The organism is Micromonospora sp. NPDC047521 (genome assembly GCF_055587305.1).
Genome location: NZ_JBVJGN010000005.1, coordinates 227,884 through 283,282 on the forward strand (window position 1 = coordinate 227,884; position 55,399 = coordinate 283,282).

Consider the following 55,399-nt stretch of genomic DNA (forward strand, 5'->3'; position numbering starts at 1 on the left):
GAGAACGGCGGCGATCCCGCCCAGGTCGTCATCACCGCCGGCTACGACGGGCTGACCCGACAGCTCGGTGCGGGCGCACTCGACACCGGTCTGCGGCTCACCCCCGACACCGTGCGCCGGCTCGCCTGCGACGCCGCCATCCTGCCCGCCGTGCTCGGCGGCGCCAGCCGGCCACTCGACGTCGGCAGGCAACGCCGCCTCATCACCGGCCCGCTACGCCGTGCCCTGGTGTTACGCGACGGCGGTTGCGCGTTTCCCGGCTGCGACCGCCCGCCGCGCTGGTGCGCCGCCCACCACATCCGGCACTGGGCCGACGGCGGCCCGACAAGCCTCGACAACGCCGTGCTGCTCTGCGGCCACCACCACCGCCACGTCCACCAGAGCGACTGGACCGTCCGGCTCGGCGGCGACGGGCACCCGGAATTCGTACCGCCGGCCTGGCTCGACCCGGCGCGGGTCCCGCGCCGCAACCACTACCACCGTCGAACGTAGGCCGTCACCACCGCTCGGTGAGGTGTTCGCGGCCCGGCGGCGGGTCGTACGGCGCGGGCCAGTAGTCGACGATCCGGCTGATCAGTCCACTGTGGGACACCTCGATCCAGACGCACGCGTCCTGCTGCTCGGCGCCGACCCGGACGTCGAGCCACAGGGCGGCCGTCCGGTCGTCCGCGACCACCCGCCGCACCCGCAGATGCCAGTCGCCGGGATAGTCGATGTTGAACCGCAGGAACGCGTCCCGGCCACGGATGCGCTCCCGGGTCTGCGGCATCTCGTAGACGACGTCGTCGGTGAGCAGGCCGGCCAGCCCGGGCCAGTCCCGGCCCTCCAGGCGGTCGACGTACTCGTGCGCGGTCTGCCGGGTCGCGGCGGTGGCGTCCACGGCGACGGACGCTACCGGCCGGCACCGACAGTCGATGCCGAGCGCCGGCCGGCCGGGCCTGCCTGTCGGACGCGGCGGTTAGCCTGCCGTCATGGGGAGCGCCGAGCTGGATGAGTTGATCGTCGCGGACGCCGCCGCGTTGCGCGCGTGGTTGTCGGCCAACCACGCCACGTCGCCAGGCGTCTGGCTCGCCCTGACCCGCAAGGGTGGCACGGTCACGACGCTGACCTGGCAGCAGGCGGTCGACGAGGGCCTGTGCTTCGGCTGGATCGACGGGCAGGCCCGCAAACGCGATCTGGAGAGTTCCTGGATCCGGTTCACCCCTCGCCGGTCCCGTAGTTCCTGGTCCCGACGCAACGTCGAGCACGTGGCCCGGCTGGAGGCGCAGGGGCTGATGCAGCCCTCCGGTCGCGCCGCAGTGGAAGCCGCGAAGGCGGACGGACGCTGGGCGGCGGCGTACGCTCCGCCGTCCGAGGCCGAGGTGCCTGACGACCTGCTCGCCGCCATCGCCGCCGAACCGGCCGCCCAGGCCATGTTCGACGTGCTCACCAGAACCAACCGGTTCGCCCTCATCCACCGCCTCAACGCCGTGAAGCGGGCGGAGACCCGCGAGCGGAAGATCGCCGAGTTCGTCGCCATGCTGGCCCGCCACGAGACGATCTACCCGCAGAAGGCCAGACCGACAACCGAGGCAACCGATTGACTTTCGATAGCTAACGAGCGAAACTCGATGCATGGTTACAGAGCATCGAGCGGTAGCCGCTCTCCGAGTTTTCCTCGTGGTGCTGTTCGGAGTCCTGGTCATGTTCCAGGTCTTCTCGCTGCCCGGGCAGTTCGCGCACATGGCCCAGGAGTCGCCGGAGGACGCCTACCTCCGCTGGCCGGCCACCATCGTGACGGTGTTCTGGGTGTTGTGCGTCCAGGTGGTGATCGTGGCGACCTGGCAGCTGCTCAACCTCGTCAAGAACGACCGCATCTTCACGGAGGCGTCCCTGAAGTGGGTGGACGCGATCGTGTGGGCCATCGCCGCCGCCTGGGCGGTGCTCGTGGGTGTCTTCCTCTACGTCGGGTTCAACGCGAACGACCCAGGGCTGCCGCTCCTGCTGTTCCTGCTCACCGTGGGTGTCACCGTGCTGGGGCTCCTCATGGTGGTGATGCGCGCGCTGCTGCGGCAGGCCACCACGCTGCGCACCGACATGGAAGCGGTGATCTGATGCCCATCGTCGTCCGCATCGATGTCGAACTGGCCAAGCGCAAGATGAGCGTCGGCGAGTTCGCCGAGCGGGTCGGGCTCACCCCGGCCAACGTCGCGGTACTGAAGAACGGCCGCGCCAAGGCGGTGCGCTTCAGCACCCTGGAAGCCATGTGCCGGGTGCTCGACTGCCAGCCCGGAGACCTGCTCGAGTGGGTCGAGGAGGAAACCCCATGAGGTACGTCATCGCCATCCTCGCCGTCGCCCTCGGTGTCGCCGCCGTCGTGTTGGGGGGAGCTGACGACTCGCCGGGCCTCCAGCTCATCGGCGCGGTGCTCGTCGTGGGCGCGGTGGCGTTCGCCGTACGGGCGGCGCGCCGCGGGAGCTGACGACGCTCGGCGCACCCGGAATAACGATCATGTAACGGGCGCGAACCTTTCCCCGTAGATGGCCTGTCTTGAAGGTCGTCGGCCCGCCAGGGCCAGGGGAGGCGTCGGATGAAGCTGGTGTGGAGGCGGGCCCGTGAGGCGCGGGGGCTGCTGGTTGCCGCGGTGATCGCCGCGCTGGTCGCCGTCGCGTTGGTCACCGGTCTGTCCGACTACAACCGCCGGGCGGTGGACGCCGGGCAACGGGCGCTGGTCACCGCCGCCCCGGCCGAGGAACGTGGTCTGCTGGTCAGCGGGTCCGCCGGACGCGACGCCGCCGAGTTCGCCACCCGGGACAGGGCGGTCCGCGACCAGTTCACCGACGGCCTCGCCGGGGTGCCGGTCACCGTGGCCGTCGCCAGGTACGGCACCGGTCGCGAGCTGACAGGCGACCTCGGCCCGGCCCTCCGACCGGACGACGAGCCGATCTTCGCGAACCTGACCACCCTCGACGACCTGGTCGGGCACGCCGAGCTGACCGGCGGAGCGTGGCCCCGCCCCGGCGCCGACCCGGTCCAGGTGAGCCTGCCGGAGCGGGTCGCCGGCGCGCTGGGCCTGAGCGTCGGCGAACGGATCCCGCTGCGCGACCGTGCCACCGAGCGGGCCAGCCAACTGGTGCTTGCCGGCACCTGGCGGCCCCGCGACCCGAACGACGCGTACTGGCTGCTCGCACCCGGGGTGGGCGCGGGAAGCGTCGGCTCCGGCACGTCGTACGGGCCGTTCACGCTCGACCCGGCCGACTTCGAGGCCACCTTCCCGGGCGCGGTGTCGGCGTCCTGGCTGGCCGAACCGACTCTCGGCGACGTCGACACCGCTGACCTGCCAGCCGTCCGCAAGGCCCTCGCCGCGGCCGGCACCGCCGTGCCGGAGGCGGCCCAACTGGGTTCCTCCGCGCAGACGGCGACCAAGATGGAAGGGCTGCTGGACCGCATCGCCCGCGCCGACCTGGTGGGCCGCTCCTCGCTGGCCACCCCGCTGCTGCTCATCCTGGTGCTCGGCGGGTACGCGTTGGTGCTGGTCGCCGCGCTGCTGCACGAGGACCGCCGCCCGCAGACCGCGCTGCTGCGCGCCCGGGGCGCCGCCCGCCGGCAGTTGGCAGGTCTCGCCGCCCGCGAGGCCACCCTCGTGGTCGCCCCGGCCGCCCTGCTCGGGCCGCTGATCGCCGTGGAGGCGCTGCGGTTCGTCCGGCCCGGCGGGTCGGCGGAACTCTCCGCCGCGGGCGGAAACACCGCACTGGTCTGGGCCGCTGCCGTGGCGACCGCTGTGGGCTGCCTGGTGGCCATGGTCGCGCCGACGCTTCGCGGCGCCGGGACGTACGTGGCGGACATGGCCGCCCGGTCCCGCCCGAACCGATCGGTGAGCGTCCAGCGGGCCAGCGTCGACCTGGTGCTGGTGGCGCTCGCCGTGCTCGCCTGGCTGCAGCTGCGCCGGTACGCCTCACCGCTTGCCGGTTCGAACGGCCGGCTCGGGCTCGACCCGCTGCTGGTCGCCGCCCCGACGCTCGGTGTGCTGGCCGGCGCGGTGCTGGCACTGCGCGTGCTCCCGCCGCTCACCCGGTTCGCCGAACGGTTCGTCGACCGACGTCCCTGGACGGCCACCATGTTCGGCATGTGGCAGGCCGGTCGGCGTCCGCACGCCGGCCCGGTGCTGCTGCTCGCCCTCGCCGTCGGCGGCAGCACCCTGGCCTGGTCGCTGATCAGCACCGGCGAGCGCTCACAGGTCGAGCAGGCCGGCCACACCGTCGGCGCCGACCTGCGGGTGACCGAGCGGGCCGGAGCCGCACCGCTGACCCGGGCCGGTGAACTCGCCGCGCTGCCGGGCGTGCACCGGGCGCTGCCCGCCTGGCGCGACGAGGTGCGGGTCGGCCGCGAGGACCTGCCGGTCACAGTCGTCGGCGTCGACCCGGCCAGCGCGGCAGGCGTCGTCCGGCTCGCCGACCGGCTCAGCGACGACTCCACGGCGCAGCAGTTCCGGCGGATGACCGGGGCGCGCGGCGCACCGGCGGGCGTCGAACTGCCCGCCGGCACCCGGGCCGTGACCGGCACCGCACGCACACCCGTCGACGGTGCCGTCCGGCCGCATCGGATCTCGGTGGCGCTGCTGCTGACCAGCGCGGACGGACTCGCGTTCCGGCTACCGGCCGTCGACGCCCCGAGCGACGGCAGGGCCGTACGGTTCACCGTGCAACTCCCCGACGTGGGTGGGGCTCCGCTGCGGCTGGCCGGCTTCGAGGCCGACGGCGGCGTCGCGGCCGGCAACTCCTACCGCCTCCAGGTGGAGGGGCTGCAACTGGTGGCAGCCGACGGCACGACCCGGCCGACCGAGCTGACCGGCGACTGGGCGGCGACGGCGGTCGGCGGGTCACCGAAGCCGGCACGGTCGACCACCACAGGTGTCGTCGCCGACAACCCGGTGCAGCTGATCCCGGGCGGTCAGTTCGCGTACCAGCCGCCCACCCGCTTCGCCATCGTGCCCGCCGGAGGGGACACGCCCGTCGCGGTCCTGATGACCCCCGGAGTACGCGACGCGCTGAGCATGCGCGTCGGCGACACCGTCGACCTGACGCTCTCCGGTGCGACGCTGCGGGTCCGCCTGGTCGGCGAGGTGGACGCCGTACCCACCACCACCGGCGAGGGCGCGCTGCTCGACCTGCCCGCCGCCGCCGACGCGCTGCTCCGCACCGGCGGCACGATGCGGTCCATCCCGGAGTGGTGGGTCGGCACCGACGACCCGTCGGCAGCCGCCCGGGCCGCCGCCGAACTGACCGGCGTGACAGTGCTCGACCGGCAGAAGACGATCGAGGCGGCCGCCGACGATCCGTACTGGCGTGGCTCGCGTACCGGAATGCTCGCCGCCGCGCTCGGCGCGGTGCTGCTCGCCCTCGTCGGCCTCATGGTGGACGTGTGGGCCACCGCCCGGCACCGGCTCGGCGAGTTCGCGGTCCTGCACACCCTCGGCGCCACGCCCCGGCTGCTGGCTCGGGCGCTGCTTGCCGAACAGACGTTCCTCGCCGGTATCGGCGTGGGAGTCGGACTGCTGCTCGGCGCCGCGGTCGGGGCCACCATGGCCCCGCTTGTCATCCTCACCCCGGCCGCCGGTCGGCCGGTCCCCGCGGCGACGTTCGCGTTGCCGTGGGTGCCGATCGGCCTGACAGCGGTCGGTCTGCTGCTGGCGGCGCTCGCCTTCAGCGCGTTCATCGCCACCGGCATCCGACAGCGGGTGGCGGCGGTGCAGCTGCGAATCGGGGGAGAACGATGAGCGTCGGCGGTGCCGTCCGGCGGGTCCGGGCGTACGGCGGGCAGTTCCTGCTCCTGGCGGTGTTGACCCTGGTGGTCACGCTGCTCGTCAGCGGGGTGCCCCGGCTGGTGAACCGGCTCGCCGAGCAGGGGCTGCGCGCGCAGCTCAACAGCGAGCCGGCCGCCCGCCGGGACATCTCGTACGCCTCCACCGTGGCGCCCGCCACCTCGACGAAGACGGCGCTGGGCGAAGCCCGCGAGCGGTTCGACACGCTGGCCAAGGAGATGCCACCGCAGGTCCGCTCGGCGGTCACCGAGCGGTGGCACCGGGTGGACCTCGCCCCGGTCCGCGTCAAGGGACCGGACCTCGCGGCGCGCAAACTGCTCGTCGACCTGGGCCTGCGGGCCATGCCCGGCATCCAGGACGCCAGCACCCTGGTCGAGGGCGCCTGGCCCAGCGAGACGTACGTGCCCAGCCGGCCCATCGAGGTCGCGCTCGACGTCGACGTGGCCGGGAAGCTCAACCTGCGAAGCGGCAGCCAACTACGGATGGGCGAGACCGATCGCAACGGCACCATGCAAGATTCCGTCCCGGTGGTGGTGTCCGGGCTGTTCCGCCCCGTCGACCGCGCCAACGGGGCATGGGACGGACTGCCCTCGATGCTGCGGATCACCGAACCGATCGGCGACGGCGAACCACTTGTCGTCGTGGGTGTGGTGGCCCAGTCGGCGCTGAACAAGCGGGCCGTGGACGGTTGGCCGGCGCAGTCCGAGTGGCGGTACCGGTTGGGCACCGATCGGATCGACGCACGCCACCTGGACCAGATGATCGACGGCCTGCAGCAGATGCAGCGCGACGTCCCGCCGGGTGTGGCGCTGACAGTGGGCGTCGACGTCCCGTTGCGCGCGTTCGCCGCCCAGGTGAACGCCGCCCGAACCCTGCTGGCGGTGATCGGGGCGGGTGTGCTGGCCACCCTCGCCGGACTGATCGTGCTCGCGGCCATCCTCGCCATCCGACGGCGCCGCTCGGAGTTCGCGTTGCTGCGGGCGCGCGGTGGCGCGGCCACCGCCGGAGCCCGGCGCAGCCTCGCCGAATCACTGCTGGTGGTGCCTGTCGCGGCGGTGTGCGGCTGGTTGCTCGGCACCCTCTTCCCCGGCGCCCCCGACCCGACCGCCCCGTACGCCGCGGCGGTGACGGTGCTTGTCACCCTGGCGCTGCCCCTGGCGACGCTGGCCGTACCGGCGGGCGGGGCGCAGCGCAGCGACCTGGTACGGGTGCGCCCGTCGGCACGGCGCATCACCGTCGAGGTCTCCCTGCTGGTGCTCGCCGTTCTCGGGGCGGTGCTGCTGCGCCGGCGCGGCCTGACCCTCGGCGAGGTGGACCCGCTGCTGGTGTCGGTGCCGGTGCTGCTCGCGATCGCCGCCGCGGTGCTCGCGCTGCGCGCGTACCCCTGGCCGTTGCTGCTGGTCAGCCGGCTGGCGGCGCGGACGCGGGGAAGTGTCGCCTTCCTCGGCACGGCGCGGGCCGGCCGGTCGACGGTCGCCGCCCCGCTGGTCGTGGTGGTGCTGGCGATCGGCACCGCGGCGTTCTGCGCGGTCGTCGCCGCGGGCGTCGACGCGAGTCGGGACCGGGCCGCCGAGCGGCTTGTTCCCGCCGACGCGGTGATCCGGGGCGAACGGTTCGCCCCGGACACCGTCGACGCGCTTGGTGGACTGCCCGGAGTCCGGGCCGTCACGCGGGTGCTCAACGAGCCGGACCAGCGGCTGGCGGCCGACGAACTCGGCACCGACGCGCGGATCGGACAGACGAACGTGCTGCTGATCGACGGTCCGGGGCTGAATACGGTGAGTCGTGAGTCCGGTGTGGACCTGTCCGTGCCGACCGCCTTGGGCTCCGCCCAGCCGACGTCGGGGCCGCTGCCGGCCATCGTCTCCCCGGCGGTCGCCGCCGACCTGGCCAAGGCCGGGCTGGACCGCTCGGCCTTCGTCTCGGTGCAGGGCGAGCGGTACGAGTTCCGGGTGGCCGGCACACAGGAGGCCTTCCCGCTGCTGCCCGAGAACACCGCCCGGTTCGTGATCCTGCCCTGGCAGGCGCTGCCGACGCGGGTCACCACGCCCGTGCCGACCAGCCTCCTGGTCGCCGGGGACACGTTCGACGCCGAGGCGCTGCGCCGGGCCGGCGACGAGGGGCAGAAGCGGTACCAGACCGTCGGGGCGGTGACCGGCAAGGAGCGCCCCATCGGTGTCACAGTCGACACCCGGGAGCAGGTACGACGGGACCTCGGCAACGGTGGCGCGAACGGTGTGCTGGTCTTCGGCTTCGTGGCCGGCGCCACCGGCGGCACCGTGCTCGGGTTGCTGGCCATCGCGTTCACCGTCCTGGCCGGCGCGCGAGCCCGGGGTCAGGTGCTGTCCCGGCTGCGCACCCTCGGGCTGTCCCGCAGGCAGTGGCGCGGGCTGCTGCTTGTCGAGTTGGCCCCGCTGGTCGGGGTGTCGGTGCTCACCGGCGCGCTTGTCGGTGCGGTGCTTCCCTTGCTGCTCAACCCGGTGCTCGGCCTGTCCGCGTTCACCAGTGGCACACCGGTCCGGGTGGCTTTCGAGCCCGGTCTGGTCGCCGCGGTGTTCGCGCTCGGGGCGGTCGCCCTCGGCTTCGCGGTCGCCGTCGAGGCCCTGAACAACCGCCGGCTGCGCCTCGGTGAGGTGCTCCGGCTCGGAGAGGAGAGCTGAGATGACCGCTACCGCCCAGAGTGCACTGGTGCCTGATCTGGCCGCCCTGCAGAAGCGTGCCGCGCAACGCGCCGCCGAGCGGGCCGGCGGGCAGGACCGGCTGCGCGGACACATCGTCTGCGACGGCCTGGTGCGCATCTTCAAGACCGAGGGGGTGGAGGTGGTCGCCCTGCAGGGGCTCGACCTGGTCATCGACCGGGGGGAGCTGGTGGCGATCGTCGGCGCCTCCGGCTCGGGCAAGTCCACGCTGCTCAACATCCTGTCCGGCCTGGACACGCCGACCGCGGGCATCGCCCGGGTGGCCGACTACGACCTGCTCTCGCTGTCCGCCAAGCGGCGGCTGAGCTACCGGCGGGAGCTGGTCGGGTTCGTCTGGCAGCAGACCGGCCGCAACCTGCTGCCGTACCTCAGCGCCCTGGAGAACGTCGAGCTGCCGATGCAGCTCGCCGGCAAGCGCGGCGGTCGGTCCCGCCGGCAGCGGGCCCGCGAACTGCTCGACCTGGTCGGCGTCGGCTACTGCGCGGACCGGCGGCCCGGGCAGCTCAGCGGCGGTGAGCAGCAGCGGGTCGCGGTGGCCGTGGCGGTGGCGAACGACCCGGAGGTGCTCTTCGCCGACGAGCCGACAGGCGAACTGGACGAGGCGACCGGCGCGGACGTCTTCGCGGCGCTGCGCACCATCAACGCCGAGCTGGGCGTGACGATCGTCGTCGTCACGCACGACCACGCCGTGGCCACGCAGGTCCGCCGGACCGTCGCGATCCGCGACGGCCGGACCGCCTCCGAGGTACGCCGGACCGCCCGGATCGGCGCGGACGGCGCCACCGAACTGGTCAGCGAGGAGTACGCGGTGCTCGACCGCAACGGGCGGATGCAGCTGCCCGCCGCGTTCGTCGACGCGCTGTCGCTCAAGGAGCGGGTCCGGCTCGATCTGGAGCCCGACCATGTGCAGGTACGGCCCGGCGACCGGGCTTCGGAGGAACGGGAGGCACGGGCGTGAGCAGTCGGGACATGGTGGTGACCGGAGCGACCGGGTACGGGGGTGGATCGACGACGTCCCCCGTCGAGGTGGTGCGGGTCAGCGGCGTCAGCCGGAGCTTCGGGCGGGGCGAGCACGCGGTGCACGCGGTACGGGACGTCTCGTTCAGCGCCGAGCGGGGTGAACTCGTCGCCATCCGGGGCCGCTCCGGGGCGGGCAAGACCACACTGCTGAACATGATCGGCGGGCTCGACCGGCCGGACAGCGGTCAGGTAATGGTGGCCGGGCACGACGTGACCTCGGCGGGGGAGGCGGAGCTGCTGCGGCTACGCCGGGGCACCGTCGGGTTCGTGTTCCAGACCTTCGGGCTGGTGCCGATCCTGTCCGCCGCCGAGAACGTGGGTGTGCCGTTGCGGCTGGCGCAGGTGCCGGCCGCCGAGCGGGAGCAGCGGGTGGCAGTGCTGCTGGAGCTGGTCGGCCTGGGCGGGCACGCGGCGCAGCGACCGTACGAGTTGTCCGGCGGTCAGCAGCAACGCGTCGCGGTCGCCCGGGCGCTCGCCAACGAACCGGACCTGCTCATCGCCGACGAACCCACCGGCCAGCTCGACTCGGAGACCGGACGGTCCATCATGGACCTGCTGCGCGCGGTGGTGCACACCCGTGGCATGACGGCCCTGGTGGCGACACACGACCCGGCCCTGATCGACCTCGCCGACCGGGTGCTCGTGCTGCGCGACGGTCGCCTGGTCGACGCCTGACGGGGCCCGATCGCCGCCCCGCCCGCGGCGGTCGTGGCCCACCGGGCCGGTCAGCGAGTGTCCGGCCGGGGCGCGGTTGGCAGGGTGCCGGCCAGCGGGATCAGCAGGCAGCCCAGCAGGGCCAGCCAGGTGCCGGCCCCGGGGTCCGTCGAGAGCATGCCGGCCTCGCGGGTGTACGCGTCGTGGGCCTGGGCGATCCACACCGCGCCGGTGAGGCCGCCGCAGGTCAGTGCGTTGGCAATGAGCAGCCCGAGGCTCGCCTCGCGCCACGGGCGGCGGGCCGGACCGGTGCGCGTGAGTGACACCGTGGCCACGGCGGCGGCGACCAGCGCGACCGGCACGGCGACCCAGCCGACCTGCGCGCCCGACTTGAGCTGGGTGCCGTCCGGGTACACCGTGCGCCAGGCGGGCAGCAGCGGGGCCACCGCCACGGCGAGCACACCGGCCAGCAGGACGGCGGAGCCCACGCGCCGCCACCGCGGGTCGACACCGCGCGGGTGGGGTGGCGGATCGGACGCGGCCGGGGTGCCCATCCCGGTCAATCTAATCCGCCGGGCGCGGCCGCACCGCACCGCCCGTGGTGGCGTCGGGAAGACCGAGCCGCCGCCCACGCCGGTGCGTACCCTCTCAGCAACCGTCCAGCCAGCTCCGCAGAGCCCACCACAAGTGGATGATCTCCGGCACCGTGGACCGTGCCCCCTCCTCGACCGGCGGCCCGCCGGTCACCTCCCGGAGCCGGCGCAACCGGTAGCGGACCGTGTTCGGGTGCACGTGCAGGGCGGCGGCGGTCTGGTCCAGCCGCTGGCCGTGGTCGAGCCAGGCGAGCGCCGTGGTGGCCAGCTCCCGGTGGAACTCGTCGGCCGGGTCCAGCGCGCCGAGCAGCGCGTCCCGCAGCAGCTCGGCCAGGGCCGGCTGGGCGGCCAGCGCCGTCTCCCCGGCCAGGTCGGTCACCCGGCGCAGACCGCGCAGCCGCCGCCGCGCCGCGGTCCGCAGCGCCGCCAGGCAGAGCGGGTACATCGCCGGGGCCCGCTCCAGCGGTTGCGCAGGCGCCACCAGCACCAGCAGGTCGACCGGCACGGTGCCCGGACACCGCGGCAGCAGGCCGGCCAACCGGTTCTCGACGGTGCCGAGCAGGCCGCCGTGCCGGATGAGCTGCCGGTGCAGGGCGTGCGTCCGCGCCGGGTCGGGCTCGGTGCCGACCAGACAGTGGTAGCGCCCGTCGGGCCGGAGGCCGAACCGGGTCAGCTCGGCAGGTGACGTGCTGGTGGGTCCGTCGAGCAGGAGCCGGCGCAGCAGGCGTGCCCGGGCCGCCGCGCCGGTACCGATAAGCTCCCGCTCGGCGGCCCGGTGTCCGGTCACCACCGCCCGCTCCACCGCCGCGGCGTACCGGCCGATGGTGAGCACCCCCTCCAGCAGCACCTCGTCGGCGATGCCGGCCGCCCGCCCGTGTCGGACCACGAGTTCGACCGCCCGGTCCCGGCCGGCCTGCACGCCGTCCAGCAGGTCGGCGACGGAGATGCCCTGCGCCGCCCGGTCAGCGCCGAGCCGGCGGGCCTCGGTGAAGTCCCGCCCGGCGGGGTCCTCGTGGCGTTCCAGCGCGCCGAGGCCGCTGCTGAGCAGCAGGACCACCTGCCGGCGGACCTCGCCGGCGGGGAGGCGGGCCACCTCCGGGGAGTTCGCGCGGGCGGCCCGCGCCACCTCGTCCACGACTGCCGCGTCGGCGGCCAGGTCGCGCAGCAGCCCGCCGAACGTGGGGGCCTTTCCGGTCCGGGTCATCGGCGCCCGCCGCCTCCCGTTGTCGCCGCGGCACAACCGGACCGGTCGTGCGTTGGCACCCGGTCCCTAGTCGTGGCGACCGGCCGGTTGCTCTCCTGGTTGTTACCGCAAGGTAACACCGATCGAGGCACCGAGAAACATCAATGTCCTGCCGGCTGTCAGGAGGCGTCCATGACCCCCGTGCCACCCCACCCGTCCCGCTCCCGCCGCCGCGCCGGCCTCGCCGTGCTGGCTGCGCTCGCGCTCGTCGCGCCCACCCCGCTGGTGTCGGCGCCCAGGCCGGCGGCCGCCGCAGTCGCCCTCCAGGAGGTGATGTTCGTCGGCAACAACTGGGACGGCACCGCCGACGTCATCCGGTCCCGCGGCGACTACGCGAAGCTCGGCCGGATCAACGTGATCCCGGACCGTGCCGCGCGACTGCGCGAGATCTACCTCAACCCGATCAAGCTGGCGTTCTTCCTCGGCATCCGGCAGGGGCCGGGGGAGGGGCACGACCAGTTGATCGACGACATGTACACCACCCCGGACGGCACCGCGCTTGTGGTGTCTCGGCCCAGCTTCGCCGACGTGGTCTCGGTCGACCTGGCCACCGCTGCGATCCGCTGGCGGTTCCCGGTCTCCGGCTACCGCGCCGACCACATGGCCATCTCGCCCGACGGCACCCGGGTCGCGGTCTCCGCGTCCACCTCGAACACCGTGCACGTGCTGGACATCCGCACCGGAGCGCAGCTCGGCTCGTTCGGCACCGGCGACAAGCCGCACGAGAACATCTTCACAGGCGACGGTCGACTGTGGAACTCGTCCATCGGCGAGGTCAACACCGACCTGGACTCGCCCTGGCTCGACTTCACCAAGGGAGACCGCAAGATCACGATTGCGGACGCCAGCACGTACCAGGTGGTCAAGGTGATCGACATGCGTGACCGCCTGGACGCCGCAGGCCGGCGTGACCTCTCCGACGCCGTGCGCCCGGCCGTGTTCACCCCGGACGGCGGCAAGCTCTACTTCCAGGTGTCCTTCTTCAACGGCCTGATCGAGTACGACGTGGCCACCGACCGGATCACCCGGGTAGCCACGCTGCCGAAGAACCCTGCCACCAGCGAGGACCGCACCACCTGGGTCAACGACTCTCGGCACCACGGCCTGTCGATCAGCCCGGACGGCACCCGGCTCTGCGTCGCCGGCACCATGGACGACTACACCACCGTCATGGACCGGGCCACCCTGAACCCGGGCCCGCTCGTGCCGGCCAGCAAGCCGTACTGGGCCACGGTCAGCGGGGACGGCCGGGACTGCGTGATCTCCGAATCCGGCGCGGACCAGGTCACCGCGATCAACTTCGCCACCGGGCAGAAGGTGACAAGCGTCCCGGTCGGCGACCACCCGCAGCGGGTCCGCGTCGGGCACCTGCCGGTCGGCTGGACGCCGCCAGCCGCAGGCTGAGCGACGACCACATCCCCGGGCTGGGGGCACGGCGTCAGAGCGCCAACTTCATGCCCTCGTGGCTGGCCACGAAGCCGAGGCTCAGATAGAAGCGGTGCGCGTCGTCGCGGGTCTTGTCGGTGGTGAGCTGCACGAGCGCGCAGCTCCGCTGGCGGGCCTGGTCGACCGCCCAGGTCATCAGCTCCCGGCCCAACCCCTGGCCGCGCCGGTCGGAGCGGACGCGGACCGACTCGATAAGCGACCGTTCGGCACCGTGCCGGCCCAGCCCGGGAATGTAGGTGATCTGGAGGCAGCCGACCAGCTCGCCGTCCTGCTCGGCGACGATCAGCTGGTTGCGCGGATCCGCGCTGATGTCCGCGAACGCCCTCTCGTAGGCCTCGTCGACCACTGTGAAGTCGCGGGCCTTGCCCAGCACGTCGTCGGCGAGCAGGGCGATGACGGCGGGCAGGTCGGCCCGGACCGCCTCCCGGAAGATCACGTCGGTCATGCCGATGAGCCTGACACAGCGACGTCGACGAGTGGGTCGGTGGCGGTTGCCGGCAGGGCGCAGCATGAGCGGCATGGAAGTCTTGCTGCTGCCGTTCCGGTGGATCTACCGGGCGTTGGTGTGGTTCGCGAACTCACCCCGCACGCTGATCACCTCGTACCTGCTGATGATCGTCGTGGCCGGGGTCATCTACGGGGAGGTCGAGCAGCGCAGCCCGGCGGACGCCGTCTGGTGGGCGGTGGTCACCGCCTCGACCGTCGGGTACGGCGACATCTCGCCGACGACCTGGGCGGGTCGTACGCTCGCCGCGCTGCTCATCTCGACAATGGTGCTGCTGGTCATCCCGCTGATCACCGCGCACTTCGCGAGCCGGCTCATCGTCGACGACGACGCGTTCGAGCACGAGGAGCAGGAGCAGCTCAAGGCCGACGTGCGCCGGATGCGGGCGCTGGTGGAGGAGTTGGCCGCCCGGCAGGGGATCGAGGTGCCGCCCCTGCCGCCGGTCCAGCCGGTCAGCGAGCCGGGCAGCGCAGGCCCTCCCGTGGCACGGTCAGGTCGATCAGGTAGGCGTCGACCGCGTCGGTGATGCAGGACGTCTGCGGGTACGCGGTGTGCCCCTCACCCTCCCAGGTGAGCACCCGACCGACGCCCAGCATGGAGGCGAGCCGGGGAGTCTGCTCGTACGGCGTCGCCGGGTCGCCTGTGGTGCCGACCACCACGATCGGCGGTGCGCCGTTCGCCTTCCCGGTCGGGTACGGGTCACGCCCGCCCGGCCACTCGACGCAACTCACCATGCCCACCGCGAGCGCCGGCCCGAACAGCGGATATTTCGTGCGCCACTGGGACTGCAACTGGCGGATCTGCTCCCGGCTCGGCTTCTCGGTCTCGTCAGCGCAGTTGATGGCCAGGTTGGCGTCGAACAGGTTCGAATAGTGCCCGTCGCTCTCCCGGCCGGCGTACGAGTCGGCGAGCCGGAACACGTCCTTCGGATCACCCTCGGCCAGTCGGTCGATCGCCCGGGCCAGCTCCTGCCAGCCAGACTCCGTGTACAGCGAGGAGATGACCGCGTAGAACACCCACCCGGCGGTGGCCTCCCGGCCGTCGGCGCCGCGTACCGGCGACACCTTGGCCTTGTCGATGGCCGAGGTGACCGCGGCGCGGGCGTCCGGGGCGATCGGGCAGCGGTCGGCGTTCGCCGCGCACCAGCGGGCGAAGTTGTCGAAGGCCCGCTCGAAGCCGCGGGCCTGACTCTCCGACCCGGCCACCAGCCGCTGCTGCGGGTCGACCGCGCCGTCGAGCACCAGCGCCCGCACCCGCTGCGGGTAGAGCTGCGCGTAGATGGCGCCGAGCAGGGTGCCGTACGAGTAACCCAGGTAGGTCAGCTTGTCGTCGCCGACGGCGGCGCGCACCGCGTCCATGTCGCGGGCCGCCTGCTCGCTGCCGTACAGCGGCAACTGATCGCCGTACCTGTCTCCGCAGCCACGCCCGATCCGCTGGCTCAGCCCGACGAAACCGTCGAACGCCGACTGGCTTGCCGGATCCGGGTCGTAGCCGAAACTGGCGTCCAGGTCGGCGTCGGAGATGCACTTCACCGGGCTGGACCGGGACACCCCGCGCGGGTCGAAGCCGACGATGTCGAAGCGTTCGGTGACCGAGGGGGGAAGCCCGCCGAACTGCGTGCCGAAGGAGAGGTAGACGGCGGTGTCGACGCCGGACCCGCCGGGGCCGCCCGGGTTCACCACCAGCGAGCCGATCCGGTCGCGCTGCTTCGTGGAGCGCGCGCGCAGCAGGGCGATCTCGAAGGTCTGCCCGGCGCCCGGACCGGCGGCCGCCCCGCCACCGGTGCCCCAGTCACGGGGAACCGCGATCCGGGTGCACTCGTACCGCATGTCCGGTGCGCCGCGCCCGACCAGCTCGTCGGCGACCTCCGGGCAGGCCCGCCAGGTCGGCGTGCTGCCCGTCGGCGCGGCCGCGCCCTCCACCTCGGTGCGCGGCGCGAACGCCGGCAGGGTGCAGCCGGCGGTGAGCAGAGCCGCGACGCCGAAGGCCACGAGAGTACGCCGGACACGATGTGCCAGGTCAACGGTGCGGGTCACGTGGCTGCCCGGTCCACGGTGGCCGCCGGATCGCCGCGCAGCACCTGGTCCACGTCGAAGCGGATCGGACGGTCGAGCTGGTCGTAACGGCAGGAGCGGGGATCGCGATCCGGTCGCCACCTGACGAACCGCGCGGTGTGCCGGAACCGCTCACCCTCCATCGCGTCGTAACCCACCTCGACCACCAGCTCGGGGCGCAGCGGCTCCCACTCCAGGTTCTTCGTACCGGTCCACCGGCTCACCCCACCCGGGATGCGCTGGCCGCGCTCGTGATCACCGTGCACCCACGGGTGCTCACCGCCGATGTCCCGGTAGGGGGCCAACTCGTCGAGCAGCTCGGCCCGGCGCGCCATGGTGAACGACGCGCTCACCCCCACATGGTGCAGGACCCCCGCGTCGTCGTACAGGCCGAGCAGGAGCGAGCCGACCACCGGACCGGACTTGTGCCAGCGGAAACCCGCCACCACCACGTCGGCGGTACGGGCGTGCTTGACCTTGAACATCAGCCGCTTGCCCGGCTCGTACGGCAGGTCGGCCGGCTTGACGATCAGCCCGTCCAGCCCGGCGCCCTCGAAGACGTCGAACCAGCGGCGGGCCGTCTCGGCGTCGGTGGTGACCTGGGTGACGTGCACCGGCGGCCGCACCCCTGCCAGCGCCTCGACCAGCCGTTCCCGGCGACGGGGATAGGGCTCGTCGAGCAACGACTCGTCACCGATGGCCAGCAGGTCGAACGCGACGAAATCCGCCGGAGTGGTCTCGGCCAGCAGCTTCACCCGGGACGCGGCCGGATGGATGCGCTGACCCAGCAGCTCGAAGTCCAGCCGCGGCTGGCCACCCGGGCCGTCCCGCCGGATCACGATCAGCTCACCGTCGACGGCGCACCGCTCGGGCAACTGTTGGCGGGCCTGCTCGACGACCTCGGGGAAGTAGCGGGTCATCGACTTGCCGCCGCGACTGGCCAGCTCGACCTCGTTGCCGTCGCGGAACACGATGCACCGGAACCCGTCCCACTTGGGCTCGTAGGTCACCCCGGGGGTGGTGGGTAGCTTGGCGACGCTCTTGGCCAACATCGGCTCGACCGGAGGGTTGATCGGCAGGTCCACGGCGACCAGTCAATCAGACGGCACCGACAGCCGTGAGGCAGATCACCGGGGGTACGCGGGCGAGGTGTCCTGCGCCGCGCCGCTCGTCCCCGCCGGGCGAATCAGATAACCGCAGGTCAGAGCTACTTTCGCGAGGTGTCCGAGTGGGTCTGTGACTGCTGCGGGCGGTGGCGGGTCAGCGTCGAGTTGATCCGGGGCCGCTACCGGTACCGGCTGACCCGCCGCTACCCGGAGCGGTTCGGCGGCGGCCGGAACGTGCTCGGCGAGGTCGGTTCGGTGCCCGAGCTTGAGGAACTGCTGCGCCGTCGTACCCCGCTGAGCCTCGCCGACCTGCGCGAAGCCGCCTGATACCGACCGCCCGGCACCCGGCCGTCACGATCTCCCCGGTTGTCTCGTCGTCCTCTCCGGCGGCGCCGGGTGGCACCGCCGGGGAGGGGACACGATGCGGTTCGAGGCCGGTACGGAGATCGACGCCACCCCCGAGGAGGTCTGGGCGGTGCTCACCGACGTGCGGCGCTGGCCGGAGTGGACGGCCTCGGTGAGTCGGGCGGAGCGGGGCGAGTCGGGGCCGCTGACCGTCGGTGCGACCGCCCGACTGACCCAGCCCCGGCTGCGGCCGGCGGTGTGGCGGGTCACCGAGCTGACCGAGGGACGGGAGTTCACCTGGGTCTCCGCGACCCCGGGGGTGCACACCCGGGGCGAGCACCGGCTGCTGCGGCTGCCCGACGGACGTACCCGGGTCGAGCTGGCAGTCGTCCAGACCGGACCGCTGGCGGGGCCGGTCGGCTGGCTGTACGGCGGGCTGCTGCGCCGCTATGTGCGCACCGAGGCCGACGGGCTCAGGCGTCGGTGCGAGCGGGGCTGACCGCCGGCTTCTCCAGCACGACAAGCGGGACGCCGTTCGGGTCCGGCCGGTGCGCCGTGATCCGGTAGCCGTGGCGCTCGTACAGCCGCAGGTTGGTCGCGCTGTCCGCACCGGTGAACAGGGTGAACCGGGCGACCCGGCCCGCGCAGGCGTCCTCGATCGCCGTGAGCAGTCGCGCCCCGACCCCCCGTCCCTGCTGGTCCGGTGCGACCGACAGTCGGCCGATCCGCGCGGTGTCCCCGTCCAGCTGGGCCCGCACCGATCCGACCAGCCGGTGACCCAGCCGGGCCGCGAGCACGATCGCCGGGCCGGTCAACGCCGCCACGACCTCGTCCAGGGTCTCGGTCAACGGCGGGAGGAACGGGTCGCGGTAGTGCTGCGCCTCGGTCAGGTAGGCGGCGCGTTGCACGGTGAGGATCTCGCCGGCGTCCGCGACGCCGGCCGGGACGATGCTCGCCTCGGTGCTCATCCGGGCAGCACACCACAGCCGTTCACCTCGTCGATGGGTGGCCCGCCCGCACCGGCCGTACCCTTGCGGGGTCCGACGACGGCGAGGGGGAGCGGTGGCCGAGCTGACCTACCCGGAGGTGGGGGAGACCCGGCACGGCCCGCTGCCCGGCGGATACCACCACCTGCGCCACCGGACCCCGCTGCCGGCCGGCTCCTTCGCGAGCGCGGCCGAGGCGGTGCTGAGCTGGCGGCTGCACCGCGCCGCCGGGGTCCGGATGCGCACCGACTCGCCGCGCGCCACCGCCGGCGTGCTGGTGACGGCCGGGCTCGGTGTCGGCCCGGCCCGCGTCTGGGACCCTGCCGGGTGGTCTGGAGCGAGGATTCGCCCACGCTCGCCGGCTTCGGCTACGGCACCCTGCCCGGACATCCGGAGCGGGGCGAGGAGGCGTTCGTGGTCGGCCGGGACGACACCGGCGCGGTCTGGTTCGAGGTACGCGCGTTCAGCCTCGCCGACCGCTGGTTCACCCGCGCCGCCGGCCCGGCCGTCCGGGCGGTGCAGCACGCGTACGCCTGGTGGCTCGGTCGCACCCTGCGCCGGCTCTGCGTCGAGCGCTGACCGCCGCAGCGCTCAGTACCTGGCGAAGGAACGGATCGGGGCGCGCGGCCCGTACTTCGGCGCCTGGATGCCGGCGGCCTCCAGCAGCAGGCACACCCGGCCCCGGTGACCCCGGAAGGGCTCCAGCAGGGCCAGCATCCGGGCGTCGTCGCCCCGGGGTTCGCCGGCCAGCGCCCAGGCCACCGTGTTCGGGATGTGGAAGTCGCCGACGCTCACCGCGTCCGGGTCGCCGTACGCGATCCGGACCACCTCGGCGGCCGTCCACGGCCCGATGCCGGCGATGGCGGTCAACCGGCGGGTCGCCTCGGTGGCGTCGGCGCAGCGCTCCAACCGGTCGGCGAGCGCGGCGGCGCGGCGCAACGTGTCCGCGCGCCGCTGCTCCACCCCGAACGGGTGGAACACCCAGTACGGGGTCGCCGCCACCGCCGCCGGTTCGGGCGGCAGCAGCAGCGGTTGCAGGGGGCTCGGCGCCGGTTCGCGGAAGTGCCGCACGGTCGCCGCGTACGCCCGGTAGGCCTCCTTGCCGGTGACCTTCTGCTCGAAGACCGCGCGCAGCAGCCGGGGGAAGACCTGCCCGGTCGCCGGCATCCGCAACCCCCGGTGCTCCCGGGCCAGCCGGGCGACCAGCGGATGTGCCGCCGCCAGCTCGGCGAAGCCGCTCTGGTCGTCGCGGAGCCCGGCGATCGCGTCGGCGCGGGCCAGGACGTGCTCGGCGCCCGGCCCGTAGCCCTCGGCCAGCAGCGTGCCGCCACCGGGCCGCAGGGCCAGGGTGGCCGGCCCGTCCGGGGTGCGGGTGGCCCACCAGAAGGTGCCGGCGGCGACGCGCGCGCACGGGTCGTACGGGCTGAAGGTGAGCGCGCGGACCGACGCCGCCAGCCGGTAGCCGGCCGGCGGGTGCAGCACCCGCGTCGCGGCGGGCCCGGTTCCGGTCACCCCGCCACTGTGCCAGGTGCCAGACGGGACGCCGGCACCGCCGTGGCGTCGGCATCCCGGGTACGACGATGGCCGGCCGCGCCCTCCCCGGCTGCGACCGACCACCGTGTCCCGCTGGCTCAGTACGAGTAGCCCGAGCCTCCGGCGTCGTTCGACCCGCTGTCCGCCGGCGGGGCGACCGCCTTCGGGGTGCCCTTGGGCAGGCAGCTCAGGTTCTTCTTGCCGTCCGGCTGCACCACGAACCAGGTGCCGCCGACGGCCTGGCCCTTCCACTGCCCGGGCTTCTTGTCACCGATGTAGCGGTACACCGGCCAGCCGCCGACGGTGAGCTGGCGGGTGCCGTCCTGCCGGGTCACGCTGCCGACCTTGTCGTCCGAGACGCCGGTGAGCTGCGGGTTGCCGTCGGTCAGCGCGGGGGGCCACACCTCGGCGCACTTGTCGACGCAGTTCGACGCCGGCGGGTCGGCGGTGTCCTTGTCGAAGCGGTACAGGATCCAACCGTCCTGGTCGGTGACGACCTTGCCCATCCGGGCGACGCTCTTGCCGATCAACTGCTCGGTCAGGTCGACGTTCGCGGGCGGCGCGTCGGCGACCGGCGCCTCCGGCGCCGCCGACGCCTCGGGTTCCGCCGATGCGGTGGGCTCGGCCGCGGCGACGGCGACCGGCTCAGCCGCGCCCGGGTTCGCCCCGTCGTAACCCGCGGGAGCGCAGGCCGTTAGTGCGACCATCGCGCTCGCGACGATGACGGTCCGCTTCATCTGTGCCACGTGCCCTCCTCATTCTTGGCAGTTCACCCATAGGTACGGGGGGAAGGCTGTCAAGGTTGAAAAAGCAACAGTGGTCAATTTCACTTTGATTGATTGAACCGATCGGGGCTGCCGCTCGTACGCCCCGGTACGGGACCTTTCCGGTGCCACGACAGATCAGCGCCGGCCATTGTCACAATGACCGGCGCCGACGTGTCGAAGCGACCTACATGGGGACCGTGACCAGGGGACTCGCCACCCCATTGGCGTCCACCGACTGCACCTGGATCTGCTTGATGTCGTTCGTCGGGGCCGCCGTGGAGGCACTCAACTCGAGACCCTGCGGCCTGGTGTTCGTGCCGTAGCCGCCCTCCGGCACCGACCACGTGGAAATCACCTCGGTGTCGGCGTTCTTGCGTACCACCACCAACCGGCAGGTACGCGGGCCGGGCAACTTGCGGAGACTGAAATTGATCCGGGTGCCGTAGTCCCGCTTCACCAGGAACATGGTCGTCTGCACACCTGTGGTCGGGTCGGTCGCGTCGACCTGGTCACCCTCCTCCTCGGTGCCGCCCACACCCGGGCCGCTCGGCGGCGCCGTCGGCACGCTCGTCGGCGGGTCGTTCACCGCCGCCGTCGCCGTCGGGTCGGCGAGCACCCCCGGCGCCTCGTCGCCTGCCACGCTGACGAACCCGTACCCGGTCAACCCGCCGAACACCACCACCGCCGCGGCGGTGGCGAGGAGCTGACGAAACCGGGTACGCCGACGGTCGGCGCGAACAGCGCCCAACGTCCGGTCCAGCAGCGCCGGATCCGTCGCGGTCTGCTCCAACGCCATCATCGTCTCGCCGTCGATGTCGGAGAGCAGCCCGACCACCGGCACCATGGTCTCCAACTCGGCCGCACACGCCCAGCAGGCGGCGAGATGCTCCTCGAACCGCTCGGTGTCCTGCTCGTCGAGCACGCCGAGCGCGTACGCGGCGACGTCCATGTGGTCTGGCCGGCTCATTCTGTCACCCCCCGCTCCTGCAGAGCCGTGCGCAGCGCGCGCAGCGCGTAGTAGACCCGCGACTTCGCGGTGCCGAGAGGAAGCCCCAACTCCTCGGCGGCCTCGGGGACAGTCCGTCCCCGGAAGTACGTCGCCACCAGGATCTCCCGGTGTGACTGACTCAGCGTACGCAGCGCGTCCGCCACCGTCATGGTGCGCAGCACCCGGTCCGTGCTGTCCGCCTCGGCGAACGCCGTCAGGTCCCGGTCGTACGTCTCCGGCGGGCGGGCCTCCTGGCTGCGGTGCTCGTCGATGGCGATCCGACGGGCCACCGTGACCAGCCACGGTCGCAACGAACCCTGCCCCTGCGCGCCGAGCCGGTGCGCGTTGCGCCAGGCCCGCAGCAGCGTCTCCTGCACGATGTCCTCCGCGCGCTGCCGGTCCCCCCCGGTGAGCCGCATGACGAACATCAGCAACGGACCGGCGTGCTCCGCGTAGAGCAGCCGGATCAACTGGTCGGAGTGGCTCGCCTCGGTTGACGTCGCCTGATGGCGCCCGGGCGCCGGTCGCGGCGTCACCGGACCATTCTGGCGAGCCGTCGCGCGGGCGTCGACCCCACGGGCAGACGAGGTCGGCCGTGACGAGGACCGCGCGGACATCCAGTCCGCACGTACCGCGTCGCCATGCCAACCGGCCGCCACCGCATGCATGCAGACCTCCGGGATGTCCGTGACCAACGCCGGCCCACGAGGTGGGCCGCCCGGTGGTACGCAGCACCGCCGCGAGCGGATCAACAAAGCGCGAAAAAACTTCTGCGCGACGGTCAGCGGCGTACGGAGAAAAGGCCCGGCGGCGGCGGATCCGAACCGGTGGCGTCCGCGTCCCGCACCACCGCCGCGCCACCGACGAAACGGTCCAGCTCGTCACCTGCGACCACCCGCCCGGGGAACCAGTCGCCGGCCGCCCGCCGGGTCAACTCCGGCACCGGAGGCGTCGTACGCCCCGCCACCAGCACCAGGTTGCCGTACCGGCGGCCCCGCAGCACCGCCGCGTCCCCGATCAGGCAGGCCCGCGGCAGCACCGAACGGACAGTGGCGACCTGCCCCCGGGCGTGCCGCAGTGGCGGACCGTCGGCCAGGTTCGCCAGGTACCAGCCCGCCGGGCGCAGCACCCGGGCCACCTCCGTCGCGTACTCCACAGAGGTGAGGTGCGCCGGGGTGCGGGCACCGGCGAAGACGTCGGCTACCACCACGTCGTAACTGGCGTCCCGGGTGGCGGCCAGCACGGCACGGGCGTCCTCGACCCGCACGCGCAGCCGCGTGTCCGTCGGCCAGGGCAACGCCCGCCGGACCAGCTCCACCAGCGCGCCGTCCACCTCGGACACCCGCTGGGTGGAGCCGGGCCGGGTCGCCGACACGTACCTGGGCAGGGTCAACGCGCCGCCGCCGAGATGCAGCACCCGCAACGGCTCACCCGGCGGCGCGAGCAGATCCACCGCGGCGGCCAGCCGCCTGACGTACTCGAACTCCAGGTGGGTGGGATCGGTCAGGTCGACGTGCGACTGCGGCGCGCCGTCCAACAGCAACGTCCACGAGCCGGCCCGGTCCGGTGACGGCACCAACTCGGCCAGCCCGGTGTCCACCTGCTCGACCACCCGGTCACCCGCCCGCTTACGGCCCACGACGACAGGCGTCCCTGCTCAACGGGCCGCGGCGCGCGACGCGGTGGTCAACGCGCGGTGCAGCAGCCGGGAATCACCGAGCAGGGCGCGGAGCCGGCGCTCCAGCCCGGCGATCGGAATCAGATTCTGCGGAGCCCGGGGATCCTTGTACGGCGTCGAGGCGAACCGGGGCAGTGTGACGAGCGACAGGTCGGCAAGCTCGATCGCCGCCTCGACCGGCAGGTCGGCCGAACACTCCACCCGCACGATGCCCGCCCACGGCGCTCCCACGGCCACCGGCAGCCGCACGTACCACGACCAGCCGCCCCAGGCGGTGCCCAGCCGGAACACAGGCGACCGCTCACCCGACGCCAGCGCGGTCACCACTGCCGTCAGCCGGGCATCAAGGTACTGGCTGTGCTGGGTCTTGATGTAGCCGAGTGTGCGCGGCAACTGCCGCCGACTGCGCAACGGGCCGTCCACCACCAGCAGGTCACCGTCGACGCGGGCCGCGTCCGACACCGCCACCTCCAGTGCGGTCAGCGGGCCCTGCACGGCGGCCGGCAACTTCGCCAGCTCACCGGTGCCGCCCACCCGGTGCACCGGGTAACGGATCGCGCCCGCCACCACGTCCTGCGCCGACGGGCTCGCCGTGAACAACCCCCGCCCGACGCGGGTACCCGCCAACTGGGCCGCACCCGCCCCCAGGTCGCAGCGGACCACGCCCGCCGCGTACGAGGCGGCCAACCCGGGGAACGACCCGCCGTCGTCCTCGGCCGTCCAGATGCTCGCGTCGATCCGGCGGACCCCGTCGACCATCAGCACCACGTCGGGCGCCCGCACTCCGGGGCGTACCCCGATCGCCCGCCACTCCGCGGCGGGCAGCTCCACGTCCGCGTCGACCTGCGCGCTGCTCGGCGCGGCCGGCCCGGCGGCGGACGCCTCGAACGACGCCCCGTACGCCGGATCCCAGGAGTCGACGAAGAACGCCGCGTCGCTCACCGGCCCGTCCGCTCGACCCGCGCGGACCGGGCGTCCTTGCGCACCTCGAAGCGCACCGGGATGCGTTCGGCCAGCGCCGACACGTGGGTGACCACGCCGACCATCCGGTCACCCCGGGCGGCCAGGTTCTCCAGGGTGGCCGCCACCGTGTCCAGTGTGGCGGCGTCCAGGGTGCCGAAACCCTCGTCCAGGACGATCGACTCCAGGCTCGCCGCGGTTGTCGACATGCCTGCCAGCTGCTCGGAGAGCGCCAGCGCCAACGCCAGCGACGCCTGGAACGTCTCACCACCGGAGAGGGTGCGCACGCCCCGCCGCAGCCCCGCGTCGTGGTGGTCGACCACGAAGAACTCGCCCTTGTCGTGCACCAGCTCGTACTGCCCGGCGGACAGCTCCCGCAGGATCCCCGACGCCCCGTCGACAAGCAGGTCCAACGCCTCGGCCAGCAGCCACCGTTCGAAGTTGTTGGCGCGCAGGTGCCCGGCGAGGGCGCGGGCGACCTGCGCCTCCCGCTCGTGGCCGACGCGCTGCTCGCGCAGCGTCCCGGCCTGCTCGCGGCGCTCCCGCAGCCGGCGGCGGTCCGCCTCGGCCCGCTCCACCGCCACCGTCGCGGCGTGCACCGGGTCATCGCCGACCGGCACGTCGGCAGTGGCGAAGCGGTAGGCGATCTGCCGCTGTACCGCGTCGGCCGCCGCCTCGGCCTCGGCGACAGCAGTCGCCCGGCCCGCCCGGTCGGCGCGGCGCCGGTCCGCCTCGGCCGCCGCCCAACCGGTCAACGCCGCCCAGGCGGTGGCCACGTCGCCCCGGTCCGTCGCGGGTGGACCGAACCGGGCCAACCCGTCCCGGGTGGTGTCGAAGCCCCGCCACGCCGCCCGCAGCCGCTCCTCGGCGGCGTCCACCCCGGCCCGGGCCCGACGGGCGGTGTCCCGCCCGGCGCGTACCGCGGCTGCCGCCTCCTCCAACGCGCGCCGCAGCCGGGCGTGCTCGGCCAACTCCCGGCGCAGCACCGCCGGCTCGGCCGCGCCGGCGAGCTGCCCGGCCAACTCGGCCAGCCGGGCGTCCACCTGCTCCTGCCGGGCGCGGGCCTGCACCAGCAGCCGCTCCAGGTCCCGTGCCGCCGCGTCGCGCTGCTGCACCGCCGCCTGCGCTGCCTTGGTGGCGGCCCGCGCCGCCTTGCCGGCCGCCGTCGCCGCGGCCACCGCCGAATCGGCGGGCACCGCCGGCACCCGCGCCACCGGCTGCTCGCACACCGGGCAGGGCGCACCCTGGTGCAGGTGCACCCGCAGGCTCACCGCCAGGTCGGTGGCTTTCGCCTCCTCGTGCGCCCGGAAGGCCGCCTCCAACTCGGCGTCGGCCCGCTCGGCGTCCGCGCGGGCAGCCGCCAGCGCGGCCACCGCCTCGGCGTGCTCCTCGTCCGCCGCGCGCACCGCCGCGCGGACCGTCTCGGCCTCGCCGGTCAGCCGGTCCCGATCGTCGTACGCCCGCAGCAGCAGTCGCAGCGCGCTCTCGTCGCCGGCGCTCGCCAGCTCGCCCCGCAGCTTCTCCTCGCGCTCCTCGGCCAGGGACACGGCGGTGGCCGCCGCCTCGGCCTCGGTCCGTGCCGTCGTCACCGCGAGCGCCACCTCGGCCACGCCGCCCGGCGCGAACACGTCGGAGAGCACCGCCAGCTCGTCGTCGAGTGCGGTGAGCGCCGCCGCGGCCTCCCGTGCGGCGGACCGGGCCGCCGCCAGGAGCGGCACCGCCTCGGTCACCGCGGCGGACAACTCGACCATCCGGTCGACCCGGGCGTCCGCCTCGGCCAGCGCCTCGTCGTCCACATCGGACAGCCCGGCGAGCACCTGGTCGACCGCCTCGAGGCGCGCCTCCGCCTGCGCCGCGCGCGCCGTCGCCCGCTTCTGCACGTCCTCGTAGACGCCCAGGCCGAGCAGGTTGACCAGGATCTGCTGCCGGGTCGCCGGCTTGGCGTGCAGGAAATCGGCGAACTGCCCCTGCGGCAGCACCACACAGCTGGTGAACTGCTCGTACGGCAGCCCCACCGCCTCCAGCACCGCCTGCTCCATCTCGGCGGGGGTGCCGGCCACCACCTCACCGAGATCGTCCGGGCTCAACCCGGTGTCCAGTTTGGTCACGTCGAAACCGGCAGGCATCAGCTGCAACCCGGCGTTCGCCGTCTTCACGTTGCCCCGGCCGTCCCGGCGGACCACCCGGGTCGCCACGTACCGGGCGCCGCCGGACTCGAAGACGAGCCGCACCCGGGCCTCGGCCGCCGACGGCGCGAGCGCGTTCGCCAACCCCCTGGCGCCACCCCAGCGGGGCACCGTGCCGTAGAGGGCGAAACAGATGGCGTCCAACACCGTGGACTTGCCCGAACCCGTCGGGCCGATCAGGGCGAAGAAGTCGGCGTCGGTGAAGTCGACAGTGGTCTCGTCCCGGAAGACAGTGAACCCGGCCATGTCCAGCCGCATCGGACGCATCAGTGATCGACCTCCTCGAAGAGCTCGTCGAAGAGTTCCCGGACACCCTCGTCGGCGTGGCCCCGGCTGTCCAGGTAGTCGGCGAACAGCTCCCGCGGCGACCGCCCGGACCGCTGCGCGATGCGCGTGCCACTGCCCGACGCGGCCACCAGTTCCGGGTCGATCCGGATCTCCAGCGCCCGGGGCAGCAGCTCCTGGACCTCCTCGCGCAGGCCGGCGCGCGGCTGTTCCCGCACGAACACCCGCAGCCAGGCGTCCGGCGCCTCGATCTCGGCGAGCTGGGCCACTGTGCCCCGCACCGTCCGCAGCGCACTCGCCGCGGTCACCGGCACCTCCCGTACCCGCGCGGCGGTGCTGGCCGTCACCTCGACGATCGTCACCGACGGGACGTTCTCCTGCTCGCCGAAGTCGACAGCGAGCGGGCTGCCGCTGTAGCGCACCGGGCACGGGCCCTCGACGCGCTGCGCCCGGTGCAGGTGACCCAGCGCCACGTAGTGCGCGGTCGCCGGGAAGACCGTGGCCGGCACGGCGTAACCGAGCACCGTGTGCGCGTCGCGCTCACCGCCGCCGGTGGCCGCGCCGGTCACCGTCAGGTGCGCGGTGACCAGGTGCACCCGGTCCGGTTCGGTGAAACCCTCGGTGAGTCGCCCCAGCACCCGACCCAGGTGGTCGGCGTACGTCTGGTTGGTCTCGGCGGCGGTCAGCTCGTACATCTCCAGCGCGCGGATCGCGTACCGCTGGGACAGGAACGGCAGCGCGGCCAACCGCCACCGCTCCCCGTCGGCGGTGGTGCCGTCGATGACGTGCTCGTCGGGGTTTTCCCGCACCCCGCCGCGCAGGGTGATGCCCGCGGCGTCGGCCCACGGGCGCAGCGCGTCGAGCGCCGGGCCGTTGTCGTGGTTGCCGCCGATCGCCACCACGTCCGCGCCGGTACGCCGCAACGCGGTCAACGCCCGGGTGACCAGACGTGTCGCCTCCGAGGTGGGCGCGGCGGTGTCGTAGAGGTCACCGGCGACGATCACCAGGTCCGGCTGCTCGGCGCGGGCGATGTCGATCACCCCGGCCAGTACGGCCTTGTGTTCCTCGGCCCGGGACTGCCCCTTGAGCACCTTTCCCACGTGCCAGTCGGAGGTGTGCAGGATCTTCATGGCTGTTCCGGTGCCTCTGCCTAGAACGGGATGTCGTCGTCGGTGCCGCCGCCGGAGCCCACCACGGCGAACGGGTCGGCGGACTGGGTGATCGAACGCAGCGTCTCCGATGGTGCCCGGCCCGCCTCGGAAACCCGGGTCGCCCACGCCGGGAACGGGAACTCCAGGCAGAGCGGCACCGGGATGTCCGGCTGGTTGACGAACATGGTGCCCGGCTTGGCCAGCAGCGCCCGCTGCCGCTGCGCGGGCGGCAGGAAACCGTACTCCGGTCGGGACGCCTCGGCCGGGTCGAGCCGGCCGACCACCCGGATCGCCGAGTTGGTGACGATGCGGCGTTCCACCTCGCTCGCCGTCTGCTGCGCGCCGATCAGGATCACGCCCAGCGAGCGGCCCCGCTCGGCGATGTCGAGCAGGACCTCCTTGATGGGGGAGGAGCCCTCCCGGGGGGCGTACTTGTTGAGTTCGTCGAGGACGACGAAGAGCAGCGGCTTGGCGGTGCCGGACTTCTCCTTGCGCTCGAACTCGCTCTTGAGCGTCACACCGACCACGAACCGCTGCGCTCGGTCCGGCAGGTTGTGCAGGTCGACGACTGTCACCTGCGCCGACTCGCTGGTGTTGATCGAGTGCGGGCGGCGGGTGGCCAGGTCGCCACGGATCAGCCGGGCCAGGTCCTTCTTACTGCCGATCAACCGCCTGGCGAACGCGTTGACGGTGCCCAGACCCACCGCGCTGCCCGCCCAGTCCGAGCGGGTCTCGTCGTCGTTGAGCTGATCGACGATGTGGTCGACCAGGTCGCCGTACGAGCCGAGCCGCACCCCGTCGATGCTCACTCCGCCGTCGGCCGGCTGGGCGTACCGGGCCAGGTGGGCGGTGACCGAGTGGACCACCATCGTGTACTGCTGGCGTTCGTCGTCGGCGTCGGCGAACACGTACGGCAGGAGGCGGTCGGCGCAGAACTCGGCGAGCGTCCAGTAGAAGCTGTCGACGCCGGTGAGCCGGCTGCTCACGTCGGGAGTGCCCGACGAGTCGCCGGGGCGCGGAGGGGCGTACACCCGCACGTCGGGGAACGCTCCGGCGCTCAACCCGAGCTTCGCGTACGCCGCGCGGGTGGGCTCGTCCAGGCGGGTGTTGGGGTGGTCGAGGAACAGCAGGTCCTCACCCTTGACGTTGAAGATCAGCGCCTTGGCGTTCACCGCGTCGCCGCCCAGCACCCCGGAGCGGAACACCGAGTAGAGCAGGAACGTGGCGAAGCTGGTCTTGGTGGCCACCCCGGAGATGCCGGAGATCGACACGTGCGCGCCCCGGCTGCCGTCGAGGAAGTCGGCGTTGAGGTAGACGGGCACCCCGTCGCGGCCCATGCCCATCGGGATGCGCCGCTCCATCCGGTCGAAGTGCAGCGCGCGTGCGCGGGCGTCGCCCTCGGCCCGGTGCACCACCGCGCCAGGGGTCGGCGGCACGTACAACTCCGGGTCGACACGCGTGGTGGTGATCTCGGCTGCCTCCTGCACCTGCGCGGGCAGCGTGCCGTCGGCGATGGCGAACACGTCCGAGTCGAACTGCGCGCCCTCGTGGCGGGCGCGGACCTGGGTGACCACCCCGGCGATCGTCACCGGCTCCCGCTCGGGCAGCTCCCGTCGGGTGACCACCACGTCGTCGAGCTGGAGGTAGCTGCCGGGCGCCACGGCCGTCCAGAACTGCAACGGGGTCGCGTCGGCGGTGCCCAGCACCCGCCCGACCGCCTCGCCAGGGCTGTCGAGGTCGGGGTCGGTCATCGGGCGACCCGGGTCGCTCGGGCATCACAGTCGGCGCGCATGACGTGCATCCTGCCCGAGGAGTACGACAGGTCGCCACGCGACGCGGCGGACGACACCAGGCGGCGTCACACTCACGACGCTCAGTGTGTGAACGGGTGACGGCGCGTCACGGGCGGGCGTGGCGGAGCATGAGGACGCCGTCGTCGGCGGCGAGCACGTGCCGCAGCGGCAGGTGCCGGGGCGGTGCCGCGTCGCCGGCGGTGATCCGGCCCGGGCCGGGGCCGGCGAGCAGCGGCGAGACGGTCAGGCACAGCTCGTCGACCAGGTCGGCGGCGGTGAGCGCGCCGAGCAGGTGCGGGCCACCCTCGCAGAGCAGTTGGGTCAGCCCGCGACCGTGCAGCTCGGTGAGGCCTGCGGCCAGGTCGACCCGCCCGGTGCCGCAGCGCAGCAGGTCGGCGACGTCGGTAAGCCCGGGCGGCGGGTCGGCGTCGGCGTGGGTGAGCACGATCGGGCGGACCGGCGCGTCGGCGAAGGCCGCCTGCGCCGGGTCCAGGTCGAGCGAGCCGGAGACGACCACGAGCGTCGGGTACGCGGCGAGCCCGTGTTCGCGGCGCCAGGCGCGACGGCGCTCGTCGAGCCGGACCGCTCGGTACCCCTCGTGGCGCAGCGTGCCGGCGGCCACGACGAGGGCGTCGCAGGCCATCCGCAGCAGCCCGAACACCCGCTTGTCCGGCTCGCCGGAGAGCCCGGCGGAGTAGCCGTCGACGGTGACCGCGCCGTCCAGGCTGGAGACGAAGTTGACCCGCAGCCGGGGGCGGCCCGCGCGGGCGTACAGGCTGGTCAGCGTGGCGTCGTCGAGCGGCTCGGTCGACGGCTCGGGCCAGAGCCGTCGAATCGGGATTCCGACCGTCATTCGCCGGCCGGACCGGTGACGGGAGGGGTCGGCTGGGCGGTACGGTGCTGGCAGTCGCACCAGTTCCGGCCCGGGCAGTCACCGTGTCGCCGGGCCCGGCACGCTCGGCAGATCATGCTGGCAGCCTAAGCCGCGGGAGGACAGGACAGCATGCCGCGTCAGATCTTCCAGCTGAAGATGTCCCTCGCCGGTGTCCGTCCGCCGGTGTGGCGGCGGGTGCTCGTGCCGGCCGGTTACACGCTGGACCGGCTGCACCGGGTGGTGCAGCACGCCATGGGCTGGCACGACTGTCACCTGCACTCGTTCGAGATCGGCGCCGTGCAGTACGGCGAACCCGATCCGGACGGCGAGTTGGCGCTCGACGACGAGCTGGACGTCCGGCTGGACGCGGTGCTCGGCAAGGGGAGCCGCTTCTCCTACACGTACGACTTCGGTGACTGGTGGGAGCACGACCTGGTCGTCGAGGACGCGCTGACCGCGGACCCGGACGAGCGGTACCCGGTCTGCCTGGACGGTGAGCGGGCCTGCCCGCCGGAGGGGATCGGCGGGCCGGCGGGCCACCAGGCGCTGCTTGTCGCGCTCGACGATCCCGATGTCCTGGCCGATCCGCGGTACGCCCTGCTGCGTGACTGGGCGGGTGCCGGCTACGACCCGTCCCGCTTCGACCCCGGCCGTACGACCACGTTGCTGCGCCGCTTCTGCTGAGCCGGCTCGGCCGGTTCCACCAGGCAGCGCTCGCCCAGGGCATAAGCCCGAAACAGGGCGGTAACGATCTGGGAACGCTCCCATTGGTCTATTGACACCCCGGGGGTGCCCCGGCAATCTCATGGGAGCGCTCCCGGGGGGAGTGGCGGACATCTCCTTCACGGCTCCCCCCACGACGCCCCGGCCACCGGCAGGGCGACAGCAGGGGCGTTGCAGCATCCCCCGCCACACACGACACCAAGCCTCACCACTTGAGAGGGGTCAGGATGAGCGTCACCTCACGCCGCCGCTTTGCGGCGGTCGCGCTCGCGTCCGTCGCCGTGCTCGCCGCGGCGACCGCCTGCGGCGACAGCGACTCGTCGTCCGGATCGGACGGCGGCAAGGTCACTCTGGTCGTCGACGTCTTCGGCGACCAGGGCTTCGGGTACGAGGAGCTCTACAAGCAGTACCAGTCGGAGCACCCGAACGTCACCATCCAGGAGCGCGGCAAGGGCCTGGGCCTGGGCGACTACAACACCCGGCTGACGCAGCAGATCACCGCCGGCGCGGGCGCCGGCGACGTCGTAGCCCTCGAAGAGGGCACGATCGTGCAGTTCTTCGCGCAGGCCGACAAGTTCGTGAACCTGGCCGACCACGGCGCCAACGACCTGAAGAGCAACTTCCTGCCCTGGAAGTGGGAGGGTGGCCTCACGCCGGACGGCAAGGTGCTCGGCCTCGGCACCGACGTCGGCGGCATGGCCGTCTGCTACCGCAGCGACCTGTTCAAGGCCGCCGGCCTGCCGACCGACCGCGAGCAGGTGGGCGCGCTCTGGCCGACCTGGGAGGAGTTCATCGCCCAGGGGCAGAAGTTCACCGCCGCCGACAAGAAGCACAAGTTCGTCGACTCGGCCACGAACTTCTACAACATCGTGCTCATGCAGAAGGCCGGCGCGGGCACGGGCTACACCTACTTCGACAAGAGCAACAAGCTCACCGTCGGAGAGAACCCGGACGTGCGGGCCGCGTTCGAGCTGACCACCAAGATGACCGCCGCCGGTCTGTCGAACAACCTCAAGAGCTTCTCCAACGAGTGGAACGCCGGCTTCAAGAACGGCAGCTTCGCCACCATCGGCTGCCCGGCGTGGATGACCGGTGTCATCAAGGGCCAGGCCGGTGACGCGGCGGCCGGCAAGTGGGACGTGGCCAAGGCACCCGGCAACGGCGGCAACTGGGGCGGCTCCTGGCTGGCGGTGCCGAAGTCGAGCAAGCACCAGAAGGAGGCCGCGGAGCTGGCCAAGTTCCTGACCAGCGCCAAGAGCCAGACCGAGGCGTTCAAGAAGGTCGGTAACCTGCCCTCGTCGCCGCAGGCCCTCGAGGACCCGGCCGTGCTCGCCGCGACCAACGAGTACTTCAGCGGGGCGCCGATCGGCAAGATCTTCGCCGCCGGCGCGAAGGAGCTGAAGCCGGTCTACCTCGGCCCGAAGAACCAGGCGGTCCGCGACGCGGTGGAGAACGCGCTGCGCAGCGTCGAGCAGGGCAAGGCCGCCGACGCGGCCTGGCAGGACGCGGTGAAGAACGGCGAGGCAGCAGGCAAGTAACCGGCTGTCGACGCGCTCACGGGTGGTGCCGGACTCCGGCACCACCCGTGAACCCGCGTCGGAACGCCCTGCCGCGGCGCCCGCGACGGTGCCGCCAAGTGTGAAGGACCGTTCATGAGCTCTCTGAAGACCACCGCGCCGCCGGCCGCACCGCCCCGCGGGCCGCGGCCCGCCCCGCGGCACTCCTCGCAGCGTGGCCGGCTACTGAACCGGCTGGACCTGCGCCTGACCCCGTACGTCTTCGTGCTGCCGTTCTTCGTGCTCTTCGCGATCTTCGGCGTCTACCCGATCATCTACACGTTCTGGATCGCGATGACCGACAGGTCACCGCTGAACGCCACGATCAGCTTCGTCGGCGTGGACAACTTCGTCGAGCTGTTCACGAACGACCCGCAGTTCTGGAACGCCGTGGTGAACACCTTCGGGATGTTCCTCATGTCCACGATTCCGCAGCTGCTCATCGCCCTGCTGCTGGCCAACGCCCTGAACCGGCGTATCCGGGGGCAGATGTTCTTCCGGCTGGCCATCGCCATGCCGATCATCACCTCGACCGCCGTGGTGGCGCTCATCTTCTCGATGATCTACGCCCGCGAGTTCGGCCTGGTGAACTGGCTGCTCGACCTCGTCGGCCTCGGCCCCATCGACTGGCGGGCCAACCGGTTCGCGTCCTGGTTCGCCATCTCCACGATGGTCGACTGGCGGTGGGTGGGCTACAACGCCCTGATCTACCTCGCGGCGATGCAGTCGATCAGCAAGGACATGTACGAGGCCGCGGCCCTCGACGGCGCCTCCCGGCGCCGGCAGTTCTGGTCGATCACCATTCCCCAGCTGCGCCCCACCATCATCTTCACGCTGATCATCTCGACGATCGGCGGTCTGCAGCTCTTCACCGAGCCGCTCATGTTCACAAGTGGCTCGGGCGCACTCTCCGGTGGCTCGGAGGGGCAGTTCCAGACGATCACGATGTACCTGCTGGACGTGATGAACCAGCGGTTCCGCTGGGGGTACGCGGGCGCCGTCGCCCTGGTGCTCTTCGTGCTGATCGCATCCGTCTCACTGCTCAACTACCTGCTGGCCCGCCGAATCAGCTCCGACAAGTGAGGGTGGCGCACCCATGACCATGACCACTCTGCGACCACCGGCGGCGCTGCCGCCGACCGGACGTACCGGCATCCGCCACCGGGCGGAGAAGCTCTGGACGGCCAGCCCCCTGACCTGGGTCGGGCTCGTCCTCGGCGTGATCCTGTCGCTGTTCCCGTTCTACTGGATGATCGTCATCGCCTCGCGGACCAGCGACGCGGCCAACTCCTGGCCGCCGCCGTTCCTGCCCGGCGGCAAGCTTGGCGAGAACATCCAGCGGGTGCTCGACAACGGCGACGCGAACATCGTCAAGGGCCTGATGAACTCGTTCCTCGTGTCCGGCACGATCACCGTGGCGACAGTCTTCTTCGGCTCGCTCGCCGGGTTCGCGTTCGCGAAACTGAAGTTCCGGGGCAAGAACGCGCTGCTGCTCATCATCCTCGCCTCGATGATGATCCCCATCCAGCTCGGCGTGCTGCCGTTGTACATCCTGATGGCCAAGCTGGAATGGCTGAACACCATGCCGTCGGTGACGGTGCCGTTCCTGATCGGCGGTTTCGGCATCTTCATGATGCGCCAGTACGCCGAACAGGCCGTGCCCAACGAACTGATCGAGGCGGCCCGGGTCGACGGCTGCTCCACCTGGCGCGTCTACTGGCACGTGGTGGTGCCGGCGCTGCGACCCGCCGCGGCGGTGCTCGGCCTGCTCACCTTCATGGAGCAGTGGAACCAGTTCTTCTGGCCGTTCGTGGTGCTGGCCGACCCGGCCAACCCGACAGTGCAGATCTCGCTGCGCAGTCTGAACACCGCGTACTTCGCGGACAACTCCCAGATCTTCGCGGGTACGTTGATCGCCACCCTTCCGCTGTTCATCGTGTTCGTCCTGTTCGGCCGCCAGATCATCGGCGGGATCATGGAAGGTGCCGTCAAGTCGTGAGCAACCCCGCCAGCCCGCCCGCCGTCGGTGTCCTCGACGACCGGCCCGGGTTGACCTTTCCACCCGGCTTCCTGTGGGGCGCCGCGACCGCCGCGTACCAGATCGAGGGGGCGGCGGCCGAGGACGGCCGTACCAAGTCGATCTGGGACACCTTCAGCCACACCGACGGCCGGGTCGTCGCCGGGCACACCGGCGACGTGGCCTGCGACCACTACCACCGGGTCGGTGACGACGTCGCGCTGATGGCCGAGCTGGGCCTGAAGTCGTACCGTTTCTCGGTCTCCTGGCCGCGGGTGCAGCCCGGCGGCACCGACGCGGCCAACCAGCGCGGCCTGGACTTCTACCGGCGGTTGGTCGACGAGCTGCTGGCCAAGGGCATCGAGCCGTGGCTGACCCTCTACCACTGGGACCTGCCGCAGCCGCTTGAGGACGCCGGTGGCTGGCCGGCCCGGGACACCGCGGCGCGGTTCGCCGACTACACGACGCTTGTCGTCGACGCGCTCGGCGACCGGGTGCGCTACTGGACCACGCTCAACGAGCCGTGGTGCTCGGCGTTCCTCGGCTACGGCTCGGGCGTGCACGCGCCGGGTCGTACCGACGGCGCGGACGCGGTCCGTGCCGGGCACCACCTGATGCTCGGCCACGGCCTGGCCGTGCAGGCGTTGCGGGCCACCCGGCCGGACGCCGAGGTGGGTGTGACGGTCAACCTCTACCCGGTCGACCCGGCCAGTGACGCGCCGGCGGACGTGGACGCGGCCCGGCGCATCGACGGGTTGGCCAACCGCTTCTTCCTCGACCCGCTGCTGCGTGGGTCGTACCCCCGGGATCTGGTGGCCGACCTGCGCACGGTGACCGACTTCGACCACGTGCGCGACGGTGACCTGGCGACCATCGCCACGCCGCTGGACATGGTCGGCGTCAACTACTACAGCAGGCACGTGGTCGCCGCGGCGGTCGAGGGCGTCGAGGCCGACCCGGCCCCGTCGTGCTGGCCGGGCAGCGAGGACGTCCGCTTCGTCACCAGGGGCGTCCCGGTCACCGACATGGGCTGGGAGATCGACGCCCCCGGCCTGACCGAGACGCTGCGCCGGGTGCACCACGACTACACGGACCTGCCGCTGTACGTCACCGAGAACGGCTCCGCCTTCGTGGACGAGGTCGTCGACGGGCAGGTCGACGACGTCGACCGGCTCGCCTACTTCGACGCCCACCTGCGGGCCGCGCACGAAGCGATCAACGCGGGGGTGCCCCTGCGGGGCTACTTCGCCTGGTCGTTGATGGATAATTTCGAGTGGGCCTGGGGTTACACCAAGCGATTCGGCATGATCCATGTCGATTACGACAGTCAGGTCCGCATTCCCAAGTCCAGCGCCAGGTGGTACGCCTCGGTGATCCGACGCAACGGTCTGGCCGCACAATAGGCTCGGGCCAGCCATCAGGGCGGTCCTGGTGTCCACCTTCCGCTGGTGGCACCGGGCCCGCCCGCCGTCGGAGGAGCAGACGATGACAACGCAGCGCACCCGGTCGCTCGGGCGCCCGACCCTCGACGCGGTCGCGGCGCGCGCCGGCGTCGGCCGGGGCACGGTCTCCCGCGTCGTCAACGGCTCGCCCCAGGTCAGCCCGGAGGCCCGGGCCGCGGTCCAACAGGCCATCGCCGAGCTGGGGTACGTGCCGAACCGGGCCGCCCGAGCGCTCGTCACCCAGCGGACCGACTCCGTCGCGCTTGTGGTGTCCGAATCCGGCGAGCGGGTCTTCACCGAGCCGTTCTTCGCCTCGATCGTGCGGGGGATCAGCTCCGCGCTGCTCGAGACACCGATGCAGCTCTGGCTGGCCATGGCCCAGTCGCCCGTGGAGCGGGAGCGGGTCGAGCACCACCTGACCAACCAGCACGTCGACGGCGTCCTGCTGCTGTCGCTGCACGACTCCGATCCGCTGCCGACGCTGCTGGAGGAGCGCGGCCTGCCCGCCGTGCTCGGCGGTCGGCCCGCCCGGATGCTGCAACCCGGCGCTCAGCCGGCCTGGTTCGTCGACGTGGACAACGTTGGCGGGGCCCGGCAGGCGGTGGAGTACCTGACCGGGCTGGGGCGGCGCCGCATCGCCACCATCGCCGGGCCGCAGGACATGGGCGCCGGCCTGGCCCGTCTGGCCGGCTACACCGAGGCCGTCAAGGCCACCGGGGGCGGCGTCAACCCCGACCTGATCGCGTACGGCGACTTCAGCGAGGGCAGCGGCGCGAGCGCCATGCGCCGGCTCCTGGACGCCTGCCCCGACCTGGACGCGGTCTTCGTCGCGTCCGACCTGATGGCGTTCGGCGCGCTGCGTACCCTGCGCGAGGCCGGCCGGCGGGTGCCCGAGGACGTGGCGGTGATCGGCTTCGACGACGCGACGATCGCCCGGCAGGCGGAACCGCCGCTGACCACTGTCTTCCAGCCGGTGGAGGAGATGGGCCGGCAGATGGCCCGTCTGCTGGTGGCCCGCATCCGCGGCGACGACCTGCCCGCCCCGCACATCCTCCTGGACACCCAACTGGTCCACCGAGCCTCCGCCTGACCCTCGTCCGGGGGCGGGCGGAGGCTCCGGGACGGGCGTTACGAGGCCCAGCGGCGGAGCTCGCGCTTGGCGAGGGAGTTGCGGTGGACCTCGTCGGGGCCGTCGGCGAGGCGCAGGGTGCGGGTCTGTGCCCACAGGGCGGCGAGCGGGGTGTCCTGGCTGACGCCGGCGCCGCCGTACCCCTGGATGGCCTTGTCGATCACCCACTCCGCCATGGCCGGCGTGCCGATCTTGATGGCCTGGATCTCGGTGTGCGCGCCCTTGTTGCCGACGGTGTCCATCAGCCAGGCCGTCTTGAGCACCAGCAGCCGGGCCTGCTCGATGCGCACCCGGGACTCGGCGATCCACTCGCGGACCACGCCCTGCTCGGCGAGGGGCCTGCCGAACGCGACCCGCCCGAGCGCCCGCTTGCAGAGCAGCTCCAATGCTCGCTCAGCCATTCCGATCAATCGCATGCAGTGGTGGATCCGGCCCGGACCGAGCCGGGCCTGGGCGATGGCGAAGCCGCCGCCCTCGGCGCCGATCAGGTTCTCCGCGGGCACCCGGACGTCGATGAAGTCGATCTCGGCGTGCCCGCCGTGCGACCCGTCGGTGTAGCCGAACACCGTCATGCCCCGACGGACGTGCACGCCCGGGGTGTCCCGGGGCACCAGCACCATGCTCTGCTGGCGGTGCCGGTCGGCGTCCGGATCGGTCTTGCCCATCACGATGAAGATCTCGCAGCGCGGATCCATCGCGCCGGACGACCACCACTTGCGGCCGTTGATGACGTACTCGTCGCCGTCGCGGGTGATCCGGGTGGCGATGTTCGTGGCGTCGGACGAGGCGACGTCCGGCTCGGTCATGCAGAACGCGGAGCGGATCTCCCCCTCCAGCAGCGGCATGAGCCAGCGCTCCCGCTGCGCGTCCGAGCCGAACTCGGCAAGCAGCTCCATGTTGCCGGTGTCCGGTGCCGCGCAGTTGACCGCCTCCGGCGCCAGGTGCGGGCTGCGCCCGGTCAGCTCGGCCAGGGGCGCGTACTGGAGGTTGGTCAGGCCGGCGCCGTAGCGCCTGTCGGGTAGGAACAGGTTCCACAGGCCGCGCTTGCGGGCCTCGGCCTTCAGCTCGGCCAGAACCGGGGTACGCGACCACGGGTCGCCGGCGGCCACCTGCTCGGCGTGCACCGGCTCGGCCGGGTAGACGTGCTCGGTCAGGAACCGGGTCAGCTCGTCGCGCAGCTCCTCGGTCCGGTTGTCGTACGCGAAGTCCATCACCGCTCCCCGGCGGCGGTCAGTCCGTGTACGACCAGCGGTGCCACCATGTCGCCGATCCGGTCGAAGCCCGCACCGAGGGTCTGCCCCAGGGTGTGCCGGTAGTGGATGCCCTCGCAGATGACCGCGAGCTTGAAACAGCCGAGTGCCACGTGCCAGTGCAGCGGCCCCACGTCGACGTCGCTGCGCCCGGCGTACCTGTCGATCAGCTCGGCGCCGCTGGGGAAGCCGGCGCGCGGGCCGAGGCCGTCGGCGACCGGGTTGCCGGCTGCCGTCTCGCTGCCGCCGAGCACGTCCCAGTACGTCAGGAGCAGCCCCAGGTCGGCGAGGGGGTCGCCGAGGGTGGCCATCTCCCAGTCGAGCACCGCGTGCACGGCCACCGGGTCGGCGGAGGCGAGGAGGTTGTCGAGGCGGTAGTCGCCGTGCACGATCCGGCCGGCGTTCGCGCCCTCCGGGGCGGTCGCGGCGAGCCTGTCGCGCAGCTCGTCGATGCCGGGCAGATCGCGGCTGCGGGAGCGGTCGAGCTGCCCGGCCCAGCGGCGTACCTGCCGGGCCAGGTAGCCCTCGGGGCGGCCGAAGTCGCTCAGCCCGACCGCTGCCGGGTCGACTGTGTGCAGCGCGGCGAGGGTGTCCATCATCGCCATGGCGAGTGCCCGGCGCCGCTCGTCGCCCAGCGGGTCGGTCTGCGCCCGGGTGCGGAACACCTCCCCGGGTACGCGTTCCATCAGGTAGAACGGGGCGCCGATCACGTCCGGGTCGGCGCAGAGCAGCAGCGCCCGCGGGACCGGCACGTCGGTCGGCGCCAGCGCCGAGATGACCCGGAACTCGCGGGCCATGTCGTGCGCGGTCGCCAGAACGTGCCCGAGCGGTGGCCGGCGCAGCACGACCTCCTGGTCGCCGGCGCGCAGCAGGTAGGTGAGGTTGGACTTGCCGCCGGCGATCAACTCGGCCCGCAGCGGCCCGGCGGCCAGCTCCGGCCGGTGTGTCGCGAGGTGGTCGGCGAGCCGGGCCAGGTCCAGGCCGGCCGGGACTGCTCCGGGCCGGAGTGCGTCGACGGCCGGATCAGTCATCCGACTAGTTGATGGCAGCCCGCTCACGTTGTCAAGGTCAGATTTTCCGCTCGGGACATGCCCCTGCAACAGGGACGAAATGGTCAACGACCAGGCTGTGACCAGCCTGCCGGCCGTCGCCGGCCCGCCGAGCGGAGGGACAGACATGTTGCTGCGAGTTCGGGTCACCCTGCCGGACCGTCCGGGCACCCTCGGCCAGGTCGCCCGCACGCTTGGCGTGTCCGGCGCGGACATCGTCCAGGTGGTGGTCCTCGAACGTCTCGGCGGGCGCGCGGTGGACGACTTCACAGTGGTGTGGCCGGGCGCGGCTCGGGTCGAGCGTCTGCTGGCCGGCCTCGCGGCGATTCCGGGCGTGCGGGTGGACGGCGTGTGGCGGGCGATCGGCGCGCCCACCACCACCGGCCAGGACGCGGAGTTGCTGGCCCAGGTCGCGGCCAACCCGGCCGACGGGCTGGCCACCCTCGTCGACGCGGTGCCCGGGCTGCTGGCGGCCGACTGGGCGGTGGCCGCCGTGGTCCCGGTGGACTGGGCGTCGCGCACCGGGAGCGGTGGAGCCACAGTCGGGCACGCGAGCTGGCGCACCCCCGTACCCCTGCGGTTGCCGGAGGTGACCCCGCTGCGGGGCCGGTCGATGACCACCCCCGACGGCACCCACCACGCGATAGCGCCGTTCGGCCGGGCCGGTTTGGTGCTCGTGGTGGCCCGCGAGCACAGCGACACGCTCTACGCCGCCGGTTTCCACAGCACCGAGGTGGACCGGCTCAGCCAGCTCGTCCGGGCCAGCGCGGTGATCCTCGGGGACCGGCTGGACCTGGTGGGCGCACCCCCGGTCAGCGCCAACCCCTGAGCCGCCACCCGCCGGGGTCGGTGGTCCGCGAGGCCCGAACCTGTTGATCTAGTCTCTCCGATGTGGACGTCATTTTCGATGGATATCGCTGGGAGGCAGCCCGCGGTGGCTCGATCCCGGCAGGCGCGGTACCGCACGGGTACGAGGAGGACGGTGAGCCTCTGTGGGTGTGCCGCGTCCGGATGCACGGCGGCGTGCACCCGGGCCAGGTCCGTCCGGCCTTGGGCGCGGCCCGGACCACCTGGGCCGGCGAGGAGGTCCGCGTCGACGAGTACGAGGTGCTGATGGACCGCGGCGTCTGGGGCATCGCGTCCGGTGGCGCGGTGCCCGGGGACGCGTTGCCGGCGGGCCGCGAGAGTGACGGCGAACCGCTCTACGTCGCCCGGGCAGCGGTCGCGCCGGGCGCCCTGCGCATCGGCAAGGTGCGGCGGGCCTTTCGCGCCGCCAACATCGGATACGACGACGCCGAACGTACCGCCCGGTCCTACGAGGTGCTGCTGCGGCCGCCGGCCGCCGCGCCGGTGAGCGGGCGGCGGTCCGGGATCCAGATGGACCCCACCTACGCCGACTTCGGCACCGAGCCGCCCCGCGTCGGGAACGTCGCGATCACCGGCGTCGACCGTTCCTCTGCCGCCGGCGACCACCTGGCCATCGGCGCCGGCGGGTCGGTCGAGCTGGAGTTCGACGTGCCCGACCCGGCCGTCGTCGGCGAGGCCTGCGTCGCCATCCGGGCGCTCGCGTCGATGCTCTCCCGGGCGCCCGGGTACGCCCCGCTCACCGTACGCCTCAACGGCAGGCCGCTGGCCAACCGGCTGCGGATCCCCAACGGCGGTGGGCTCCCGCAACGGCTGGTCTTCGCGGTGCCGGCCGAGGAGTTGACGGCCGGCCGGAACACGCTGCGCATCGAGAGTGGTGTCGACGCCCGCAGCATGCTGTGGCTGTACCGGGTGACGATCGACCCGATGCACGCGCACGACCAGGCGGGACTGGCCCTCGAACGGCAGGCGATCGCCGAGCCGGTGCTGCGGTACGCCAGCGACGCCGGCGACATCACCATCTTCATCGACCGCGGCGAGCAGGCCGTCCTCGAGCAGGTGGCCTGGGCCGACGAGTCCGGCGCCGAGTACGCGATCACGTTCGAGAAGCAGCAGGCAGCCTTCTACGGCTGGCGGCGGCAGCCGGGTGGGGAGCCGAAGGAGTTCCGCGGCCGGCTGACCCAGCGCGGCACCGTCGCCAAGGAGGCGTGGCGGTTCTCCACCCAGGAGGGCTGGGCCGGTGGGTGGCACCGCTCGGGTGACCTGCTCGTCTCGGTGACCGTGGCCGGCCGCCCGGCCACCAGGCTGGCCTGGCGGCACCTGCGCGGCAACAACGGCACTGTCGCCTTCGGCGACCGTGGGTTCCTGGGCACCTACCAGCGGGTCGGGGAGGGCCCCATCGGCTACCGCGGCCGCCCCGCGTAGCAGCGGACCCGGGCGGGGCCATCGGCCCGAGCGCAACCCGTCACCGCCGGGCAATCGCGCGGCAACAGCGGGGGGTCAGGGTGGTACCCGGGGAAGGGAGCCAACCATGACGTTGTGGCGGATCCGAGCGACCGTGGACGACCGTCCGGGCTACCTGTCGGTGCTCACCGCGAGCCTCGCGCTGCGCGGGGTCAACATCCTCACCGTGCAGGTGCAGCCGACCGAGCAGGGTGCGGTGGACGACTTCCTGGTCGACGCGCCTGACACGCTCGCCGAGGCCGAGCTGGTCGCTGCCGTCGAGCGTGGTCGTGGACGGGACTGCTGGGTGGCGCGCAGCGAGGCGCGCGGCCTGGTCGACCAGCCCACCCGGGTGCTCGGTCTGGCCAACCGGCTGGTGCGTGACCCGGACGCGACGGGCGAGGCGCTGCGCGCGCTGCTCGGCGCCGACTCGGTCAGCTGGCGGCCGGCGTCGACAGGCGTCGAGCGGGGTGTCACCGGCACCAGCATGTCGCTCGCCGACCCGGCGGGCGGCTCGTTCGCGCTGCGCCGGGCGGCGCCCGCGTTCACCCCGGCGGAGTACGCCCGGGCGCAGGCCCTTGTCGAGCTGGGCGCCACAGTGGCGCGGCGGGCGGCCGAACAGGTAACTCTGGTGCTGTCCGACAGCGCCGAGGTGGCCGTACGGCCGGCCTGCGCGGACGACCTGTCGGGCGTGCTGGAGTTGCACGAGGGTTGTTCCCCGCGGAGCCGGCAGCGGCGTTACCTGGGCGGAGCGTCGCTGCCCCAGCCGGCCCGGCTGCGCCGTCTGCTGGAGCCGGCCCGGGGGTTGACCCTGCTGGCCACGACGGCTGCCGCCGGCGCTGCGTCGGAGTCCGTGGTCGCCATGGCCAACCTGCTCGGCGAGGGTGACGAGGCCGAGGTGGCGCTGCTGGTGCGCGACGACTGGCAGCGCCGGGGGCTCGGCTCGGCGTTGCTGCGCCGGCTGATCCGGCACGCCGACGCGGCAGGGTACGCGGCGCTGGTGCTGCACGTCCACGCCGAGAACACGCCGATGCTGCGGACGCTGCGCCGGCTGGACCGGCCCGGCACGGCGGAGCGCGACGGTGCTCTGCTCACTCTCACCGTCCCGCTCGCCGCCCCGGCCGGGGCGACCGTGCCGGGGGCCGTCCTGACGCCTGGCGGCTAGCGGGAGTCCTCGGGCGGTTCGCGGCGGCCCGACACGCAGAACCGGTTGCCCTCGGGGTCGGCGAGCACCACGTACGGCGGTTCCGTCGGGTGCGGGTCGGTGGGGTAGTGCTGCCACTGCACCCGCTGGGCACCGAGGGCGAGCAGCCTGTCGATCTCCTCGTCGAGCGGGCGCTCACCGGCGTCCAGGTCCAGGTGGAGCCGGGGGAACTCCTGCACCGGGCTTTCGCTGAGGTCCATCGCGATCGCCGTGCCGGGTGCCCCCGGCGGCGGTTCCAGCACGATCCACTCGTCGTTGTCGAAGCGGGGTCCCCGCCGGCGGTAGCCGAGGGTGGCGGCCCAGAACGCTCCGGCTCGTTCAGCGTCGGACACGCCCAGGGAAAGCTGCGCGATCATCGCCATCGGTCGACCGTACGCGGTCCCGGTCCCCGCCACCGTGGCGGGGACCGGGGTGTCGGTCAGGTGGCGGGGTAGCTGCTGTAGTCGGGGAAGTTGCCGTACAGCCGGCCCTGGCCGCCGACGGTGACGGCGTGCACCAGCAGGTCGCCGCCGACGAACGCGCCCTTCCACGAGGCGCCCCGGCCGCCGAACGCCTCGTCGCGGTCACCCCGCGAGCGCGGCTTGTTGATGCCCACCTTGAACGCCTGAAGGTCCACCGCGAGCTTGCCTGCCAGTTCCTCGTCGTCGCAGGCCAGGGACGCGACAAGCGCGCCGTTCGAGGCGTTCATCGCGGCCAGCAGCTCGTCGGTGGTGTCCACCACGACGATCGTGTCGACGGGGCCGAACGGTTCGGCGTGCATGAGGCGGGACCGGCCGGGCGGGGCGAGCAGCACCGACGGCGCCACGTACGCCGAGGTGTCCTGCCCGGGCAGGAACGGCGCGCCGGTCAGCTTGCCCCGGTGCAGGGGCACCGCGCCGCCGCGGACCGCCTCGTCGACCTTGCGGTGCAGTTCGTCGGCCTTGGCGGCACTGATCAGCGGCCCGAAGTCCAGCTCGGGCAGCGGGTCGCCGGCGGTCCAGTTCTCGTCGACGGCGAGCGGGTGGCCGAAGCGGACCGAGCGCACCACCGGCAGGTACATGTCGAGGAACTCGTCGACCAGGTCGCGTTGCACGACGAACCGGGGGTACGCGGTGCAGCGCTGTTTGCCGTACTCGAAGCCCTTCTTCAGGTGCGCGGCGAGCAGGTCCCACTGGGAGAAGTTCCAGATGCCCCAGGCGTTGAGGCCCTCCTGCTCGATGAAGTGCCGCTTGTCGCTGTCGAGTAGCGCGGCGGCCACCTTGCCGCCGTTGGAGCGGCCGCCGACGAACGCCACCGCGCCGATCTCGGGTGCGCGGACCAGCACCTCGGACAGCTCCTCGCCGCCGCCGGAGACGAGGGTGGCGGGCAGTCCGGCGCGGCGCATCAGCGCGTGCGCGACGGTCAGGCAGACCGCGCCGCCCTGCGACGGCGTCTTGGCGATGACCGCGTTGCCGGCCAGCAGTTGGACCAGTTCGGCGTGCACGAGGACGCTCATCGGGTAGTTCCACGAAGCGATGTTGCTGACCGGGCCGGGCAGGGGCTCGCGGCCGTCGGCGAGCATCCGGTCGATCTCGTCGGCGTACCAGCGGACGCCGTCGAGCGCGCGGTCCACGTCGGCGCAGGCGAGCCGCCACGGCTTGCCGATCTCCCAGACCAGCAGCAGCGCGAGCAGGTCGCGGTGGGCGGTGAGGGCGTCCAGCGCGTCGGCGACCCGGGCCTTGCGGTCGGCCAGCGGGGTACGGGCCCAGGCGTGGTGCGCGGCAGTGGCGTGCGTGACGGCGGCGCGGGCAGTGTCGGCGTCGAGCCGGGGCAGGTTGATGATGACCGTGTTGTCCACCGGGGTGCGGACCGGGGCGGGGCGGCCCACGGCCCGCCACTCGCCCTCGACGAGGTTGTGCAGTGTGGTGACGCCGTCCACGTCGGCGCCGAACGCCTCCGGCGCGGCAGCCACCGCGCGGGCGAGGACCTCGGACCAGGCGGTGCCCTCGGCGAGTCGTAGTGCCATCGCGTCCTCCTCAGGGTCGACCGGGGAGCGGCGGCGTCGATGGCACCGCTGATGGTCGGTACTGTCTCGCGCGCGGTAGCGGGTCAGCAACAGTACGTTTGTCTGGCTGGACGTCGTTGGCACCGTTATGCCCGACGGCCGCTCGGGTGGCGAGCGGCTGAGCTGCGGCCACGATGGTCGATGCATAGAAAAGCATCGATGGTGTGATGTCGTCCACCGGGGTTACCCGCGAGTACGCCGGCGCCGAGATGGTGTCGGCGGTTGCGGGCTTCCCAAGCGACGTCACGGCCGATACATTGTCGACTATCCATGGGAGCGCTTCCACGGCTGCCCTGGTGACACCGCCACCCCACCGTCGCCGGTGGCCACGCCGCCCCCACGCCGTCCCGCGTCGGTGCGACCACCGGCGGCGCCTCCGACAGGAGCCCGCCATGCGCCATCTGACCCGGCCGGTTCCCGGCCGACCCGGCCGGTCGCCGGTCGCCGACCAGCCCTGGCCCAGGCGAATGCTGGCCGCCGGCATCGCCCTGCTCACCGGCCTGTCCCTCGCCGTCACCGCACCGCCGTCCGGTCCGGCGTCCGCGGCGGCGTCCTTCAACTACGCCGAGGCGTTGCAGAAGTCGCTGCTCTTCTACGAGGCCCAGCAGTCCGGCGAACTGCCCGACTGGAACCGGGTCTCCTGGCGCGGCGACAGTGCCCTCACCGACGGCCGGGACGCCGGGCTGGACCTCACCGGCGGTTGGTACGACGCCGGTGACCACGTCAAGTTCGGCTTCCCGATGGCGTTCAGCGCCACGATGCTCGCCTGGGGAGCGGTGGAGTACCGCAGCGGCTACACCGCCTCCGGCCAACTGCCGCACCTGCTCAACAACCTGCGCTTCGTCAACGACTACTTCATCAGGGCGCACCCGTCGGCGAACGTCCTCTACGGGCAGGTCGGCAAGGGCGACGACGACCACAAGTGGTGGGGTCCGGCCGAGGTGATGCCGATGGCGCGGCCCGCGTACAAGATCGATGCGAGCTGTGGCGGCGCGGACCTGGCGGGGGAGACGGCAGCCGCGATGGCCGCGTCCTCGATGGTGTTCCGGCCCACCGACGCGGCCTACGCGGACAAGCTGCTCGGCCACGCCCGGCAGCTCTACACGTTCGCCGACACCGTGCGGAAGGCCTACAGCGAGTGCATCACCGACGCGGCGTCGTTCTACAAGTCGTGGAGCGGCTGGCAGGACGAGCTGGTCTGGGGCGCGATCTGGCTGTACCGGGCCACCGGCGAGGCCAGCTACCTGGCCAAGGCCGAGAGTGAGTACGACAAGCTCGGCACCGAGAACCAGAGCACCACCCGCTCCTACAAGTGGACGATCGCCTGGGACAACAAGCAGTTCGGCGCGTACGTGCTGCTGGCCAACCTGACGGGCAAGCAGAAGTACGTCGACGACGCCAACCGCTGGCTGGACTACTGGACCGTCGGGGTGGACGGGCAGCGGGTGCCGTACTCGCCGGGCGGGATGGCGGTGCTCGACTCCTGGGGTGCGCTGCGCTACGCGGCCAACACCTCCTTCGCGGCGCTGGTCTACAGCGACAGGACCACCGACACCACACGCAAGGCGCGCTACCACGACTTCGCCGTCCGGCAGATCAACTACGCGCTCGGCGACAACCCGCGCAACTCCAGCTACGTCATCGGGTTCGGGGCCAACGCACCGAAGAACCCGCACCACCGCACCGCGCACGGCTCCTGGTGGGACAGCCAGACCGTGCCCGTCGAGACCCGGCACACCCTCTACGGCGCGCTTGTCGGCGGCCCGTCCTCGGCAAACGACGCGTACAGCGACAGCCGCTCGGACTACGTGATGAACGAGGTCGCCACCGACTACAACGCCGGCTTCACGTCCGCGCTGGTCCGGCTGACCTCCGAGTACGGCGGCACGCCGCTTGCCAACTTCCCGGTCGTCGAGACGCCGGACATGGACGAGCTGACGGTGGAGACCACTGTGACCCAGGCCGAGCCGCGGGCCACCGGGCTCAAGGTGATGGTCTACAACAAGTCCGCGTTCCCGGCCCGCGCCCTGACGAACGGGAGGTTCCGGTACTACTTCCGGCCCGACGGCACCGGTCCGGTGCAGGTCACCGCCGGGTACACGCAGGGCTGCCCGTCCCCAACCACCGCCAGGCAGTTCAGCGGCGACATCTGGTTCGTCGAGGTGGACTGCACCGGCTACACCATCGCGCCGGCCGGGCAGTCGCAGCACCGGATGGAGGTCCAGTTCAAGATCGGTGTGCCGGAGGGCGGCACCTGGGACCCGACAAACGACCCGTCGTACCAGGCAACCGCCGGGCCCAACCGCAAGGTGCCGCTCTACGCCGGCAGCACCCGCGTCTGGGGCGAGGAGCCCGGCCCGGTGGTTCCGGACACCACGGCGCCCACCGTCCCGGGCACCCCGGTGGCGTCGAACCTCGGCCCCCGCACGGTCACCCTGACCTGGACGCCGTCGACCGACAGCGGCGGCAGCGGCCTGGCCGGGTACGACGTCAACGAGTTCATGGTCGGCAACGACGTGGTGGCGACCCGACGCGTCACCGGGAACTCGATCACCATTTCGACGCTGCTGCCCGAGCGGACGTACGAGTACACGATCGTCGCGCGCGACGGCGCGGGCAACACGTCGGCCGCGTCGCCGAAGCTCAGCGTGACCACGCCACCGGCCGGCACCGCCGACACCACAGCGCCGAGCACGCCCGGCACCCCTGTCGCCTCGGCCGTCACCGCCACCGGGTTCACCCTGAGCTGGGCGGCGTCCACCGACAACGTGGGCGTCACCGGGTACCGGGTCTACCGCGAGGCAGGTGCCACCGACGCGCTCGTCGGCTCACCGACCGGCACCACAGTCGCGGTGACCGGTCTGACGGCGTCCACGGCGTACCAGTTCTACGTGGTGGCCGTCGACGCCGCCGGCAACACCTCCGCGGCGTCCGCGCCGGTCGCGGTGACCACCGCGGCGCCGCCGGTCGGCGGCACCTGCTCGGTGGGGTACGCCACCACCGACTGGAGCACCGGCTTCACCGCCACCGTCACGATAACCAACACCGGCACCACCGCGATCAACGGCTGGACGCTGCGGTTCAGCTTCGCGGCCGGGCAGACCGTCAGCCAGGGCTGGTCGGCGACGGTCAGCCAGAGTGGCGCGGCGGTCACGGCCACCAACCTGTCCTACAACGGCACCATCGCGCCGGGCGCGTCGGTGAGCTTCGGCTTCAACGGCAACCACACCGGCGGTAACCCGAAGCCGACGGCGTTCGCCGTCAACACCACCACCTGCGCGGTCGCCTGACTCGACGACGGGCGTGGCGTGGCCGGTCTCGCGACCGGCCAGGCCACGCCGCGTAGCGCCAACATTTCCGAAACTTTTCCGAAACCTCCGCTACCGGAACCGGTCGCGTGGTATGAACATTGACCAAGATAAATATCTGACTGAGACGTCCGGTCGTCCCGCCTCGGCGTTCCGGGTGTTGGCCAAGTAGGGAGGCCAAGATGGAAACGAGCCCATCCGTTCAGTACGGCGGAACTTGGCGACGGCGATCGCCCGTCGTCCGAGCACTGCTCGCCGGCGCGTTCAGCGTCGTGACCGTGGCCGCCGTCGCGGTGATGATGCCCTCGGCGAACGCCGCCGCGACCACGCTCGGCGCGGCCGCCGCGCAGTCGGGCCGGTACTTCGGCACCGCCATCGCGGCGGGCCGGCTAGGCGATTCCACGTACAGCACGATCGCGGCGCGTGAGTTCAACATGATCACGGCCGAGAACGAGATGAAGCCGGAGGCGACGCAGCCCCAGCGGGGCCAGTTCAACTTCAGCTCCGGTGACCAGATCTACAACTGGGCGACCCAGCGTGGCCTGAAGGTCCGTGGGCACACCCTGGCCTGGCACGCGCAACAGCCGGGGTGGATGCAGAGCCTCAACGGCAGCAACCTGCGCCAGGCGATGATCGACCACATCAACGGCGTGATGGGCCACTACCGGGGCAAGCTCGCCGCCTGGGACGTGGTCAACGAAGCGTTCAACGAGGACGGCAGTCGGCGGTCGTCGAACCTCCAGGGCACCGGCAACGACTGGATCGAGGTGGCGTTCCGGACCGCGCGGGCCGCCGACCCGAACGTGAAGCTCTGCTACAACGACTACAACATCGAGAACTGGTCGTACGGCAAGACGCAGGGCGTCTACCGCATGATCCAGGACTTCAAGTCCCGTGGCGTGCCGATTGACTGCGTCGGACTGCAGACCCACTTCACCGGCGGCAGCTCGCTGCCGAGCAACTTCCAGACCACGCTGTCCAGCTTCGCCGCACTCGGCGTGGACGTCGCGCTGACCGAGGTCGACGTCACCAACTCCTCCACCACCCAGTACGCCGGGCTGACCCAGGCGTGCCTGAACGTGCCGCGCTGCATCGGCATCACCGTGTGGGGCGTACGCGACAGTGACTCCTGGCGCTCCAACGAGAGCCCGCTGCTCTTCGACGGTGGCGGCAACAAGAAGGCCGCGTACAACTCGGTCCTCAACGCGCTCAACGCGGCCCCCCCGACCACGACCCCGACCGCGACGCCAACCGCGACCCCGACCGCGACCCCGCCGCCGAGCGGCGGTGCCGGGCGGATCGTCGGCGTGCAGTCGGGCCGCTGCATCGACGTACCGAACGCCACCCAGAACAACGGCACCCGGGTGCAGCTCTACGACTGCAACGGTCAGACGAACCAGCAGTGGACGTACACCAGCAACAAGCAGCTGCGGGTCTACGGCAGCAAGTGCCTGGACGCGAACGGCGCGGCCACCGCCAACGGCACCGGAATCATCATCTGGGACTGCAACAGCGGGGCGAACCAGCAGTGGAACATCAACTCCAACGGCACCATCAGCGGCGTCCAGTCCGGCCGGTGCCTGGACGTCTGGGGCACCGGCAACGGCCAGCAGGTCCAGCTGTACGACTGCCACGGGCAGTCCAACCAGCAGTGGCGGACCGACTTCGGTGGCACCACGCCGCCGACGTCGACCCCGCCGACGTCCACCCCGCCGACCACCACGCCGCCGCCGACGGGTGGCTGCGCGCTGCCGTCGACCTACCGGTGGTCGTCGACAGGCGCGCTGGCGAACCCGCAGAACGGGTGGGTGTCGGTCAAGGACTTCACAAACGTGGTCTACAACGGCAAGCACCTGGTCTACGCGTCCAACGTCAACAGCAGCGGCCAGTACGGCTCGATGAACTTCGGGTTGTTCACCAACTGGTCCGACATGGCCTCGGCCAGCCAGACCGGGATGAGCCAGGGCACGGTGGCGCCCACGCTGCTGTACTTCGCCCCGAAGAACATCTGGGTGCTGGCGTACCAGTGGGGACCGACCTCGTTCAGCTACAAGACGTCGAGTGACCCGACGAACGCCAACGGCTGGTCCTCGGCGCAGACGCTGTCCACCGCCACCCTCTCGGACGCGCCCTACGGCGTGATCGACCAGACCCTCATCGGCGACGACCAGAACATGTACCTGTTCTTCGCCGGGGACAACGGCAAGATCTACCGGTCGAGCATGCCGCTGGGGAACTTCCCGGGCAGCTTCGGCTCGACCTACACGACGATCATGTCGGACTCGACGAACAACCTGTTCGAGGGCGTCGAGGTCTACAAGGTGCAGGGCCAGAACCAGTACCTCATGATCGTCGAGGCGATCGGCGCGAACGGCCGCTACTTCCGGTCGTTCACGTCCAACAGCCTGAGCGGCTCGTGGACCCCGCAGGCCGCCACCGAGAGCAACCCCTTCGCCGGCAAGGCCAACAGCGGCGCGACGTGGACCAACGACATCAGTCACGGCGACCTGGTCCGCACCAACCCCGACCAGACCAAGACCGTCGACGCCTGCAACCTGCAGATGCTGTACCAGGGCAAGAACCCCAGTGCGGGAGGCGACTACAACCTGCTGCCGTGGCGGCCGGGTGTGTTGACCCTCCAGCGCTAGGCGTCACTGGATTCGGAGAACAGGGGCGTGCCCGGCACCGCACGGTGCCGGGCACGCCCGCCCGGGATCTGCCATGGGGTGGCATCGCTCGCCTGTACCCAAGATCTCGCCACGGCCCCGGGATAAGCACGCGGGATTCGGGGCAAGGCACCAGTGTGGTGGAGCTGCTGACCGTGGGGCACGGTACGGCCGACCGGGTGCGGCTGGGGGACCTGCTGACCGGGGCCGGGGTGGCCCTGGTCGTGGACGTGCGCAGGTACCCGGCCAGCCGCACCAACCCGGACGTCCGCCGCGAGGAGTTGGAGCGGTGGCTCCCCGAGTTCGGGATCGACTACCGCTGGGACCCACGCCTGGGCGGGCGGCGGCACATCCCCTCCGGCGAGCCGGAGCCGGACACCTGGTGGAACGTCGCAGCGTTCCGGGCATACGCCGCCTACACGCGCACGCCGGAGTTCGACGTGGCGCTCACCGAGGTGCTGGCCGACGCGACCCGGCGGACCACCGCCGTGATGTGCAGCGAGAGCCTCTGGTGGCGCTGCCACCGTCGACTCATCGCCGACGTCACAGCCCTCGGCCGGGGAATGCCTGTCGCGCACCTCATGCCGGAGGGCCGGATCAGCTCCCACCAGCCCGCCGAGGGTGCCCGCCGGCTCCCCGACGGCCACCTGTGCTGGGACGGCTGACGCGCCCGCTCACTCCACGAGATCGTCGGCGAGCAGGTCCATCAGCAGGCCGTCGTGCCAGCGGCCGTCCTCGCCGCGCTCGTAGCGCCGCAGCACACCTACCGGACGGAAACCCGCCTTGGCGTACGCGCGGATGGCGGCGCTGTTCGCCGCCGCCGGGTCGACTGTGAACCGGTGGTGGCCGTACTCGTCGACGAGGTGCCGGGCCAGGGTGCGGATGGCGTCCCCACCGAGGCCCTCGCCGCGGACCGCCGGGTCGAGGAAGATGTCCAGGCTGGCGTGGCGGTAGTCCGGGTCGGACTCGGCGTACCACTGGATCGCGCCGACCACCCGGCCGTCGTGCTCGATGGCGTACAGGGCCAGGTCGTCGTCGCCGAGGTCGGCGCGGACCGAGTCGGCCAGGTCGTCGCCGCCGCGCCACCACCGGCGTACCTCCGGGGCCGCCCGGATCGCCGCGAGGGCCGGCACGTCCTCGTCCGTCGCCGGTCGCAGGGTCACCGCCCGCCCTCGCAGCATCGGCTCAGCCCCGGATCTCGCCGTGCTCGACGCAGATCGCCGACCAGCCGACCGGCAGCACCTGCACCTTCATCCGACGACGACACGAATGGCAGTACCGGGGCGGCTCCAACCGGCGGGCCGACGCGCAGCCCGGATGGGCGCCGTCGGTCGCCGGCTCACCGCACCTGTCGCACCACACCTGCGTCGTCGTCATGGTCGTCACAGCGTGGCGGAGAGGGCCTTGACAGGCATCTTCAGCTCGTCGAGCAGGTCCAGGTCGGCTGTCGCCGGCCGACCCAGCGTGGTGAGGTAGTTACCGACGATCACCGCGTTGATGCCACCGAGCAGACCGTCGCGGGTGCCCAGGTCACCGAGGGTGATCTCCCGGCCGCCCGCGTACCGCAGGATGGTGCGCGGCATGGCCAGCCGGAACGCGGCGATGGCCCGCAGCGCGTCCTTGCCCTCCACCACCGGACGGTCGCCCAGCGGCGTGCCGGGGCGGGGGTTGAGGAAGTTGAGCGGCACCTCGTGCGGGTTCAACTCGGCGAGCTGCGCGGCGAACTCCGCCCGCTGCTCGACGGTCTCACCGAGGCCGAGGATGCCCCCGCAGCACACCTCCATGCCGGAGTCGCGGACCATCCGCAACGTCTCCCAGCGCTCCTCCCAGGAGTGCGTGGTGACCACGTTGGGGAAGTACGACCGGCAGGTCTCCAGGTTGTGGTTGTAGCGGTGCACGCCCATGTCGACCAGGTCGTCGACCTGCTCCTGGGAGAGCATGCCCAGCGACGCGGCGACCTGGATGTCCACCTCGGCCTTGATGGCGGCCACGCCCTCGCGCATCTGCTTCATCAGCCGCGCGTCCGGGCCGCGTACCGCCGCCACGATGCAGAACTCGGTCGCCCCGGTCTTCGCGGTCTGCTTCGCCGCCTCGACAAGCGACGGGATGTCCAGCCAGACCGACCGCACCGGCGAGGTGAACAGCCCGGACTGGGAGCAGAAGTGGCAGTCCTCCGGGCAACCGCCGGTCTTCAGCGAGACGATCCCCTCGACCTCGACCTCCGGGCCGCACCAGCGCATCCGCACGTCGTGGGCGAGTTGGAGGGCTGCGGGCAGGTGCTCGTCGGGCAGACTGAGCACGGCGAGAATGCCGGCCTGGTTGAGGCCGACACCGTCACCCAGGACCTGGGTCCGGGCCTGGTCGAGGATCTCTGGCATGGCTCGTACCCTACAAGGCCTCCCGATCAGCCGGAATGACCCGCCGTCCCCAGGCCCTCGCACCGAGTGGATCCGTCGGGCCGCTGGCGGCGGGTGGTAATTTCGCCCGGCGGGTGTCGGCGTGACCGGCGCGGACAGCGGCGAAGGGGTGACGGTGGCGGACTGGCTGGCGGCGCTCGACCGCCGCGCGGACCTGCGGGCGAAGGCCGGGCTGACCCGGCGGCTGCACCCGCGTCCCGCCGACGACGGCATGACCGACCTGGCCGGCAACGACTATCTCGGCCTGGCCACCCACCCGGAGGTCACCGGTGCCGCCGCGGCGGCCCTGTCGGCGTACGGGCTGGGGGCCACCGGGTCTCGGCTGGTACGCGGCTCGACCGACGCGCACCACGCGCTGGAGGCCGACCTGGCGGGGTGGCTGGGCACCGACGGCGCTCTCGTCTTCTCCTCCGGCTACCTGGCCAACCTCGGCGCGCTGCGGGCCCTCGTGCAACCCCGGACGCTGCTCGTCTCCGACGCGCACAACCACGCGTCCCTGATCGACGGGTGTCGCATCTCGGGCGCGGAGACAGTGGTCACCGCGCACGCCGACGTGGCTGCGGTCGCCGCGGCGCTCGCGGCGGCCCCGGGCCGCCCGGCGGTCGTGGTGACCGAGTCGGTCTTCTCGGTCGACGGTGACCTCGCCCCGCTGACCCGGCTGCACGCGGTGGCCCGCCGCCACGGCGCGCTGCTGCTCGTCGACGACGCGCACGCGCTCGGCGTGACAGGTCCGTCAGGCGCCGGCGCGGTCGCCGCCGCCGGGCTGGCCGGCGAACCGGACGTGGTGGTCACCGCCACCCTGTCCAAGGCGCTGGGCGGTGCGGGGGGAGTGGTCGCCGGCCCGGCCGAGTTCGTCAGGCACCTGGTCGAGACCGGGCGTACGTTCATCTTCGACACGGCGCTGCCGCCGGCGGTCGCCGCCGGGGTGCACGCCGCGTTGCGGCTGGCCCGGGCCGGGGACGACGGGCGTGCCGAGCTGGCCGGCCGGGTGGCGCTGGCGGTCGGTCGGCTGCGCGCCGCCGGGTTGGCCGTGTCCGCTCCGGACGCGGCGGTGATCTCGGTGACCGCCCCCGGTCCGGACGCGGCGACCGCCTGGGCCGCCGCCTGCCGGGACCGGGGCGTCGCGGTGGGTTGCTTCCGGCCGCCGTCCACCCCGGACAGCCGGTCCCGCCTGCGGCTCACGGTCAGCGCCGGGGTGCCCCGGGCGGCCTTCGAGCGGGCCCTGGACGTCGTCGTGGAGTGTGCGCCAGTGCCGGCGAGGGATACCGAGGTGGTCGCGTGAGTGCCTGGCAGGGAGTGGTGCTGGTCACCGGCACCGACACCGAGGTCGGCAAGACCGTGGTGACCGCGGCGATCACGGCAGCCGCGCAGGCCGCCGGACTGCGGGTGGCAGTGGTCAAACCGGGCCAGACGGGTACGGCCAGCGGCGAACCGGGTGACGTGGACGCGGTGAACCGGCTCGCCGCGCCGCTGACCGGCCGTACGCTGGCCAGCTACCCGGATCCGCTGGCGCCGCTGGCCGCCGCCCGGGTGGCCGACCTGCCGCCGCTGGAGCTGTACACGGCGGTGGACGCCGTACGCGACGAGACCGACAAGCACGACCTGGTGCTGGTGGAGGGCGCCGGTGGGCTGCTGGTGCCGA

The 55,399-nt window shown here is 72.6% G+C and carries 52 protein-coding genes and 1 pseudogene (2 of these 53 running past the window's edge); 29 read left to right on the forward strand and 24 right to left on the reverse strand.

Annotation, left to right across the window (positions count from 1 at the left end; all coding sequences use genetic code 11):
* On the forward strand, positions 1-492 hold the 3' portion of the coding sequence (locus tag ACZ6N8_RS14185; protein WP_466010121.1) for an HNH endonuclease signature motif containing protein. 759 nt of this gene lie to the left of the window's left edge; the window shows 492 of its 1,251 coding nt (coding positions 760-1,251); its start codon lies beyond the left edge, outside the window; it ends in the stop codon at positions 490-492.
* A 4-nt stretch (positions 493-496) separates the two neighbouring features.
* On the opposite strand, the gene ACZ6N8_RS14190 is transcribed toward ACZ6N8_RS14185, so the two are convergent.
* The gene (locus ACZ6N8_RS14190; RefSeq protein WP_466010123.1) at positions 497-880 is read right to left on the reverse strand and encodes a nuclear transport factor 2 family protein; all 384 of its coding nucleotides are present in this window, start codon (positions 878-880) and stop codon (positions 497-499) included.
* 91 nt (positions 881-971) lie between these two features.
* Here ACZ6N8_RS14190 and ACZ6N8_RS14195 point away from each other — a divergent pair, with 91 nt between their 5' ends.
* The 8 genes from ACZ6N8_RS14195 to ACZ6N8_RS14230 all read left to right on the forward strand — a co-directional run bounded on the left by ACZ6N8_RS14195 (position 972) and on the right by ACZ6N8_RS14230 (position 10,194).
* The gene (locus ACZ6N8_RS14195; RefSeq protein ID WP_466010125.1) at positions 972-1,583 is read left to right on the forward strand and encodes a YdeI/OmpD-associated family protein; all 612 of its coding nucleotides are present in this window, start codon (positions 972-974) and stop codon (positions 1,581-1,583) included.
* 31 nt (positions 1,584-1,614) lie between these two features.
* Positions 1,615-2,094 (forward strand): DUF2975 domain-containing protein, encoded by a 480-nt coding sequence (locus ACZ6N8_RS14200; RefSeq protein WP_357989260.1) that lies wholly within the window; start codon positions 1,615-1,617, stop codon positions 2,092-2,094.
* Complete coding sequence (locus ACZ6N8_RS14205) at positions 2,094-2,309, forward strand: helix-turn-helix domain-containing protein (RefSeq protein ID WP_030336216.1); 216 nt, start codon at positions 2,094-2,096, stop codon at positions 2,307-2,309. The genes ACZ6N8_RS14200 and ACZ6N8_RS14205 overlap by 1 nt, the downstream gene beginning before the upstream one ends.
* Positions 2,306-2,461: a hypothetical protein gene (locus ACZ6N8_RS14210; RefSeq protein WP_387113153.1), complete on the forward strand. Its 156-nt coding sequence runs from the start codon at positions 2,306-2,308 to the stop codon at positions 2,459-2,461. Before ACZ6N8_RS14205 ends, ACZ6N8_RS14210 begins: the two co-directional genes overlap by 4 nt.
* A 108-nt stretch (positions 2,462-2,569) precedes the next feature.
* Positions 2,570-5,755 carry an FtsX-like permease family protein gene (locus ACZ6N8_RS14215; RefSeq protein ID WP_466010127.1) on the forward strand — a complete coding sequence of 1,062 codons (3,186 nt, stop codon included), beginning with the start codon at positions 2,570-2,572 and terminating at the stop codon, positions 5,753-5,755.
* The gene (locus ACZ6N8_RS14220; RefSeq protein WP_466010129.1) at positions 5,752-8,460 is read left to right on the forward strand and encodes an FtsX-like permease family protein; all 2,709 of its coding nucleotides are present in this window, start codon (positions 5,752-5,754) and stop codon (positions 8,458-8,460) included. Before ACZ6N8_RS14215 ends, ACZ6N8_RS14220 begins: the two co-directional genes overlap by 4 nt.
* Before the next feature lies 1 nt (position 8,461).
* A complete protein-coding gene (locus ACZ6N8_RS14225) occupies positions 8,462-9,457 on the forward strand; it encodes an ABC transporter ATP-binding protein (RefSeq protein ID WP_466010130.1) in 996 nt (331 codons plus the stop codon).
* A gap of 11 nt (positions 9,458-9,468) precedes the next feature.
* Entirely contained in the window at positions 9,469-10,194 is a 726-nt protein-coding gene (locus ACZ6N8_RS14230) for an ABC transporter ATP-binding protein (protein WP_466010369.1), read from the forward strand.
* A gap of 50 nt (positions 10,195-10,244) precedes the next feature.
* Here the strand turns inward: ACZ6N8_RS14230 and ACZ6N8_RS14235 are convergent, their stop codons facing one another.
* Entirely contained in the window at positions 10,245-10,727 is a 483-nt protein-coding gene (locus ACZ6N8_RS14235) for a hypothetical protein (protein ID WP_466010132.1), read from the reverse strand.
* Between the two features lie 94 nt (positions 10,728-10,821).
* The gene (locus ACZ6N8_RS14240; RefSeq protein ID WP_466010134.1) at positions 10,822-11,970 is read right to left on the reverse strand and encodes an RsbRD N-terminal domain-containing protein; all 1,149 of its coding nucleotides are present in this window, start codon (positions 11,968-11,970) and stop codon (positions 10,822-10,824) included.
* A 171-nt stretch (positions 11,971-12,141) separates the two neighbouring features.
* On the opposite strand from ACZ6N8_RS14240, the gene ACZ6N8_RS14245 reads away from it, so the two are divergent.
* Complete coding sequence (locus tag ACZ6N8_RS14245; protein ID WP_466010136.1) at positions 12,142-13,413, forward strand: YncE family protein; 1,272 nt, start codon at positions 12,142-12,144, stop codon at positions 13,411-13,413.
* A 34-nt stretch (positions 13,414-13,447) separates the two neighbouring features.
* On the opposite strand, the gene ACZ6N8_RS14250 is transcribed toward ACZ6N8_RS14245, so the two are convergent.
* A complete protein-coding gene (locus ACZ6N8_RS14250) occupies positions 13,448-13,900 on the reverse strand; it encodes a GNAT family N-acetyltransferase (RefSeq protein WP_466010138.1) in 453 nt (150 codons plus the stop codon).
* A gap of 73 nt (positions 13,901-13,973) precedes the next feature.
* Between ACZ6N8_RS14250 and ACZ6N8_RS14255 the strand changes: the two genes are divergently transcribed.
* Positions 13,974-14,486: a potassium channel family protein gene (locus tag ACZ6N8_RS14255; RefSeq protein WP_466010140.1), complete on the forward strand. Its 513-nt coding sequence runs from the start codon at positions 13,974-13,976 to the stop codon at positions 14,484-14,486.
* On the opposite strand, the gene ACZ6N8_RS14260 is transcribed toward ACZ6N8_RS14255, so the two are convergent.
* Together ACZ6N8_RS14260 and ACZ6N8_RS14265 are read right to left on the reverse strand one after the other, a co-directional pair.
* A complete protein-coding gene (locus ACZ6N8_RS14260; protein WP_466010371.1) occupies positions 14,413-15,978 on the reverse strand; it encodes an alpha/beta hydrolase in 1,566 nt (521 codons plus the stop codon). The genes ACZ6N8_RS14255 and ACZ6N8_RS14260 overlap by 74 nt on opposite strands.
* Before the next feature lie 14 nt (positions 15,979-15,992).
* On the reverse strand, positions 15,993-17,099 hold the full coding sequence (locus tag ACZ6N8_RS14265; RefSeq protein ID WP_466010142.1) for an ATP-dependent DNA ligase: 1,107 nt from the start codon (positions 17,097-17,099) through the stop codon (positions 15,993-15,995).
* 135 nt (positions 17,100-17,234) lie between these two features.
* Here ACZ6N8_RS14265 and ACZ6N8_RS14270 point away from each other — a divergent pair, with 135 nt between their 5' ends.
* A complete protein-coding gene (locus ACZ6N8_RS14270; protein ID WP_099851492.1) occupies positions 17,235-17,447 on the forward strand; it encodes a hypothetical protein in 213 nt (70 codons plus the stop codon).
* A gap of 94 nt (positions 17,448-17,541) precedes the next feature.
* The gene (locus tag ACZ6N8_RS14275; protein WP_466010144.1) at positions 17,542-17,964 is read left to right on the forward strand and encodes an SRPBCC family protein; all 423 of its coding nucleotides are present in this window, start codon (positions 17,542-17,544) and stop codon (positions 17,962-17,964) included.
* Here ACZ6N8_RS14275 and ACZ6N8_RS14280 read toward each other — a convergent pair.
* Positions 17,939-18,433 (reverse strand): GNAT family N-acetyltransferase, encoded by a 495-nt coding sequence (locus tag ACZ6N8_RS14280; protein ID WP_466010145.1) that lies wholly within the window; start codon positions 18,431-18,433, stop codon positions 17,939-17,941. The genes ACZ6N8_RS14275 and ACZ6N8_RS14280 overlap by 26 nt on opposite strands.
* On the opposite strand from ACZ6N8_RS14280, the pseudogene ACZ6N8_RS14285 reads away from it, so the two are divergent.
* Positions 18,414-18,665, forward strand: a pseudogene (locus tag ACZ6N8_RS14285) (DUF1990 family protein); the annotation flags it as partial. The gene ACZ6N8_RS14280 and the pseudogene ACZ6N8_RS14285 sit on opposite strands and share 20 nt — an antisense overlap.
* A 113-nt stretch (positions 18,666-18,778) precedes the next feature.
* A complete protein-coding gene (locus tag ACZ6N8_RS14290; RefSeq protein ID WP_466010147.1) occupies positions 18,779-19,030 on the forward strand; it encodes a DUF1990 family protein in 252 nt (83 codons plus the stop codon).
* Positions 19,031-19,042: 12 nt separating this feature from the next.
* Here ACZ6N8_RS14290 and ACZ6N8_RS14295 read toward each other — a convergent pair whose 3' ends face one another.
* The 10 genes from ACZ6N8_RS14295 to ACZ6N8_RS14340 form a co-directional block, all read right to left on the reverse strand.
* The gene (locus ACZ6N8_RS14295) at positions 19,043-19,963 is read right to left on the reverse strand and encodes a DNA-3-methyladenine glycosylase family protein (protein ID WP_466010149.1); all 921 of its coding nucleotides are present in this window, start codon (positions 19,961-19,963) and stop codon (positions 19,043-19,045) included.
* Positions 19,964-20,082: 119 nt separating this feature from the next.
* On the reverse strand, positions 20,083-20,730 hold the full coding sequence (locus ACZ6N8_RS14300; protein ID WP_364374930.1) for a hypothetical protein: 648 nt from the start codon (positions 20,728-20,730) through the stop codon (positions 20,083-20,085).
* A 205-nt stretch (positions 20,731-20,935) separates the two neighbouring features.
* Positions 20,936-21,718, reverse strand: coding sequence for an anti-sigma factor family protein (locus tag ACZ6N8_RS14305; RefSeq protein WP_466010151.1), 783 nt, complete (start codon positions 21,716-21,718; stop codon positions 20,936-20,938).
* Positions 21,715-22,407 carry a sigma-70 family RNA polymerase sigma factor gene (locus tag ACZ6N8_RS14310; RefSeq protein WP_139582135.1) on the reverse strand — a complete coding sequence of 231 codons (693 nt, stop codon included), beginning with the start codon at positions 22,405-22,407 and terminating at the stop codon, positions 21,715-21,717. Before ACZ6N8_RS14310 ends, ACZ6N8_RS14305 begins: the two co-directional genes overlap by 4 nt.
* Positions 22,408-22,520: 113 nt before the next feature.
* A complete protein-coding gene (locus tag ACZ6N8_RS14315; protein WP_466010153.1) occupies positions 22,521-23,378 on the reverse strand; it encodes a spermidine synthase in 858 nt (285 codons plus the stop codon).
* Positions 23,379-23,396: 18 nt separating this feature from the next.
* A complete protein-coding gene (locus tag ACZ6N8_RS14320; RefSeq protein WP_387113180.1) occupies positions 23,397-24,359 on the reverse strand; it encodes a hypothetical protein in 963 nt (320 codons plus the stop codon).
* Positions 24,356-26,830, reverse strand: coding sequence for an AAA family ATPase (locus tag ACZ6N8_RS14325; protein ID WP_466010155.1), 2,475 nt, complete (start codon positions 26,828-26,830; stop codon positions 24,356-24,358). The genes ACZ6N8_RS14320 and ACZ6N8_RS14325 overlap by 4 nt, the downstream gene beginning before the upstream one ends.
* On the reverse strand, positions 26,830-27,978 hold the full coding sequence (locus ACZ6N8_RS14330) for an exonuclease SbcCD subunit D (protein WP_466010157.1): 1,149 nt from the start codon (positions 27,976-27,978) through the stop codon (positions 26,830-26,832). The genes ACZ6N8_RS14325 and ACZ6N8_RS14330 overlap by 1 nt, the downstream gene beginning before the upstream one ends.
* Positions 27,979-27,998: 20 nt before the next feature.
* Positions 27,999-29,750, reverse strand: coding sequence for an ATP-binding protein (locus tag ACZ6N8_RS14335; RefSeq protein ID WP_364374911.1), 1,752 nt, complete (start codon positions 29,748-29,750; stop codon positions 27,999-28,001).
* A 148-nt stretch (positions 29,751-29,898) separates the two neighbouring features.
* Positions 29,899-30,645: a pyrimidine reductase family protein gene (locus tag ACZ6N8_RS14340; protein WP_466010158.1), complete on the reverse strand. Its 747-nt coding sequence runs from the start codon at positions 30,643-30,645 to the stop codon at positions 29,899-29,901.
* 150 nt (positions 30,646-30,795) lie between these two features.
* Here ACZ6N8_RS14340 and ACZ6N8_RS14345 point away from each other — a divergent pair, with 150 nt between their 5' ends.
* From ACZ6N8_RS14345 to ACZ6N8_RS14370, 6 genes are all read left to right on the forward strand, one after another.
* Positions 30,796-31,350, forward strand: coding sequence for a plasmid pRiA4b ORF-3 family protein (locus tag ACZ6N8_RS14345; RefSeq protein WP_466010159.1), 555 nt, complete (start codon positions 30,796-30,798; stop codon positions 31,348-31,350).
* A gap of 266 nt (positions 31,351-31,616) precedes the next feature.
* Entirely contained in the window at positions 31,617-32,927 is a 1,311-nt protein-coding gene (locus tag ACZ6N8_RS14350; RefSeq protein WP_466010160.1) for an ABC transporter substrate-binding protein, read from the forward strand.
* Between the two features lie 114 nt (positions 32,928-33,041).
* Positions 33,042-34,028, forward strand: coding sequence for a carbohydrate ABC transporter permease (locus tag ACZ6N8_RS14355; protein ID WP_466010161.1), 987 nt, complete (start codon positions 33,042-33,044; stop codon positions 34,026-34,028).
* A gap of 13 nt (positions 34,029-34,041) precedes the next feature.
* Complete coding sequence (locus ACZ6N8_RS14360; protein WP_387113194.1) at positions 34,042-34,944, forward strand: carbohydrate ABC transporter permease; 903 nt, start codon at positions 34,042-34,044, stop codon at positions 34,942-34,944.
* The gene (locus ACZ6N8_RS14365; RefSeq protein WP_466010163.1) at positions 34,941-36,365 is read left to right on the forward strand and encodes a GH1 family beta-glucosidase; all 1,425 of its coding nucleotides are present in this window, start codon (positions 34,941-34,943) and stop codon (positions 36,363-36,365) included. Before ACZ6N8_RS14360 ends, ACZ6N8_RS14365 begins: the two co-directional genes overlap by 4 nt.
* An 82-nt stretch (positions 36,366-36,447) precedes the next feature.
* A complete protein-coding gene (locus ACZ6N8_RS14370) occupies positions 36,448-37,494 on the forward strand; it encodes a LacI family DNA-binding transcriptional regulator (RefSeq protein WP_466010164.1) in 1,047 nt (348 codons plus the stop codon).
* A 38-nt stretch (positions 37,495-37,532) separates the two neighbouring features.
* Here the strand turns inward: ACZ6N8_RS14370 and ACZ6N8_RS14375 are convergent, their stop codons facing one another.
* Positions 37,533-38,744, reverse strand: a complete 1,212-nt coding sequence (locus tag ACZ6N8_RS14375; RefSeq protein ID WP_466010166.1) for an acyl-CoA dehydrogenase family protein — start codon at positions 38,742-38,744, stop codon at positions 37,533-37,535.
* Positions 38,744-39,814 (reverse strand): phosphotransferase family protein, encoded by a 1,071-nt coding sequence (locus ACZ6N8_RS14380; protein ID WP_466010167.1) that lies wholly within the window; start codon positions 39,812-39,814, stop codon positions 38,744-38,746. The genes ACZ6N8_RS14375 and ACZ6N8_RS14380 overlap by 1 nt, the downstream gene beginning before the upstream one ends.
* A 145-nt stretch (positions 39,815-39,959) precedes the next feature.
* Between ACZ6N8_RS14380 and ACZ6N8_RS14385 the strand changes: the two genes are divergently transcribed.
* The 3 genes from ACZ6N8_RS14385 to ACZ6N8_RS14395 all read left to right on the forward strand — a co-directional run bounded on the left by ACZ6N8_RS14385 (position 39,960) and on the right by ACZ6N8_RS14395 (position 43,304).
* A complete protein-coding gene (locus ACZ6N8_RS14385; protein WP_466010169.1) occupies positions 39,960-40,661 on the forward strand; it encodes an ACT domain-containing protein in 702 nt (233 codons plus the stop codon).
* A gap of 62 nt (positions 40,662-40,723) precedes the next feature.
* Positions 40,724-42,121 carry a DM9 repeat-containing protein gene (locus tag ACZ6N8_RS14390; RefSeq protein WP_466010171.1) on the forward strand — a complete coding sequence of 466 codons (1,398 nt, stop codon included), beginning with the start codon at positions 40,724-40,726 and terminating at the stop codon, positions 42,119-42,121.
* A gap of 106 nt (positions 42,122-42,227) precedes the next feature.
* A complete protein-coding gene (locus ACZ6N8_RS14395) occupies positions 42,228-43,304 on the forward strand; it encodes a GNAT family N-acetyltransferase (protein ID WP_466010173.1) in 1,077 nt (358 codons plus the stop codon).
* Here the strand turns inward: ACZ6N8_RS14395 and ACZ6N8_RS14400 are convergent.
* Together ACZ6N8_RS14400 and ACZ6N8_RS14405 are read right to left on the reverse strand one after the other, a co-directional pair.
* Positions 43,301-43,705: a VOC family protein gene (locus ACZ6N8_RS14400; protein WP_466010174.1), complete on the reverse strand. Its 405-nt coding sequence runs from the start codon at positions 43,703-43,705 to the stop codon at positions 43,301-43,303. The two genes, ACZ6N8_RS14395 and ACZ6N8_RS14400, sit on opposite strands and share 4 nt — an antisense overlap.
* A gap of 56 nt (positions 43,706-43,761) precedes the next feature.
* The gene (locus ACZ6N8_RS14405) at positions 43,762-45,327 is read right to left on the reverse strand and encodes an aldehyde dehydrogenase family protein (protein ID WP_466010176.1); all 1,566 of its coding nucleotides are present in this window, start codon (positions 45,325-45,327) and stop codon (positions 43,762-43,764) included.
* A gap of 431 nt (positions 45,328-45,758) precedes the next feature.
* On the opposite strand from ACZ6N8_RS14405, the gene ACZ6N8_RS14410 reads away from it, so the two are divergent.
* From ACZ6N8_RS14410 to ACZ6N8_RS14420, 3 genes are all read left to right on the forward strand, one after another.
* Positions 45,759-48,656, forward strand: a complete 2,898-nt coding sequence (locus ACZ6N8_RS14410; RefSeq protein ID WP_466010177.1) for a glycoside hydrolase family 9 protein — start codon at positions 45,759-45,761, stop codon at positions 48,654-48,656.
* Positions 48,657-48,856: 200 nt separating this feature from the next.
* Positions 48,857-51,322, forward strand: coding sequence for a non-reducing end alpha-L-arabinofuranosidase family hydrolase (locus ACZ6N8_RS14415; protein ID WP_466010179.1), 2,466 nt, complete (start codon positions 48,857-48,859; stop codon positions 51,320-51,322).
* Positions 51,323-51,480: 158 nt separating this feature from the next.
* The gene (locus ACZ6N8_RS14420; RefSeq protein WP_466010180.1) at positions 51,481-52,005 is read left to right on the forward strand and encodes a DUF488 domain-containing protein; all 525 of its coding nucleotides are present in this window, start codon (positions 51,481-51,483) and stop codon (positions 52,003-52,005) included.
* A gap of 9 nt (positions 52,006-52,014) precedes the next feature.
* Here the strand turns inward: ACZ6N8_RS14420 and ACZ6N8_RS14425 are convergent, their stop codons facing one another.
* Genes ACZ6N8_RS14425 through bioB form a run of 3 tightly spaced genes read right to left on the reverse strand, consistent with a single transcriptional unit; the run spans position 52,015 to position 53,718 of the window.
* Positions 52,015-52,521, reverse strand: coding sequence for a GNAT family N-acetyltransferase (locus ACZ6N8_RS14425; protein WP_466010182.1), 507 nt, complete (start codon positions 52,519-52,521; stop codon positions 52,015-52,017).
* Positions 52,522-52,525: 4 nt separating this feature from the next.
* The gene (gene bsaP / locus ACZ6N8_RS14430) at positions 52,526-52,717 is read right to left on the reverse strand and encodes a biotin synthase auxiliary protein BsaP (protein WP_466010184.1); all 192 of its coding nucleotides are present in this window, start codon (positions 52,715-52,717) and stop codon (positions 52,526-52,528) included.
* A gap of 5 nt (positions 52,718-52,722) precedes the next feature.
* Positions 52,723-53,718, reverse strand: a complete 996-nt coding sequence (gene bioB / locus ACZ6N8_RS14435) for a biotin synthase BioB (protein WP_466010186.1) — start codon at positions 53,716-53,718, stop codon at positions 52,723-52,725.
* Positions 53,719-53,872: 154 nt separating this feature from the next.
* Between bioB and ACZ6N8_RS14440 the strand changes: the two genes are divergently transcribed.
* Both ACZ6N8_RS14440 and bioD read left to right on the forward strand, forming a co-directional pair.
* Positions 53,873-55,039 carry an 8-amino-7-oxononanoate synthase gene (locus ACZ6N8_RS14440; protein WP_466010373.1) on the forward strand — a complete coding sequence of 389 codons (1,167 nt, stop codon included), beginning with the start codon at positions 53,873-53,875 and terminating at the stop codon, positions 55,037-55,039.
* A 17-nt stretch (positions 55,040-55,056) separates the two neighbouring features.
* Positions 55,057-55,399, forward strand: partial view of a dethiobiotin synthase gene (gene bioD, locus ACZ6N8_RS14445; protein ID WP_364375032.1) — the 5' end (the start) only. Its footprint extends 362 nt past the window's final position; 343 of the gene's 705 nt are visible here — the first part of the coding sequence; it begins with the start codon at positions 55,057-55,059; its stop codon lies beyond the right edge, outside the window.

Excerpts from the sequence above, each read along its gene's own strand:
- ACZ6N8_RS14340 (WP_466010158.1), bottom strand. The coding sequence starts at position 30,645 with ATGACGGTCGGAATCCCGATTCGACGGCTCTGGCCCGAGCCGTCGACC.
- ACZ6N8_RS14310 (WP_139582135.1), bottom strand. The coding sequence starts at position 22,407 with ATGCATGCGGTGGCGGCCGGTTGGCATGGCGACGCGGTACGTGCGGAC.
- ACZ6N8_RS14355 (WP_466010161.1), top strand. The coding sequence starts at position 33,042 with ATGAGCTCTCTGAAGACCACCGCGCCGCCGGCCGCACCGCCCCGCGGG.
- ACZ6N8_RS14215 (WP_466010127.1), top strand. The coding sequence starts at position 2,570 with ATGAAGCTGGTGTGGAGGCGGGCCCGTGAGGCGCGGGGGCTGCTGGTT.
- ACZ6N8_RS14395 (WP_466010173.1), top strand. The coding sequence starts at position 42,228 with ATGACGTTGTGGCGGATCCGAGCGACCGTGGACGACCGTCCGGGCTAC.
- ACZ6N8_RS14210 (WP_387113153.1), top strand. The coding sequence starts at position 2,306 with ATGAGGTACGTCATCGCCATCCTCGCCGTCGCCCTCGGTGTCGCCGCC.
- ACZ6N8_RS14250 (WP_466010138.1), bottom strand. The coding sequence starts at position 13,900 with ATGACCGACGTGATCTTCCGGGAGGCGGTCCGGGCCGACCTGCCCGCC.
- ACZ6N8_RS14220 (WP_466010129.1), top strand. The coding sequence starts at position 5,752 with ATGAGCGTCGGCGGTGCCGTCCGGCGGGTCCGGGCGTACGGCGGGCAG.
- ACZ6N8_RS14280 (WP_466010145.1), bottom strand. The coding sequence starts at position 18,433 with ATGAGCACCGAGGCGAGCATCGTCCCGGCCGGCGTCGCGGACGCCGGC.
- ACZ6N8_RS14230 (WP_466010369.1), top strand. The coding sequence starts at position 9,469 with ATGGTGGTGACCGGAGCGACCGGGTACGGGGGTGGATCGACGACGTCC.
- bioB (WP_466010186.1), bottom strand. The coding sequence starts at position 53,718 with ATGCCAGAGATCCTCGACCAGGCCCGGACCCAGGTCCTGGGTGACGGT.
- ACZ6N8_RS14400 (WP_466010174.1), bottom strand. The coding sequence starts at position 43,705 with ATGGCGATGATCGCGCAGCTTTCCCTGGGCGTGTCCGACGCTGAACGA.
- ACZ6N8_RS14240 (WP_466010134.1), bottom strand. The coding sequence starts at position 11,970 with ATGACCCGGACCGGAAAGGCCCCCACGTTCGGCGGGCTGCTGCGCGAC.
- ACZ6N8_RS14385 (WP_466010169.1), top strand. The coding sequence starts at position 39,960 with ATGTTGCTGCGAGTTCGGGTCACCCTGCCGGACCGTCCGGGCACCCTC.
- ACZ6N8_RS14380 (WP_466010167.1), bottom strand. The coding sequence starts at position 39,814 with ATGACTGATCCGGCCGTCGACGCACTCCGGCCCGGAGCAGTCCCGGCC.
- ACZ6N8_RS14375 (WP_466010166.1), bottom strand. The coding sequence starts at position 38,744 with ATGGACTTCGCGTACGACAACCGGACCGAGGAGCTGCGCGACGAGCTG.
- ACZ6N8_RS14350 (WP_466010160.1), top strand. The coding sequence starts at position 31,617 with ATGAGCGTCACCTCACGCCGCCGCTTTGCGGCGGTCGCGCTCGCGTCC.
- ACZ6N8_RS14275 (WP_466010144.1), top strand. The coding sequence starts at position 17,542 with ATGCGGTTCGAGGCCGGTACGGAGATCGACGCCACCCCCGAGGAGGTC.
- ACZ6N8_RS14195 (WP_466010125.1), top strand. The coding sequence starts at position 972 with ATGGGGAGCGCCGAGCTGGATGAGTTGATCGTCGCGGACGCCGCCGCG.
- ACZ6N8_RS14245 (WP_466010136.1), top strand. The coding sequence starts at position 12,142 with ATGACCCCCGTGCCACCCCACCCGTCCCGCTCCCGCCGCCGCGCCGGC.
- ACZ6N8_RS14370 (WP_466010164.1), top strand. The coding sequence starts at position 36,448 with ATGACAACGCAGCGCACCCGGTCGCTCGGGCGCCCGACCCTCGACGCG.
- ACZ6N8_RS14325 (WP_466010155.1), bottom strand. The coding sequence starts at position 26,830 with ATGCGTCCGATGCGGCTGGACATGGCCGGGTTCACTGTCTTCCGGGAC.
- ACZ6N8_RS14305 (WP_466010151.1), bottom strand. The coding sequence starts at position 21,718 with ATGAGCCGGCCAGACCACATGGACGTCGCCGCGTACGCGCTCGGCGTG.
- bsaP (WP_466010184.1), bottom strand. The coding sequence starts at position 52,717 with ATGACGACGACGCAGGTGTGGTGCGACAGGTGCGGTGAGCCGGCGACC.
- ACZ6N8_RS14330 (WP_466010157.1), bottom strand. The coding sequence starts at position 27,978 with ATGAAGATCCTGCACACCTCCGACTGGCACGTGGGAAAGGTGCTCAAG.
- ACZ6N8_RS14335 (WP_364374911.1), bottom strand. The coding sequence starts at position 29,750 with ATGACCGACCCCGACCTCGACAGCCCTGGCGAGGCGGTCGGGCGGGTG.
- ACZ6N8_RS14425 (WP_466010182.1), bottom strand. The coding sequence starts at position 52,521 with ATGCTGCGAGGGCGGGCGGTGACCCTGCGACCGGCGACGGACGAGGAC.
- ACZ6N8_RS14225 (WP_466010130.1), top strand. The coding sequence starts at position 8,462 with ATGACCGCTACCGCCCAGAGTGCACTGGTGCCTGATCTGGCCGCCCTG.
- ACZ6N8_RS14410 (WP_466010177.1), top strand. The coding sequence starts at position 45,759 with ATGCGCCATCTGACCCGGCCGGTTCCCGGCCGACCCGGCCGGTCGCCG.
- ACZ6N8_RS14235 (WP_466010132.1), bottom strand. The coding sequence starts at position 10,727 with ATGGGCACCCCGGCCGCGTCCGATCCGCCACCCCACCCGCGCGGTGTC.
- ACZ6N8_RS14360 (WP_387113194.1), top strand. The coding sequence starts at position 34,042 with ATGACCATGACCACTCTGCGACCACCGGCGGCGCTGCCGCCGACCGGA.
- ACZ6N8_RS14255 (WP_466010140.1), top strand. The coding sequence starts at position 13,974 with ATGGAAGTCTTGCTGCTGCCGTTCCGGTGGATCTACCGGGCGTTGGTG.
- ACZ6N8_RS14205 (WP_030336216.1), top strand. The coding sequence starts at position 2,094 with ATGCCCATCGTCGTCCGCATCGATGTCGAACTGGCCAAGCGCAAGATG.
- ACZ6N8_RS14200 (WP_357989260.1), top strand. The coding sequence starts at position 1,615 with ATGGTTACAGAGCATCGAGCGGTAGCCGCTCTCCGAGTTTTCCTCGTG.
- ACZ6N8_RS14415 (WP_466010179.1), top strand. The coding sequence starts at position 48,857 with ATGGAAACGAGCCCATCCGTTCAGTACGGCGGAACTTGGCGACGGCGA.
- ACZ6N8_RS14345 (WP_466010159.1), top strand. The coding sequence starts at position 30,796 with ATGCCGCGTCAGATCTTCCAGCTGAAGATGTCCCTCGCCGGTGTCCGT.
- ACZ6N8_RS14405 (WP_466010176.1), bottom strand. The coding sequence starts at position 45,327 with ATGGCACTACGACTCGCCGAGGGCACCGCCTGGTCCGAGGTCCTCGCC.